The sequence below is a fragment of the Brevibacillus sp. NRRL NRS-603 genome (assembly GCF_003013445.1).
GTDB lineage: Bacteria > Bacillota > Bacilli > Brevibacillales > Brevibacillaceae > Brevibacillus > Brevibacillus formosus.
Map to the genome: position 1 here is coordinate 1 of NZ_PXZN01000017.1, position 57,671 is coordinate 57,671.

Here is a 57,671-nt window from a genome sequence, read left to right on the forward strand (position 1 = left end):
GTCCGTCCCGAGGAGCCATAATATGCTCCTGTAGCTCAGTCGGTAGAGCGTTTCCATGGTAAGGAAGAGGTCGCAGGTTCGATTCCTGTCGGGAGCACCAGAAGTAACCTATTGAAAATGGCCCGTTGGTGAAGCGGTTTAACACAGCAGCCTTTCACGCTGTCATTCAGGGGTTCGAATCCCCTACGGGTCACCTAAAAACACCTTAAGAATGCTTAAGGTACCTGCAAAGTTCTCAGAGTATGCTAAGAAGCATACTCGTCACTTTGTCAGGGATTTGGAGGCTTAGCTCAGCTGGGAGAGCATCTGCCTTACAAGCAGAGGGTCGGCGGTTCGATCCCGTCAGCCTCCACCATAAAAAATGGGGAGATAGTGAAGTGGCTAAACACGGCAGACTGTAAATCTGCTCCCTCCGGGTTCGGCGGTTCGAATCCGTCTCTCCCCACCATTTTTTATTTTGCGGGTTGTTGGGGTATAGCCAAGCGGTAAGGCAACGGACTTTGACTCCGTCATTCCTAGGTTCAAATCCTAGTACCCCAGCCATTTTGCGAGCCATTAGCTCAGTTGGTAGAGCATCTGACTTTTAATCAGAGGGTCGAAGGTTCGAGTCCTTCATGGCTCACCAGTTTTTTAAAAATCATATAAGTGCCCTTAGCTCAGCTGGATAGAGCGTTTGACTACGAATCAAAAGGTCGGGAGTTCGAATCTCTCAGGGCACGCCACTTATCGGGAAGTAGCTCAGCTTGGTAGAGTACTTGGCTTGGGACCAAGGGGTCGCAGGTTCGAATCCTGTCTTCCCGACCATTTTTTATGCGGGTGTAGTTCAATGGTAGAACTCCAGCCTTCCAAGCTGGTCGCGTGGGTTCGATTCCCATCACCCGCTCCATATGCTTACTAGAAACGAGAAACCGAAATGGTTGCTCGTTTTTTTGTGTTTTTGACAAAGCTTGTCCGACAGGTTATTTATGCAAAATCATGTCGAGTTGAGTCATTTTGCCTTCCGAGGCTACAATATAGGAGTAGAGAATGAAATGAACGAAGGAAAGGGTGGCACTTTTATGAACAAAAACATGAGCATTGTTGGTGTACCGATGGATCTAGGTGCAGACCGCCGCGGAGTTGATATGGGACCTAGCGCTATCCGTTATGCAGGTGTTGTAGCACGCCTGGAAAAGATGGGTTTCAATATTGAAGACCGAGGAGATATTTTTGTAACGCGCCCTCATCACTTCACTGAGACGGAAAACCATAAATACCTGGATGAAGTCGTGGAAGCCAATGAAAAGCTTGCCAATGTTGTAAGCGATATCATGACTGCTGGTCGCTTCCCGCTCGTATTGGGTGGCGATCACAGTATTGCCCTTGGAACCATAGCGGGTGTGGCGAAGCACGTAAAAAACCTGGGTGTCATTTGGTTTGACGCTCATGGTGATTTGAATACAGGTGCCACTTCTCCATCGGGAAATATTCACGGTATGCCTCTGGCAGCGAGCTTGGGGTATGGGCACGATCGTCTGACGAACATTGGGGGATATACACCAAAGGTAAAGGCAGAAAACGTGGTCATCATCGGTGCGCGTGATCTGGATCAAGGTGAGCGTGAATTGATCAAGCGTATTGGGATGAAGGTTTTCACCATGCATGAAATTGATAAGTTGGGTATGGCTCGAGTCATGGATGAGGCAATCGCGCATGTGTCCAAAAACACAGATGGCGTGCATTTGAGCCTCGACTTGGATGGGCTTGATCCACATGATGCTCCGGGAGTAGGGACGCCAGTAATAGGTGGTATCTCCTATCGTGAAGGGCATGTCTCATTGGAAATGCTGGCAGATGCAGATGTTCTTTGTTCGGCAGAATTTGTGGAGGTCAACCCGATTCTTGACCGAGAAAACATGACAGCTCGCGTTGCCGTCGCTTTAATGAGTTCCGTTTTTGGTGATAAATTACTGTAAAATAATAGAAGCATATCATGAAAAAAGAGAGGCACTTGGCCCTCTTTTTTTGTTTTACCGCATCTTTACATTGATAGGGGAAAGCGGTACATTCTAAGGATGGAGACGAAGTTTATTTAATAGTTGGTCCAGTTGTACACTTAGCGAAACTAATTCTGGAGTAATGCAGGCTTGTTTTTTGTACTGATCGTTGAGTTCTTTTCGCAGCATTTCAATCTCGAGGAGAACGTCTTTTTTTGACAATCGTTGCACTCTCCTTTCCACCTGTAAGATAAATGAGCTATCATTATTTATATATAGAGGAAAGCCATACGCTTATTCCTCTATTTCCCAACAAATTATCTGCACAAACACAAGATTAAAAATGAAACCATATGCAGTATCATCCGTATATAGGATTACGGTATTGTGGGGAGGATCGCATGGATTTTGTAGAGAAACGGTTGACTCAGCGGGCAAAACGCGGAGACCGTGAAGCTTTTGCGGAGTTAATCGAGATTTATAAAGACAAGATATTTCAGCTCGCATATCGTATGGTGGGAAACCGTCAGGATGCAGAGGACATCGCGCAAGAAACATTTTTGCGTGTCTATGCCAATTTGCATTCATACGATGACAATTATAAGTTCTCCACGTGGATCTACAGGATCGCGACCAATCTATGTATCGACCGTGGCCGAAAAAAACGACCTGACTTTTCATTGGATGAAGAAACCGAACCAGGGCAAGGCCTGGACTGGTATTCACGCCTGTCTTCTAACGAGCGAACACCGGAGGACAAAGTCGTAACACAGGAGCTGCAGGAGACCGTGCAAGATGCTTTGTCTCACTTACAGCCTAAATATCGCTCGATTATGATCTTGCGTTATATCGAGGATTTGTCGTTGCAGGAGATCAGCGATATCGTAAAGCTTCCCATAACGACAATCAAGACGCGTATTCACCGAGGAAGGGAAGCATTACGCAGCAAGTTGCGATTGATGTGAGAAAGGAGAAAATCACGATGGAATGCCGGGATATGATTTGCCTCATCCACGAATATCTGGATGGGGACACTGATGAATTAGCCAATCTGCAATTGCAAACGCACATAGAGTCTTGTGTGAGTTGTCGCCAGCATATGCATGAGTTGCAGAGAGCCATCGCTTTTGTTCAAAGCGCTTCACATATTCATGTCTCTTCTGATTTTACAGCTCGTGTACTTGCGCAATTGCCTGCGCCGACGAAGGCGAATCTGTTATCAGGATGGCTTCGTAATCATCCGTTTTTGACAGCTGCAGCGGTATTTCTCTTCTTGATGACCGGCAGCGTACTCAACAGTTGGTTTGATCAGGATGACACTCTACAGGTATCCTCTGCTAATTTGGATAAATTAAAAATAGATCGTGAACGCAATGTCGTGGTTGTACCAGCTGGAACCAATATTAATGGAGACTTGGTTGTCCGCAACGGAAACATTGATGTTCAAGGGCATGTAACAGGAAATGTTGTGGCCATTGAAGGAAAAGTGTTCGTGGCATCTACCGCCCAAGTCGTAGGAAATACCGAATCGATCGAAGCAATCGTAGATTGGATTTGGTATGAGGTGAAAAATATTGGAAATGACTTGCTTCCGATCTTGCCATAAGAGAAAATAGAGAGTACAGCTATCAGAGCACGGCAGTGGAGCCGTGCTTTTTCCGCAGGAGATAGACTGACTTCATTAGATGGAGCGAGATATGGGGGCTTCGTTATGATATCGATATCCATGGATTATGGGGATTTGCTACGGTATGCAACGGATATTTTACTCGTTACATACGTGTTCTATAAAATTATTATGCTTATTCGTGGGACGCGCGCTGTACAATTGCTGAAAGGGATTATGGTCATCGTCATCACATGGTTCCTTAGCAAATACTTCCAGCTGACGGCACTGCACGCGCTGATGAATCAAGCTTTTACATTCGGGGTTTTGGCGGTCGTCATCATCTTCCAGCCGGAGTTGCGTCGAGCACTGGAGCAGCTTGGTCGAGGAAAGCTTTTTTCCCGTTCAAGCAGTACGCAGGATGACGAGGCGGTTAGCCGCTTGGTTCAAGAGGTGGGCAAATCGGTTACGTACATGGCCAAGCGTCGCATTGGGGCACTGATCGTCATTGAGAGAGAGACGGGTCTAAATGACTACGTGGAAACGGGGATTGGCATTAATGGGCGAGTCAGCTCGGAGCTGCTGATTAATATTTTCATCCCGAATACACCGTTGCATGATGGTGCAGTCATTATGCGAAAAGACATGATTATGGCTGCTGCCTGTTATCTTCCACTGTCTGAGAACAATTCCATTTCCAAGGAGTTGGGGACACGTCATCGAGCGGCAATAGGGTTAAGTGAGGTTTCCGATGGCATTGCGATCATCGTATCCGAAGAGACTGGTCAGGTATCCTTTGCCGCACATGGAGCAATGAATCGCAATCTGACGGAGGCGCAACTGGCAGAGATGCTGACAGAACAGCTTCAGCCTCTGTCCAAAGGCAAATCCATGGGAAGTCGTTGGCAATGGAGGCGAAAACATGGATAAATGGTTAAACAGTCACTGGTTTGCACGTGCTGTTGCGTTGCTTTTGGCTATCATGACGTGGATGATTGTCAATCTGGAAGCCGAACAAACGACGACTCCTGAGGCAAGTCAGCCAACTTTTATTGATAGTGTCAATTTGCATGTGAAATACGATACGGACCGTTATCAGGTGGTCAAGCAACAACGAACGGTAAAGGTCGCCTTGGAAAGCAATAATCCTTTTTATCGACACAATTTCTTTCCGGAGGACTCGTGGGAAGTGTATGTCGATGCGACGAGCCTGGGCAAAGGAACACATCGTGTACCTGTTCAGTACAAGGGATTCCCGGATGAAGTCAAGGTAGGAATCATCCCGAATATCGTGGAAATTACCTTGGAAGAGAAGAAGACCGTTGAGCGTGAAGTTTCCGTGGAGAAATTGGGGCAGGTCGCCCTTGGTTATACGGCTGGAGAGCCTATCGTGAAGCCGTTTAGAGCGCTTGTAAGGGTGCCAGAAAGCCAAGTAAATAAGGTAGCAGCGGTTAAGGCTTCGGTTGACCTGGAAGGGGCTACTTCCGCAATCAAAACAACGGTTCCGCTCAAAGTCGTGGACAAGTCTGGCAACGTCATTCAGGGGGCAGATGTGGTGCCGCTTACGGTAGAAGTGAACATTCCCGTAACGAGTCCGTTTGCTAAAGTGCCAATCAAATTAAACTTGACGAATGAATTGCCGAATGGCTATAGTTTGGCTAGTATGGGTATGAATGTGGAAGAGGTCACGGTCTATGGGCCGAAGGAAGTCATTGATGGCATCAAATCCAACACATACCCAGGGCCGGAAATCGATCTCGGCAACATTACATCAGATCGCGATATAGAGCTAAAGATACCGTTAATGGATAATATCGTGAAGGTAGAGCCGGAGTATTTGACCGTATCGCTGAAAGTCGTTCCATCAACGACCAAGCGTTTGGATAAAATTCCGGTTCGCATTAGCGGGCTATCAGAAAGCATGGAAGCAAAGGTACTATCCACCGATGGCCAAGAGATGTCTACAATCGACTTCGACGTGATCGGCGCTCCAGTAGTGCTGAATCAGTTGAGGCATGAAGACTTGCAGGTCGTAGCAGATGTCAGCAATATGCCGGCGGGTGTATACGAAGTACCATTGAATTACATCTTCAATCAGTCGGAGTATATCAAGACTTCTGCGAGCGCACCGAAAAAGGTCACAATTCAAATCACGAACAAGCAAAGGTAGACATAAGCTGTTGTGTGCACAAGGAAGGAAATGAGGGACAATCATGGGGAAGTATTTCGGAACAGACGGTGTACGCGGTGTAGCAAATACACAACTGACACCCGAACTGGCATTTAAAATCGGACGCGTTGGTGGTTACGTTCTCACCAGACACAAGCAGGAAGGGAAACCAAAAGTGGTGATTGGGCGCGATACGCGCATTTCCGGACAAATGCTGGAAAACGCACTTTTGGCTGGACTGTTATCGGTTGGAGCAGAAGTAGTCAGATTGGGTGTTATCTCCACCTCGGGGGTAGCGTATCTCACACGTGCACTTGGTGCAGATGCGGGTGTTATGATCTCCGCTTCTCACAATCCGTTTCCGGATAACGGAATCAAGTTCTTCGGCAGCAACGGTTTTAAACTGTCCGACGAAGTGGAAGCTGAAGTAGAGCAGTATTTGGACGCGGCAGAGGATACGATGCCTCGACCAACAGGCGAACAAATCGGGACGGTTCTGGAATTCCTGGAGGGTGGACAAAAGTACCTCTCTCACTTGAAGAGTACCGTATCTGAGCGATTTGACGGTCTGAAGGTAGTCTTGGACTGTGCAAATGGTGCTGTCTCATCATTGGCAGCTCGTCTGTTTGCGGATGTGGACGCAGAAGTGATCACGATTGGTGCGAATCCGAATGGAATCAACATCAATGACCAGTGCGGTTCAACGCATCCAGAACGTCTAGTAGAAGAAGTACTGAAGCATAAAGCTGACCTGGGCCTTTCCTTTGATGGGGACGCAGATCGCTGCATTGCAGTGGATAATAATGGTGAAATCATCGACGGCGACTATATTATGGCGATCTGTGCACGAGCGCTCAAGGCTAAAGGAAAGCTCAACAACAATACAGTTGTCACGACCGTAATGGCCAACATGGGCTTCTTCAAAGGGATGGAAGAGTGCTCCATCAATACGACGAAGACTGCTGTCGGGGATCGCTATGTCGTAGAAGAGATGCTGCGCGGCGGCTATAATCTCGGTGGTGAACAGTCCGGCCATATCGTTTTCCTGGACTACAATACGACAGGAGACGGTCTGTTAACAGGTCTGCAGCTCTTGAACATCATCAAGGAGTCTGGCAAGCCATTGTCCGAGCTCAAACAAGTGATGGTCAAGTATCCGCAGCTCCTGATCAATGTCCGTGTAGAGGACAAGTCAAAGCTGAATGGCAATGAAGCCATTGCGCAGGCGATTCGTGAAGTAGAAGAAGATTTGGCTGGCAACGGTCGCGTTCTGGTTCGTCCGTCCGGAACAGAGCCAATCGTACGTGTCATGGCAGAAGGTCCAGATGCCGCACAGTTGGAAGGGCTCGTGAATCGGATCGTTGACGTAGTCAAACAACAATTGGTGTAAAATTAGTGTAAAAAGTTGCAGGGAGCGGTTTCGATGCCGCTCCTTATTGCATACAACTACAATACGACGACAAGATATTGTCGCTCTCCACAATCTGTGGTACAGTGTTCATGTGCACTAGCACCAAGAAGGAAAAAAATGGGAGGGATTGTGCAAAAAAGAACAAGCATTGTAAATCAAATGCATACCATTGGAAAGCGCCAGCACTGAGGCTGCCCGACATGGAGCCTTAGTGGACGAGGTGGAGGTTTATCGAAGGATTCGGCGGATACCTCCCGGCAGCAGTATCACTGCCGCAGAGCGCAGGGACAAAACATCAGGGTGATCTGATGGACAAAACCTTGCGTGTGATACGTTTTTTGCCATTGCCGAAATAAATGAAACAAAGTGAACCTATAAAAAACATGGAATGGCGGGGGACTCACCCCCGTACCATTGTTCGGGTGGAAGTCCCTCGCCAATTTGGAAGGGGACCATACACTTATGTGCGGAATCGTTGGATATATTGGAAATAAACAAGCGCAAGACATCGTAATCGGAGGACTTCGCAAGCTGGAATATCGCGGCTATGATTCAGCAGGGGTTGCTGTCGTGAACGAAAACGGCTTGGAGTACTCAAAAGCTCAGGGACGTCTGGCTGTTCTGGAAGGTCGTTTGGAGTCGAAGCCATTGACTGGTTCTATGGGAATTGGGCATACACGTTGGGCGACACACGGAAAACCGTCTGACGAGAACTCCCACCCACATACAGACGAGAAAGCAGCTTTTGCAGTCGTTCACAACGGGATTATTGAAAACTTCCTGCCATTGAAAGAAGAGCTGCTGGCAAAAGGCTACACGTTCACTTCTGAGACAGATACCGAGGTTATCGCTCACTTGCTCGCTGACATGTACGATGGCGATATCGTTTCTACAGCGCGTCGTGCTGTGCAACGCATGCGTGGTGCTTATGCATTGGGAATCATGACGCAGCACGAGCCAGATAAGCTGGTAGCGATTCGTTTGGCTAGCCCACTGGTAGTTGGTGTGGGCCAAGGCGAGAGCTTTATCGGTTCGGATATCCCGGCTATTTTGGAGCATACACGTGACGTGTACATTTTGAACGAAGGCGAAATGGCTGTGTTGACTCGCGACGGTGTAGAACTGATGAACGCGGAGACCGGTGAGAAAATCGAGCGGGAACTGTTCCATGTCGAGTGGGATCTGGTACAAGCGGAAAAAGGCGGATATGATTCCTTCATGCTCAAGGAAATGCACGAGCAGCCTCAAGCTGTTCGCGATACCATGGGTGCCCGCATTGACGAGGACAACAAGCGAGTGATTTTGCCTGAGCTGAAAATGAGCGATGCGGAACTGGCGACATACGATCGCATCTACATCGTGGCATGCGGTACTTCCATGCACGCAGGTCTCGTCGGTAAGGATGTTATCGAAAAATGGACTCGCGTACCTGTAGAGGTAGCAGTCGCTTCCGAGTTCCGTTACCGTGACCCGATCTACACTGACAAGACACTGATGATCGTCATCAGCCAATCTGGTGAGACTGCGGACACGCTGGCTGCACTGCGTGAGGCGAAAAAGAGCAACGTGAAGGTGTTGGCTATCACCAACGTGGTAGGCAGCTCTGTAGCTCGTGAAGCTGAGGAAGTGATCTTTACGTGGGCTGGTCCAGAAGTAGCGGTAGCATCCACCAAAGCATACACCTCCCAAGTAGTAGCCCTGTACTTGTTCAGCCTGTATTTGGCTCAAGTAAAAGGCACCATGGCGGCTGCTGAGGTTGCTGAAGTGGTTGAGCACCTGAGCGAGATCCCTGGCAAAATTGCTTCCATGCTGAAGGACGATGATCAAATTCGTCGTTTTGCAGAGGGCACAAAAGAGGTAAGCAGCCTGTTCTTCATCGGCCGCAGCCTCGATTATGCGGTATCGCTGGAAGGCTCTCTGAAGCTGAAGGAAATCTCCTACATTCACTCCGAGGCGTATCCAGCTGGTGAGCTGAAGCACGGTACTCTTGCGCTGATTGAAGATAATGTTCCAGTTGTAGCTTTGGCTACGCAACCAGACATCTACGAAAAAACGGTAAGCAACATCGTGGAAGTAAAAGCTCGCGGCGCTCATGTACTGGGCTTTGCGACTGAAGGCAACCACGATCTGGCGAAGAGTGTGGATGAGGTTATTTACATGCCAGCCACTCTGCCAATGCTCACACCGATTCTGACCGTCATTCCATTGCAATTGCTTGCCTACTACGCTTCTGTCGCTCGCGGCCTTGACGTGGATAAACCACGGAACTTGGCGAAGAGTGTGACGGTTGAGTAAGGGTTGAAGGGAATAAGAACAAAATCCTGTTGTTCAGTGACATTAGAGTTACTAAATTGACATTAGAGTTACTAAATTGACATTAGAGTTACTAAATTGACATTAGAGTTACTAAATTTCCGAGATCTAAAGTTCAAAGCTGCTCGGGACATAAATTATATTGGCCCTGCCTTGCTACAGTTCACTTTACTGCAGCAAGGTTTCTTTGTGTTTAAAAATGACTGAAATTTAGCTTTGAATATTTGGAAAATCAATACATGCGAGCATGTTATGACCACTGTTTTTGCAAAATATAGTTGGTAGCCAAAAAAGCATTAGCCTAACTAGCTAATGCTTTTTTATCTAAGTGTGGTGCAGAGATGATTAATAAAGTTCTAGACTGGTGACCAGGTTAAACTAACGGGTAGTTTAAAGTAGAAGGAAACAGGTGGAAAATGGCGAATTGTTTTGGGGCTAGTTCTTACCACAAAGATACATGAAAGGACTAAATATATGAGCAAGAAGCAAAAAAAATCTTTTGATAATGCACTTAATAAAAGTCTTGAAGGTATTCCGTTGAAGCAAATAAATCCAGCAGTAAAAGCCTTGCAAGGGATAGCAGGCGTACAATTCAACCACCATCCACCAGCAGTAAAAGCCTTGCAAGGGATAGCAGGCGTAGATTGGAACCAGCTTTCCTTAGTAGAAAAAGCCTTGCAAGGGATAGCATCAGAAAGGGCTTTTCAACGAAAAACCGGGGTGGTTCCTACAATCGAAAAGGCGAGTTTTGACTTTATGAGCCGCTTAAGTAGTCTTCCTAAGCGCTATAATTATCATTCTGAAAAACAGAATAACCAAAAACCCCTTTTTTCCGTTGTTTCTGAAGAAACAAAACAGCCTGTACCGGTTGAGGAATTGGAAAGTGCCTTTGGATTGTTGGATATTATTGGGGAAGTTACTGAGGAAGAGATGATTGGATTCGTCGGACATCTACTACGTTATCCGATGCTAGCATTGGAACATAGAGTTGGAAGGCTTATTCGCGATACTGTTAATGGTTTAGTCACAACAGGCCATATAAGCGGGTCGTTCTACCGTTGTCGTGTACGAAATTCAGATCAACTAATGCCTTGGACAGAAGCGGAAATGTGGGAAGCACCCAATGGAGTCAGCGCACAAGGACGTTTTAATACAATCGGTAGTGGTTTTTTATATCTCTCTAGAGATCAGGAAGCAGCCGTTTTAGAAATGAAACAACCTATGGGAACGATAATAGACATAATGAAGTTAGCCTTTGAAGCAGAAATAAAGGTTATTGATATTACCGATGATGAAGTTGCCTTGTTTCGTTATTGCATGTTTAAAGTATCTAATGACCCTTCCAGGGTTAAAAAAGAATATTTGGTTTCAAATTTCCTTGGACAATGCTGCCAAAAGGAGAACATTCACGCAATCAAATATAAAAGTGTCTTGGCCCCTGATGTAAGCAACTATGTTTTTTTTGATTATTTGAAGGAATGGTTTAAATATGAATCCTCAGCATCCGTAAGAACCGGGGGTTAAATCCATATGAAGTGCAATAGTTCCATGTATTTAATGTCCAATCCTGAAGGCTTTCAGCTAACGGGTTCGTTAGCGTAATAAAACAGTGGCGGGGCTGCTTGGGGGTAAAATTCACGTTTAAGAGTCGCGCGATGGTTTCTTTACTTTGTCCTCGTTACGGTTCGTGGTCATCAGTATAAAAGCCTATATAATACGGAGATTCTCCGCGCTGAATGCCATGATAGTCTCAACCGTTTCCTCCAGGCTGGTATAAGGTGAATTAAGAAATTACAGCAGGAATAGGGAAGGTCCTTTATCAATGGAGGGCCTTCCTTGCGTTAATTGCATATAGCTCGTTGTTTCTGAAAAATCCCAAGCAATTGGGATTTTTACCCTCAGGGGCGTTTGCCAGCCCAGGATGTAATCGGCACCCCATTGTCAATCTCTTGACAGTCGATGAAACTTTTGATCTAACCACTATATTCAGTTTTTAATGAATAAATGCCACTAAAATGAATACTATAAAAAGTATATAAACTAAAAGAGAATAGACTTTTACGCCCATATCACAAAGAATCTATGTTCGCAATAGACCGATAAAACCTTGTATGACGCGGGTTCGAAATTATTAAGGGCTGTCTGTTCCATTTCCCTATCGATACGTTTATACTATATAGAGAAAGAGAGAGGTAATTTATGGTGGTCTTACTCGATGGTAGGCAACTTCTTTATTAAGGAGGGGTTTATCATGAAGAAAGACCAAAAGAGAAAACGCAAGAAATGTGACAAGACCAGTGATCGCAAAACTTGGTTAGTGGTGGTTACGACACTTGTCACTACACTGCCTCCGATTATTCTCAAGAGTCTCGATTTGGCAATAGCGATAATCAATAACGGTAATTAATCGGGTATATCCCGAAAAAAAGAAATAACCTCGCGCCGACCAAAGCTAAAGGTTATCTCCAAAAAATCCTATTTTGCCGATCCAAAGAGGGACCGCCGATTGACCAAAGATGTTTCCCCAAACATCTTTGGTTTTTTTATGATCACTTCTACTCGAAAGAGCTTCGGAAGTAGATCGTAATCATCGTCAACCCTATTATACGTCACGGTATAGTGACACACAATCTTTTTGAATATTAACATTCAAAAAACTGAATTGAAACTCAGACATAAAATTGTCTTGTCTTGATCCACAATTTATGTTCCATCACTATAAAGCGAAACTCCATTGAAAAACTTCCATGTCTTGATGATTCTTATTTTCTCCAAGAAAACTCGGAAGTAAACCAGTCACTACGGGTAGCCCGTGGTACCTCCGAACCTCTGGCGCCGGGCAGCGTAGCTGCACGGCGTAACGTAAAATAGACCAGATACATTTGTACGTGATCTACAATCATATATAAAACGCAAAAACCCCGTAGGGGGCCTCTTCAGAAGATTTCTAAGGACCTTATCGATAAGGAACCAGAAAAAAATGGTTTTAGAAACTTTCCCGTTATTAGAGCCATTCAGCTTACATCTCATTATGGATACGGGAAAAAATTGAAAGACAATAAAAAGCACCAGTTTAATGATGTTTTAGTCCTGCCTTGTTTGGCGCTTGCTTCTTATCTCAGATTCAATTAATGCTTCTAGCTTGTCCAGAAGCTTCCTTATTCAGGAAAAAACCGGAAAGACTAATCAGCGCGTAGCGTTACGAAGTCTTTCCGTTTTTTTTATGTCAAACTAGACCAAGTTATTCTATACGGAGCCGTTAACATCTTATTTTAGTAGTAGCTCGTCGTTGTGATCCACCCATATACTGGAATTAGCGTATTCAGCAGAACTTTAATCTAATTACAGCGAATAAAATGGGAAAATAGCGAAGGTTGACTGGAGGGGAAGGGATGAAGGCGATCGTATATGAGCGGTACGGGCCGCCAAATGTACTGCAGCTTCGGGATGTCGCCAAGCCGGTACCTAAGGACGACGAGATATTGATTAAAGTCTATGCTGCAACTGTCGCCGCGGGGGATTGGCGCTTACGAAAGGCAGATCCTTTCCTGGCCCGGCTGTTCAATGGTCTGTGGAGGCCGAAGCGAATCAAGATTCTCGGATTCGAATTAGCTGGCGTGGTCGAATCAACGGGCAGTTGCGTTACTCGGTCTAAACCGGGGGATGCCGTCTATGCTGCCAGCGGAATGGGCTTCGGCGCGTATGCCGAATACAGATGCCTACCTGAGAACGGCCAGCGTCACGCTGAAGCCGACAAACATGACGTTCGAGGAGGCGGCAGCGGTTCCGGCCGGTGCCTATACTGCCTTGCAATTTCTCCGAAAGGGCAATATCCAGCGCAACAGACGCGTACTCGTCTACGGAGCATCCGGCAGTGTTGGGACGTATGCGGTGCAGCTCGCCAAGCATTTCGGTACGGAAGTGACCGGGGTATGCAGCACATCGAATCTGGATTTGGTAAGATCGCTGGGCGCCGACCGAGTCATCGATTATACAGAAGAGAACTTCGCGGATGACGGTACGATCTACGATATCATTTTCGATACGGTTGGAAAGAGTCCGTTCATGGCTTGCGTCGAGCGTCTGACACCGAACGGCTTATACCTGCGATTAGTCCATTTTAGCCCTCTGCCGGTCGTTCTCGGGTTATGGGTCAACTTGACGAGCGGTAAGAAGGTGATCGGTGGAACAATGAGGGAAAACGCGGAAGACTTGAGGTATCTTAAGGAGCTGATCGAGGCCGGCAAGCTGCGGAGGCCCACCGCTATGTGGAGCAGGGTCACAAGAAAGGCAACGTGGTGTTAACCGTCCAACAAGGTTTATAGGATTCGCTTCTTTATCCTTGAAAAGCTAGAATTAATACGTTTCGAAATCGAAAGACGAAGACTCCTTGTGCGTTTAGCTAACGGGCTCGATAGTTCAATGAAACAGCGACAGTCTAGGACTTTATTTTCTCGTCCTTGGCTATCGCTGTTTCAATTTCTAGGTTCAGTCTAATCCTTATTTTATTGAGTCTGACGGATGGCGTTTCGAAAAGCCGCGTGGAATAAAGAGATCCAGTCTAATACATTATTTTCTGCTGACACGGGGCGGACTTCAACTGGGTTTGCACCTTTCCGTGCAATTCGCAGAAGGCGATTGCCTTCCTCAGCGCTCAAATCCCGTACAAGTATAGCCATGGTTCTCACCACGGAAAGTAGTCGTTACTGGTCATTACCCACGTTTACCAAGCTACCTCTGTCCTTGTGCTGCGTTGTTTGCCTTGTCCGCCGCCAGTCTGCAATGATCACGTTCACGAGATGTATGTTGTTCGGAAAATGTAAACTTAACGCTTCCTACTAGAGCCGTTGCGCCATCACTGCACCCAATGCTCCAACTCGTAATGATCGTGAAACGATTGCGCTTGCTCGGAGCCCGACTCGATAAGCCGCTGTCGATTAGCTTCAAGCAGCCGATCAATTTCGTCATCGGCAATACGCAATTTGCGCAGCGTGTTGCCAACAATCCGGTTTGTTAACGTCATTCTTGGCGGATTATGCTCAAATACCAAGCTAATTAATGCTTTAAAATTGTCGAGCAGTCGCCCATGCTTCTCATCGTCGGCAAGCGAGGCCGGTGCTTGCTGCTTAGCATAATCCATATGCTGGAAGCAAAAATCTACAACCTCATGGTCGATGCCCAGTCTAGAGCACAACTGGCCAAATACAACCTCCCACTCAAATAGCTCCAACAAATCCTTTCTATCATCACACTGGTATTGGACAGCTTCAATATTCTCTGCGATGAGTGTGAAAAATTGCTGTCGCTCCTCCTCGGAGCTATGGGCAAGCAGCAAATCCCACATTTGTTTATTACTTTGGTTGTTTGTTGCTGTAACCGTCAGCAACTGACGAAACAACACCTGTCGTTGAGCGGGATTAGCGATCAGCCTCATATACACGGCCATACTGTCTCCAAATCGGCGCATATCATGATTGTAAAGCGCATCTATAAACTCCCGCAACGCAATATCGAAGCAGCGCCCCTCCGGTGGTCGCCCTAACACCTCCACAATAACACGATTCCATAACTTTCCGTTTTGATGATGATAGCCATTCCACCATAACGGCTGGGGGTAACCGCAATGGACGTTGAGGCAGCATTCCAGCAGTCCTTCCGACAACAGCCGATCCACTACAACACCAATCTCTTGTCCAAATAAGACCTCGCCCAAAATCGCAATTTGCACTTCATCAGGAACAGCGCGGCGGTTCAGCGCAACTCCACGCAGCCAGCGGACATCCTCTCGTTCGGCTTGCAACACCGCTATTAGCTCAGCCCGTTCGCCACTTGACAGCGAGGGCCAATGGTCTACCAATGTGCCGATCGTAACCGTGAGCATACTAGTTTGCCGGACCGCCAGCAGTTCTTGGAACAGCTCTGCCCTAACGTCAGCAGCCTGTCCTGTTCCTTCCAGCAAATAATCCGCAACATTCATGCCATAATCCTGTGGAAAATGATGCTCGCTATAATGATGCAGCCAACGATGCCAAGAGATTGCCAATTGGACAATACGCTCCAAATCATCAACATGGGCGAGCGACTTTCTCGCTACGTTCATCATATGCGCTTCATTCATCTCCATATATTGGGACGGAAAATGGTTTAGCAGCGCAATAAACACATCGTACCAAACAAACCATAGCTCGCGGGCCTCCTCGTCTGTGAGTTCATCCCAAGCTAGGCCATCCCGCGCATACCGATCCTCGAAATTTTCCAAAAAACGTTTAGAGCGTAGCGCAACGGACATAATCGACAGCGAGTTCCGAACATAATCTAAAATCGCAGACTTCGCTTGTGGTGTATAGCTGCTCCAACTGGACAAAGCGCCGCGAAACAGCTTATAAATATAGTCCGGATGCTCGTTCGGCTCCAAGTAGCTTGCAATATCCTCGAACGTATATGCGAACTGTTGAAACAGGAGCTCCACCGCTTTTGCTCGAATAAAGCTTTCATCATAAGATAGCGCCAGCCGAATAACGTGCAGCAGGTCCGCTGGCTCCATTTTGGCTGCATCGCGAACTACTAGCATATCCCGTATTTCTTCAGCAGTAAGTGGCTCGCTTGCCGCCAATTTTTGCAGTCTTGCTGCATGTCTGTCCTCATCCCAGTCCAGCCAGCCAAAACTGGCACTACGCTCCGTCGCCGTATTAAAATACGGCTCGCCCCTATGCCACAAAATATCATTGTCGCTCATCGAGCTTTGAACTTTTACAGCACTTACAAACGCCTTCTGCTCCTGATCGTCCAGCTCATCCATCCGACTATCGAAATACATAATGACCCGATCCTTCACAGACGGAAACAACGAATGCAGACTTCTTAGCAGCAATGCCTTGATTCGCTGTTTAAGCGTGGCATCTTGCGTCTCGGCATAATGCCACTCTGCCATCATAAGCGCACACAGGTTTCCTTCTTTAGAAGGTGAGGCCAAACTTCGGCCTAACAAGCGCAAGATGCTCTCCTTGTCGGCCAAAACGTCCTCCAGACTCGTTTGGAATACGATTTTGCTCGCGTGGTAGTAAATCGGATGGGCAAACACAATCGTTTTATAAACCGGATCAACTTTGATATAGCCGCGGTCGCGTAAATCACGAAGCGCTTCCACATCGTTGTCCGTAATTTTATAAGTTGCCTGGTAGACTGGAAATGGCGGCTTCTCCGCTCCTTTGCCCCCAAAATTATAGGCACGTATAACAGGCCCGTCACGCTTGGCGTTAAGCGCTGGCTCCTCCGTTGATTCACTTAACAGAAACGCCAAATCGTCGAGCTTTGCCGCTCGATAGGTGTTGCAGCTTAAACCAAGCGCCATAAACACACGCTTGCTGTTCTGTCCCTGATCGTCAATTTGCCGTGCCAAGCGATTAGAGTCGATCCGCGCTTCATTAACGATTGCCGACTCCTCCCATTGCTCCAGCACACCCAGATCAGGCTGCGCATAATAGAGGTGCACGATTTGTCCTGGTTGCAAGACGCTCGTACGTTCATTACGCTCCAGCCAGCCCCGCAAACGCTGAAACAATGTCACAGATGAAGCCGACGCACCATAATAGCGCATCCAAATTTGCTCTCCGATCGCAGCTTCATCAGCCGTCAAATCATGCCATACATGTGCCTTCATGCGGCATTCCGCAATCGAGCCGCGACGCAAAGCATGAAGCAAAATATCGCTGCGTGTCGTCACGATCAGTTTGCGATGTGGGCCGCAGGCGTCCAGCAGCCGTTCCACTTTAGCGACAAGCTCGGCCCTTTGTGGATGAGCGGTCATCGAGCCAAATGGGTCTTCCAGTACGAGCAGCCTCTCCTCATGGCTTACATGCCGCAAAAAGGCGAGCGCACCGCTGTCCCCATCTAGCTCACTTGTTATTTTCACTCTAAAGCCAGACTCCTGATAACGTTGGGCAATTTCCTTCGCCAAATACGTTTTGCCACAGAAGGATACCCCTGTCAGCAGCAGCACATGGGAAGCTTCCAAAGCTTCGCTGCAGAGGTACATTTCAGCGCGAGGCACGAGCTTCTCATCATAGGGGAATATTCGATTGCCGTTGAAAGCAGCAAGCAGTCTAACGACATCCTCCGTGATGGATTGCCCGGAATCGCGGCCTTGCCGAACTAGCTCGTCCAGCTTGCTAATGACGCCATCTGTTTCGCTTTGCGGAACGGCGTATTTTCTATTGAGCAGACGCGCTAGCCGTTCATAAACGGTATCCCAGTCCATAGACTCCCAGACGCGGTTTTTTTTCAAAATCGTCCTAAGCTGATTGTTTGGGTTATCACTAAAAAACTGCTCCAAAAAACGCCGACGCCCTTGCCCAGCAGGAGTCGCATCCGTGTAGTGGGCCAACACATTTGTTTTGACCCGCGCCAATAAGTCGTTGTTCATCCCTGCCGTTAACGGCAAATAAACCTCATTCGAATCTACAAACAGGCTCACGTCGTCCCGGCAGCGGGCATTCGTTACAAATAATACAAAGCGATTGGCGTCCTGCTTTAATTTCTCCAGCAAGTTCATATCCCGGCTATGCTTGTCAAAATGGCTAATCCAACTCGAAAACTCCGCTAAATCAATTTGTCCGGAGCGGTCCTTCACTTGCACGTCCAAAATATAAGGTTTGCCCGCGGCCTGAAAGGTAATCCGCGAATCTTCGCCATCCGCACATTCGATATAGATGCCAACGTTTTCTTGATCCAGTAGCTCCAGCGCCACATAAGCAGAAACGAGATACTGGTACTCATAGCCTCGAACTCCTGCGATTTCAACGGTCATCATGTCACCTCTCATCCAGTCAGCCTGAACAAAAATAAAGCCATATTGCAGCTCTTATGGTTCTGTTCCCTATCAAAGTAGTTCAATCCCTGTCCTTTATTTCCCTCTTGTAAGCGGCAACTTTTCAGGCGAAATTGACAAAATTATAGAATCATGAAACAAAAAAGAAGATGACCACCGCAAGAAATAGCCTTTGAGTAGGCAATCCAGGCTGTCACTGAAGCTTACCATCAAAGCAAAAAGTTTCTTTCCATTGCGGTGGAGGTGGAGGAAAAGGAAGAACCGGTACAGAAGCCGCAGGTATCTTACTTACTCTGGCGTTAAGTGACACACTTGACGAAGCAGAGTAGTCGGCTGTGAGTAAAACGGTGGTTCAAGACCATTCCCTGTGATAAAAAGAATGACAAAGTGATAGCTGTCCTGTTCTAGGTTCAAAAAAATGGAATAAAGGGAGGGCAATTGAGATGTAAGATTGTAGAACTCTTATGAGAGAGGAGGACTGACTGGGGTGGTAAATTACTGTGGGATCACTACAGATACCGACATGGAGGAAGCTGTCCTAGGTAGAAAATAGAAATTTAAAAGAACGAAAAAATAAAGAAAAATGTTAAGTATCGTTCCTTTTGGGAAAAATGGATCTAATGATTCTTCATGGGAGCGATACAATGTATTACACTATTGCGGATGTTTTTCCAGCCATACCTATAGAGAGAATGGGCGACTATTGCATCAAGTATGACGACTACGTATTTTATTCAGTATGGTATGACAAACATTGTCTTATTGAAAATACTACATTAGCATCGGCTAGAGAGTTTTGTAGCGCGAGAATAAATCAACGTTGCGAAATTGTTTTTGTTCTGAATACGTATTTTGTTTATATTAGGGGACAGGTTTTTTCAAAATACGTTGATCAGGAGCAGTGGTATCGAAGACCTTATAGGCCGTGGATAGGTTTTTACCCTATACCACAAAAGGTTAGATTCGGATCATTACCATACATAAGTCTCGCTCAAGACTGTATTGAAGCTGAGAAAGCGGGTAAAATCAGCTTGTTTTATAAGTCATATTACAATGAATATGACAGACATCACTTCAATAAGATTTAAAAAATGATTTTTGAGACTTCAATAGTACCTCTTAAATTTTCTAAGTAGAAGGAGAGAATGCAATCTAGCGAAACATGAATAAATCGGTTATTCAGAAGAGGCGCTCTTATTGCAGGGAGAGAAGATGATTCCCATGAAAAAATACAACGCACGTTTAGACAAGCTTTGAGATTTTTAGAGTAGAAATGCAATAGTATCATTGAGTGCCTATCATAGTTTAAACATCCAACGAAACGATTCCGGTCGTATTGAAAAATACTAATTTCAAAGTTTAAGTTACGTATAAAGGAAAGCGTAAATGGCAGTTATATAAGGAGCGTGAAATGGAAAGCATATAAGTAGATTAATATTTTTAAACTAGGAAAATCTACATATTGTAGTTCATTTTTCCAATTGATACAATATTCTGTAATCAATTGCACATCAACAGAGACACATAATGGATTCCGTTATGTGCTTTTTTATTATCAGGAGGATGTTTGATGTCTGAAAATATCTTGTTAAAAAATCACCAAAATCGGCTAAAAGACGGGAGAGGCAAGGGGAGAGGTCAAAGTTATGTGCCCTTTATCCAAGCTTCTGATAACAGAGCACCTTCTGAAGGATGGATAACGAGGTCACTTGGGTGGAAGACAAGGAGAATTCATCATACCTTATCAAGGCATGAGTATCACTATCTACTTGTCCAAGAATGGTCGGATCTGGTAGTTGATATTAGAGAGCAGTATCCCCTTGACTTCGATTTAACAACAAAAATTGCAAGAAAATTGAATGTTCCCCACCCTCATTTAAACGGTGAAAACGTAATTATGACAACAGACTTTATGCTTACGGTTATTCAGCCAGATGGTAAGGAAATGGATTTTGCTAGAACAATTAAACCCGTTAATAAATTGACGAGGAGGACATTAGAGTTATTTGAATTAGAGAGGAGATATTATCTTGAGTTAGGGCTTTCTTGGGGGATTGTCTTAGAAAAGAATAAACCAATGAATTTAATAAAGAACATTGATTGGCTTTACGATACTAAGGAACTAGGATCCCGAGATGGAGTTGACGCAGAGCTGGTGAGTATGGTGTCCAAACCTTTGTTCTCACTCTTATCAAAGAATAGTACAAAGGTATCTATAAGTAAACAATGTCTTACCTGTGATCTAGAATTAGGATTAATGCCAGGGACCTCCTTATACATCGTGAAACATATGATTGCAAATAAACACTGGGTCACAGACATGCATCAATTAATTCGTGAGAATAAGCCGCTTCAGCTCACTCTAGGATCTTCTTATGACTCTATCTCAAAGAACTATGCGTAAGGAGAAGAACAGATGCAAATTGTTGAAAATACAATTGTCGCTTTTAGTGATCAACTCGAAATGAAAGAAATCCTGGAAAGAGTACTGTGGATTTCACCAGATCGGACTGAAGTGGTTCTAATTAACATTGTTAATAAAAACAAAATATATTTTCCTTATTTTAGGCAATATTCGGAAATTGAGCATCTGATTGAAGATGGCTTTGCAAGAATCATTCATGTGGATCCTGACTTAAAGTTAATTGCGCCTGATGAGGATTATCTGCAAAAGCATAAAAAAAGCCAAGAAGCAAAATGGGAGATTATTAAGGATATTGTCTCAAAAGAACCAGACATTTACCTTAAGGAGCATCGTGGGCAATTGATTCGTGATGCAGGAGAAACATCGGGAAAACCATTGAACATTATTTATGATTGTCTTAAAAAGTACTGGTTTTATGGAAAGTCCCTAAATGGTCTCTTAAATAACTATTTTGACTGCGGGTACCCTCAACATGCTAAGAGGATAAACAATACTGGTAAAAAACCGGAAGATAGAGAAGGGTATCTCTTAACGGAAGTTGATAAGAGGAAGTTTAAGATTGCAATTGAACACTTTCATAAAAAAGAGGGAAAAAACATAAAAGAAACGTACAAGCACATGTTGCAGACGGAGTATAACGAAGGATATTACAGGGAACATGGTGTCATGGTTCCGATCGTTGTAGTTAATAACTGTCCATCAGAAAGACAGTTTCGTTATTGGTACCAACATGAGTATAGCGAGAAAGAGAAGTACGAAAAAAAATATGGTAGAAGAAAAGCTGAAATGAACGCAAGGGCTCTTACGGGAAATCCTATAGAAGATATACAAGGTCCAGGTGCTCTATTTGAGATTGATTCAACGCCAGCCGATGTCATCTTAATGTCGAATGATAATAAAACAGAAATAGGTCGTGCACATGTATATTTTGTAAAAGATGTTATGAGTAGAATGATTACTGGGATGCATATATGCAGAAATCCTTCGTGGGAAGAAGCGATGGTTGCTTTAGAAAATGCAGCTACAGATAAGGTTGAATTTTGTGCAAGGTATGGTATAGAAATCGACGAAGAAGATTGGCCATCCCGACATTTGCCTAAATTTATCGCTGCTGACAGTGGGGAAATGAAAAGCAGGAACTCCAATAATTTAGTGATGATTAACGTCCAGATTGGAAATGCCCCCTCTGGAAGAGGGGACTTAAAGCCATTTATAGAGCAGCAGTTCAGTCGGTTTAATGCTAGGATTCGTGAACTTATCCCTGGAGCAGTTGTGAAGCAACACAGGGAGAGAGGAGATAAGAATCCCGCGGATTATGCAGTATATACGTTCGAAGCATTTACGAAAATCGTCATCTACTTTGTTCTTGAATTTAACAAAAGCGTGTTGAGCGAAAATTTCTTTTTAACAAGGGAGTTGTTTGAGGACAAGGTCGAGTTGACACCATTAGGCGTTTGGAACTGGGGAGTTCATAAAAATCTGCTGCACGAAAAACCACGCCAACTAATTCGCTATAGTCTACTTCCTAGAGGAGAAGGATCGGTAACAAGAGCAGGAATTATCTTTGAAAAAATGGCGTATACTTGTGATCGCGCAATCGAAGAAGGATGGTTTGAAGCTGAGAGAGTTGATGGCAGCAAGAAGATCGAAGTTTGTTATGACTCAAGAAACTGTAGCAGCATTTTTTGAAGTTAAAAGATGGATCTTTTGAACAATGCTACTTAACAGCAAAGTATCGGGATTACGAGGGCTTACATCTTGATGATGTAAGAATCATGGTGAGATACAAGAAAAAACAGATGGATCAAAAGAAAAAAGATCAATTTAATGTAGAAGCCGTTTTGGATTCGGTAGCAAGAAGCATGACGAATATTGAAACCCAAAAAACGAAAGAGGCAACATCGGGTAGGCCCAAATCTGCAAAATTTAAAAATAAACGATTTGTACGAACATTGGATAAACGAGTTGACACAAGTAAAGGTGCTTGGACGGCGGTAAATACGAATCTAAATAAAGATGAACTCCTTTCCGGGGAGGTTGTCCCTTTTCAAAAACCACAAGCAACAAAGGAACAGCCTATCAACAATATGCAGTTGTTTTTAATGTCAAAAAACAAGGAGAAAAGAAAAGAACGTGACTAATATCGATATTAGAAATTCTATTTTAAAGGGATACCAAATGAATGCGGAGTATCAGGAGCAGATCGTTCCAGAAAATAAGGGAAATCCATTTATTGAAGCAATCCCTCCTCGGCTAAGTATTGATGATATTTATGACCACCTGTACTCCGTGCCTAAGTATTGCGGGAATCATTCAACACTTACTGTTGAAGAACGTCTAGAATTGGTACAACAAATCAAACCGAGTTTCTGGTTGCCATTAACCCCTCATTTTGATCGTTATCGAAATATTTATACTATGATAAAAATCGGATACCAATCAAGAAATCCTATGACGGCGATGTATCAACGGCATCTGTCTGTCGGGTATGGGAATATCTTAGCTCATGGAACAAACCCTGATGGTACTAATTTACTTGGCCATATACAAACAGCAAAACAGTGTGCAGAAATTGGCTTAAGTGGAATGGGGAAATCAAAGACGTATGACAAGTTATTGCAATTGTTTTTTCCTCAAGTGATCCACCATACTCGTTATCAGGGGAGTGCTCTCCCCTGCAAACAAGTTGTTTGGCTGAAGATTGAATGTCCAAGTAACCGCTCGATTGGGGCCTTGTGCAGGAACTTTTACTATGCGGTTGATGAGATCCTTGGGACTACCTATTACGAGGATCTAGCAGAAAAAGACGGCAGAGCTGAGGTTTTGGCGAAACGAATGGCAAAAGTCGCAGGTTTAATTAACTTAGGTGTCCTCGTGATAGATGAGATCCAACGCGTAAACCGTGCTCATTCCGGCGGGGATGAAAAAATGATAGATTTTATTACGGAGTTAACCAATTCGATTGGTGTTCCCATTATCATGATTGGTACATTTAAGGCTATGTATCTGTTTAAGACTTGTCTTGCAAACTGCCGGAGAGGCGTGCCAGATGGGTACGCGGAGAATATTACGGACCGTATGAAAGAGAATTGGGAGTGGGAACAGTTCATTGAGAGCCTCTGGGATTTGCAGTATACAAAGAACATCACAGCACTTACCCCTCAGTTAAAAGCGTCCATGTACTACCACACCCTAGGCATACCAGATTTTGCAGTTAAGTTATTTATGCACGTACAGTCGCATGTGATTTTATATAGTGAGGATGAACATATTACCGTTAGCATGATCGATGAAGTGGCAAATAAAACCCTACGGTTAGTTCAGCCAATTTTTGAACGTATTCGTAAGGGGGAAGACGTTGATCCTGTAGAATTTGAAGATCTTAAACCGGACTGGATTTCTTTTGACAAATATCTTTCTCAGGTAAGTCATAAGATACAAATTGATGGTCAAATGTCTGAGGAGCATAAAAGAATTATCATGCAACGAAATAGAAAAACATTAATCGAGCAACTAACAATCTTTGCTACTAAGATGGGATGTCAAACAGAAGAGGCGGAGCATTACGCTTGTGAGATTGAAAAGAAATATAGCGGTTGTGAGGATACAGAACTTTTATACTCTGAAATTGCAAAGTTAGTGCTTACAAAAGGTGGAACCGATATTGCTGTCAAAGGAGCAGAACAGAACCAAGAGAAGGCAACATCAAGAGGAAGGAAAAACAACACTTTTGAGGCGGATGATATTAGGCAAATTGTCCAGGAAGGATCTCGACGAGGGAGAAGGATTGATGAAGCCTTATCGGAATCTGGGTTGATAAATACGTATGATGAATTCGTAGTGAGTTAGGTGTTCATATGAGAAAAATAGTGTCTTTTCCTACACCATACCCCGATGAGGATTTTAAAAGCCTAGCGTACAGACATTTTCTCCATTCACCCTATGATTCTTACCTACATAGCAGACAGGAGTTATTCGGTAGGAATCACCAAGGTATGGTTACTTATCCGAAGAGTTTGATGCGCTTATGTGACCATTTAGGAGTCTCGATAGACTTTATTCAAGATATTATCGAATTGCACACGTTCTATCCGCTATATCGGCCATTCTTGAATGAAGAACAAGTGAGTATATGTTTAGAGGCAATGATACATGAGAGCAATAATAACCCTCTGGTTCACAAGAGATTCCAAAAAGTAGTCTCAATAGAAGGTAAGTATTGTCCTACGTGTTTACAGAATGATTTTCAAATGTATGGTGTAAGTTATTTGCATCGAACTCATCAACTAAAGTTTCTAACATTTTGTCATATTCATGGTGATAGTTTAATTACTCAATGCTCAGTTTGTGATATCCCTTTGATGAATAAAACTGGGACTGCCATGCTAATAACCCCCTTCTGTGAAAATGGTCATGAAATAATATCAACAAAAGGGATGGTGGATTCTTTTGTCCGTTCGCTTTTGGAAGACGTTATCGGATTAATGAAGAGAAAAGAAGTGTCCTTAGATTTGATTTATCAGAAACTACTCGTAGAAGCTGGGTATCGTGGGTACATCCACTATAAAGGGGACTTTATCTATAAAAGCAATATGCTTCAGGATTTCGTAGAGTTTTATGGCGAGGAGACTTTACGAAATTTAGATTTAGGACAATTCACGAATGGAAAATTTCTCGTGGAAATGTTCCAAAGAGAAAATCTACATAAGCACGTTCTATTCAATATCCTTCTCATGCGTTTTTTTGGCGGTTCGATAGACGGTTTTTTTGCTCAGAACAATTCATATTCTGTCCCGCTTCCATTTGGCGTTGGGCCCTGGCGATGTCTAAACTTCATTTGTCCATATTATTACAAGCCGATAATCAAAAAATGCTTGCGTAAAGCACACGAATGGGTAACGGGAGTATTCACATGCCCACATTGTGAAATGATATATACGAGACGAGGATTGCCAAAAGAAGAGAATGAGAGCCAATATTCTATAGAAACGATGGGGACACTATTTATTAGTACCGCGGTAAAGTACTATCAAGAGGGTTATCGAATTCAAAAAATAGCTGAGCTCATGCATTCAAATAAAACAACAATTGGCAAATACCTACGGCCGTTTCGTAAAGAGATTTCCCGTAGGTCCAAGAAGATCGATATAGAAGCTGCTCTGAAAGTCATAGAATTGGGGTACACACAAGCTGCTGCAACATCATTTCCTAAGAGTGATGTGTATAAACAGACAGTTCTGGAAGCGATTGAAAAACTAGGGAGGGATGTTACAAGACCGGTGATTAGGAAGTATAACAATCATCGCTACGATTGGTTAATGTGCAACGAGAGGGAATGGATGGAAAGTGTTTTACCACCGAGAAAGAGAATGGAGAAGGAATTGAATCTTAAAACATTAGATGATGATTTATCTAAACTGGTCGAAATTGCAGTCTATCAGTGTAGGGAAAATCCACCGGATAGGAGAATTTCCAAGGCGACGATATTACGAGCGTTGCCTAAAACGATAATGGGAAGATACTATACCTTTCGACGCCTATTGCCAAAGACCACCCAACTTCTTCAAGACGGTACTGAGTCGAAAGATCAGTATGCAGTCCGAAATTTTCCTAACGTATTGCAATGGTTTGAGAGTTCTAGGTATAAAACTCTTTCTTTACAATTAATCCAAACTAGATTTCAGATGTATAAAAATCTCGAACAGGAAACCTTTTCACATATCCAAGAAAAGATAGATAATTATAATACAATGAGGAAGGATTAGATAAATGGATGCACTTTTTTCCTCCGACGTTGCCGGACGAACTACTCTACAGTGTACTAGCAAGATATCATGCATACTCTGGAAACGAAAGCCACAAAAATAGTGTGCGTGATTTCTTTGGTTCCAAAACCATTTGTGCTGTTACTGATTTACCTTGTCATCTAAACAAGTTAAGTACCAGAATTCCCGGGAAGGCGATATCTGCTTACGAATTATTAAACGATAACACTCTTCTATCCTACTTCAAACCTTTCTTACCTGAAGAGAGGTTCAAACAGGCTGAAGAGGAGATGTTACATGGTGACGGAAGCTCTCTATATATGAAGTTGGGTTTACCTGCAAATGGGGTGAAGAACAATAAGTTTCTTCGATACTGTACCATGTGCGTCGACAGGGATCGTTTGCAATATGGCATTGCATATTGGCACAGAGCTCATCAACTACCAGGAGTTACCGTATGCCACCTTCATTCGAGTTTACTCATTGATTCAAATGTCCCATTCTCATCAAGAAGAAATAAGCATGAATTCGTTTCATTAGAAGAGGTGGCTTTACCTAATGTACCAACAATTAGAACCAGTACAGAAGTTAAAATTGCAAAGTACTCCTATCATATTTTAAATTCTGAATGTGACCCAGGTGGTGGAGGTACCCTTTCATATTTTAAATTCTGAATGTGACCCAGGTGGTGGAGGTACCCTTCGGATAATTTACTTAGCAAGATTGCAGGAAATGGGGTTTGTAAGTCCCACTGGGAGACTAAGATTTAAGTTGATAATCCAAGCGTTTATAAATTTATTTGGGGAAAACTGTCTGAATCAGATTGGTTGTAATATTCATCCAACTGAGCAATATTCGTGGCTCCATAAGGTTATGAGAAAAGAACATTTCACTATGCATCCCCTTCGTCATATTCTATTACATATTTTCTTGGGTTTACCCACCCATTTATCGTTCTCGAAGAGAGAAGGAGTTCTACAAATGGATCCCTTTGGGGAGGGACCATGGCCGTGTCTAAACAAAGCAGCGATACATTACAAAGAGTTGATTGTTACCAACTGTAAAGTAACACGATGTTCAAGCACGGGGAAACCGGTAGGGACCTTTAATTGCGTTTGTGGTTTTATTTATAGTCGTCGTGGACCAGATAAAGTAGAGGAAGATACGTATAGAATAGGAAGAATTAAAGGATTTGGATATGTATGGATAAAACGACTAAGCGAACTGGTGGAGGGGGGAAACTATTCACTTAGGGCAAAAGCCCGTATTCTTGGGGTTGATCCAACAACTGTTAAAAACCAAATGAATAAACTCAATGGCTCAAAAATCGGAGTTAATCCTTCAAATTCGACTAAAAAACAAACTAAGACTACGAAAAAGCAGCAGCAGAGACTGTTAGCCGACGAGACGATAAGGAATCTGAGAAGTCAACCAAGGAAGCGGGTAGATTGGGAACAAAGGGATAACATAATTGCTGAAAAGGTACACAGTGTAGCAGAACAATTGTACACGATCAAAAATATGAGGATTTCAAAATCTGAGATCGGGAGAAAAATTGGAGCACTTTCATTGATACATAACAAATTGGGTAAATTACCTAAAACCAGCAAGGAATTATCAAAATATGTTGAAAGTACCGAAGAGTTTCGGAAGCGTAGAATAAGCATGGCCATGAATGAGAGTGAGTTTGCGAGAACAACAAGACCCGCCTGGAAGATTGCAAAGGAAGCAGGTATAAGCTTGAAAGAGTTTCGCCGTCTGATGAATGTCTCAAAAACTTCAGGGAATGGGGCATAATTTTCTAATGACAAACTCGTATTTTCTTTCGTGCTAATAAATAGTTTGGAAAGCACAGCTACAATTTGAACGATAGGTCTTTGACGGAGAAGAGTTCGGAGCAATGTGTTTTCATTTATATGACAGTATTCAATACGACTATGCATTTACCGTGAAGTATTTTATTTCGTAGAAAGGGCATCTGGGAACGTGTGAAAAGAGCTCGTTCGTGAAATCAATCCAGCGAAAATATTAGTTCAAATTTAGGAAGCACTCGGGAGTCATGGTGAATATACGTCGAGACCTCGTGAGCGTGACGATGTGAAGTAACATGAGATATTAGAAAACAAAAAGAAACGTTTCTATCTAACGGATATCGAATCGATTTCGAAATGAAACGGGTGCTGCGGCATCCGTTTTTGTTTGTTGTCTAAGGATAGGTAGATCTCAAAGGAATGTCATGGACTCAAAATCCACCCGAGATGTAATACTGCGGTAAAAATCTATTTCCGAGTTGAGTAAAAACTACTATACTTTGGAAGTGTGACCAAACATTTCATTGGGGCAAGGAGAGTACACAATGTCTCAGGAGTTGCTCATTTTCAAAAAAAACACTGATGCCCCAGGCACCAGTCGTGGTTTTGTGTATCAATATATTAAGACCTTGTTTCAATGGTTGGTTAACTATCGAGACCAGTCAGATATTATAGTTTATTGCGAAGTAGAGGACGATATTAAGCAATTTGACTATGTGAACAAAAGTATTACATGGACTCAAGTTAAAAGTTATTCTTCTTCTTTCAACCTAAGTGGCAGTGAACTTACTAAGACACTATATAATTTTTTTGTGCTGTACTTATGTTACGAAGAATATAAAGGGAAATTTATCTTCGAAACCAATTCAAAACCTTCCGGTAGGGACGAGCTGTTAAACGAATGGATAAATTCACAGCCACTAAATGAGGAGAACGTAGAGTTGCTTGCAAAGCTGGTTGTGAAAACCCAACAAATTTTGCGAGATAGTGCAAATGACAATATTCGTTCTACTTTATCTAGCATCTTACCCAAAATTGAGACACTTGAGGCTAAACAACCTAAAAGTACGGCAGCGAAAAGGAGAAACGCAAAGGAACTAGAAACGTTAAAAGCGGAGTATGAATCTGTCAAAAAACTTGGGGAGAGTTTTCTTAAAAAACTCGATGATGTGGAGATCTTACTGGATTTTGTAAAAAGGATAGAGTGGGTTTTTGAAAAGGAAGATCCAGATAAAGCTCTTCAATCGCTTAAAGCAGAAACGATCACTTTGCTTGGGCAAATAATACCCAACAAAGAGCAAGTCGCATTGTACTTTGAGAGATTGTTGACTGAAATATTTTTCAGATCTGCGGAGGATAATGCTGACTCCCGAACCTTGGATCGTGAGCTGCTCGAAGAAATATTTCGAGAAACCGAGGAAGAGCTGAGAGGCTGCATAGATCGTGAATTCATTGGGAAAATTGAAGGCTTAGGAGTAAAAATAGACGAGGGTTTCGATGAGGTGAAAACACAACTTAACACGTTAGAGCATAAAATTGATTTCATTAGCGAGAAAATAACTCCTCAACCAGAGGATTCGATGATTTTCCCACCTACTGCTGATGAGGATGAGGTGAAGAAAATTTTAGACAGCGATCCTGAGAAGCAAAGTAAATTAGAATCTAAGATAAAAAAGATTGAATTTCAAGATATAGAAAACGAAAACAAAATAATAGCAATAGCCACTGAGATGCGGTGCAACTATCTATTGTTGTTGCAAAAGTTGAAGCTAGGTAACAAACACCATCAGCATAGTATTGTTAAGAACTTAGAAAAGATCGTACAAATTCGTTGCACAAACGCTGTCATCCATAATGGTGAGGAAGGTGCTACCCAGTTCAATTCTAGGTTATTTTGGAAGGAATTTCAGGATGATTTAAGATTACTTGCCAAGGAACAAAGTCGAATGAGCAAAATTGAGATTAACGAAACGGTTGTGTATGGTCAAATGTACCAAATGGCCGCAGAATGCCATTTGAAGTGGAACAATAAAGGGTGAGGGTATGAATAACGATGAAATAAAAAAGATCAACCAATTCTTTGATGCGTTAATCAATAATAATGTTCAGATGGAGACCGTACCGCCACATTTGCGCACTGCTTACATAGATCCAGACGATGATTACGATTTCCATGCGTATCGGATATTACTTTTGCTGCGGATATGTGGGACTAAGCGTGATGGTTTTTTTTCGAACCCTACAATATATGGGAGGAGGAAGTTTTCATTCTTTGATTTCTTGATTAGATATCCATTTTACCTCATGAAAGCAATCGATAAAAGCAACAAAAAATATCTTGCATCTTATATAAATCTTAACGATTATGAGAAAAAAATGGCGTTTTCGCCAATGATCAGGTATATAAGAGGACCGTGGGATCACCGGTATGATTCGATTTTCAATTATATGATAAGCAAAAAGTTAATTGACGTAAAATATGATTATTTCTCAAAAAGCCAAAAGGCGTTTTTGATAAGCCTAACACCTCTTGGGGCGGAAAAGGCTGATGAAATTGTGGAAGTCGAGAAAGAATGGAAGATGAGAATGGAAACCATTAACAAAATTTTCCCCTCAAATGCTACTAATGATTATATTGAAAAATATGTGCAAAAGGAATTTCCATCTCTTATTTTGGGTTATTACGGGGTGAGTGATAGTGTTTATTGAATCCGTTCTAATAAGGGTTGAAACAGAAAAGGAACTGTACGTTCGTTTTGTTCCGTTTAGAGATACTGATGGGACCATAAAAGAGTTCAATATGATTTATGGCGAGAACACATTGGGAAAATCGACGTTTATCCAAAGCGTAATTTTTGCTCTTAAGGGTGAAGATTTATATGGAACGCGTCAAAATGATATTTTGAGTTTCAAGGATTTATTTAGAATACATTACAAGCGGAAAGTTATTCAAGCTCATGTTTTTTTGCAGCTATCCAACAAAGGGACTAGGGTTGTAGTTGCGCGTAACGCGCTAGATTGGAACGATCCTGTATGCGTTTTTTCGGGTGTAGAACTTCAGAAAAGTTCTAATTTGGAGCAGCTGGTACATGACAGCAAGACACGAGCTTTCTACAAAATGCGTAAAGACAAGAACATAAAGGGAAACGAAACTTATCAAGAGTTTTTATTTTCTTTTATGGACATTACCCCAATAACAGAGAGCGAATCTGAAACAAATGGCGAAGATTCTGAGTCAACTGGCGATGTTAAGCTGTTGTTCTACATTCAGAATCTGATGCCTTTGTTTGTTATACAGCAAGAGGCATGGTATGACATTCAAGCGATAAATCCTAGATACGGACTGAAAGATATTAAAAAAACAGCTTTCGAAGTTCTTCTTCAGTTTTCTGGGACTGAAGTAATTACAGCGAGACACGAGTTGGAAAAACTTTTGTCACTGTTGAAACAGAAAACAACTTCGTTAAACGATATCAATGATGTTATCGGAATGATTGCTCTAAAAGACGCCAAGCTAATTGAGGATGAGATCACCCGAACGCAAACTGAAATATTAAATCATGAGCAACGCATTGAAAGGTTGGAATCGGGCAGTTCAGAAAGGAATAATGTTTTTTCCGAAATTCGGAATAAATTCAGGATTTCCTCAATGAAAGCGAGAAGGCATCGGGAAGAGATGCAATCCCTTGAAACGGAAATCGAAGAGTACAATTTCTTTATTAACAAGATTTTGAATGACATTGAAAAGAACGATAAGCTTAAAACTGCAAAAAAGATTGTGGGTATTTTACCTGTGAGCTCATGTCCGCGTTGTCTTAATGCTCTTTCTATCGATGTTGATGATGAATTGGAGAGTGGTAATTGTGGATTATGTGGTAGTCCCTTCAAATCAATACCTCAAGCACAAAGCGAGCAGTATCTTGGGTATTTAAAAGATGAGTTGAGGGACTTTAACCGACTAAAAGAAATAAAGGAGAAAGATAAGGAGGAACTTTACAATAAAGTTGTTTTGGCGGAATTGGAGCAAGCGGAGCTAAAAAGGATGATGGATGACTTTGAAGATAAGTTAAAGCCACGGAATCTCCAGGAATACAATTTTCACGCTCGGCAAATAGGAAAGCTTCAAAATTCGATTACCCATCTTAACAAAGACAAAGAAATTATCGAGCGATTTGAGAAACTACTGAAAGAAAAAGAAGATCTAGAAAAAGATATTAAAGACAAAAGGGCTTACATTAAAGGCATTGAAAAGCAAAAAGAGAAGGACGAGGAGAAAATCCAGTTCTTTGAGAGAACGTTTAAAACAAATCTAAAGAACCTAAGCTTTCTAAAACTCGGTCTCGATGAAAAGAAAATTAAAGACGAGAAAAAGAAAGATGCCGTTTCCCTAGATGATGATCTTGAGAAGATATATGGGCAGATAACAATTGACAGATTTGATTACTTGCCAAAATTGGAGGGGAGGAATCTTTATTATCTTACTTCAAGCAGCGGATTGATTAGGATTATCTTATCATACTATGTTGCTTTGCTTGAGACCGCTTTGAATTATGAGGATTCAGTTCAACACCCTTTACTCCTTCTCATGGACGAACCAAGACAACAAAATTTGGACATCAAAGCGTTTAATTGTTTTATTGATCTTTTTAGAGAGTTAGAGAAGAAATATCAAGGGAAGTTTCAAGTGATTATTGCGTCGTCTGAAAAAGGAAGTGTTAGCGATACCGAATTAGCACTTGACCTCGGGGCTGACACGTATTTGTTACAACCCTTGGATGATGATACAGAAAGTGAATTACCTACTACATAATATGATAGTCAGGCCTCCTTTTATCAAAGGCGGCTTTTTCGTGTAAACAGTTAATTATTTTGTATTCCAAATCTCCTGATCCATAAACTAGAAGCTCGATAGTCACTTATGAACGGAGAAGTTTTGAAAATAACGGGATCGATAGTTTATGACATTCCGTTCTGATGAATTGTTTTTCCTATTCGAAGCAATAACTAAGTATTTTAGATTTGAACATTGATTCTATAGTATGGAATTTGGAGGATTAAATATGAACACATCACTAAACCCAATCGGAATTGTTATGCAAGCCTTGCAGAACTTTTTAGGAAACGATCCCGTTATTATTCTTTCCTTAATAGGGGGTATGTTTTTGTTTATATGGTTATACAAAGAGATAAGTAAAAACATCCACCAGAGAGAACAAGCAAGTCTAGACACTCTTGAAAAGCGGATTACTGCATATGGAAAACTTGAAGTAAGTATTGTGAAATATCTACAGGGGAGGGGAGGAGAACGAAATGATCTAGAAAAGGAACTTTTCGATGTTTTTAGTAACTCTTATCTAGAATTATCTAATAACTTACATCGAAAGATATCTAAGTTTATGACAAGTTTAGCAAATGACCAATTGGAAAAATCACTTGATCTCATTAGGAAAGAGTTAGTTCAATTAAAGCTAAAACAATCCATGTTAGCCAAGGACTCAATCAGAGATAGCTTGTTCGATATTATTGAACTACCAAGTAGATTATTTGCAATTGTATTTAAGCCTGTATTAATAATTATTGTGTATGCCACGTTTGGTTTAACAATTTTAATTGTTGGGTGGTTTATACAGGGCCAGGCAGATCTATTGTCATCAGTTTTAATTATCATAAATGCGTTAGCGGTAATCTTTTTGTTTTTTACCTTTATTGGGATTGTGGATATGATCTATGGAGAAAGATTTAGACATTCAATGACAAATTGGGGATTCATAATCATATATTTTTTACTGAATATTGTAAGTATAATATGGTTTTATTGGTTTAGTGGCTTAATCTTTGCTGTCCTTACAGCAATCTTTATCTACAAGGTGATTCCACGACTGCGCTTGGGGACGGAAGAAAGGGATTAGAAGAGTGGTATTTCCAGGAGAGCTTATGTTAAATAAGATCACTCATTAATGATGAATACAATCCTTCTACATACGACAGGAATTACCTGGGACTGTCGATTCCTAAAAGTGATCTTGATTTTTTAAATCGAAGGATGATTCACTCACAAATCTGCTTTAGTGTCCTTCTTATGATTTAGATATTTAACAACTCTAATGTAATCATAAGAAGAGTGGGCAATTTGAGTGATATTTATTTAACAACTCTAATGTAAATATTATTAGCGAATTAAATAGGTGAAACCTTGATGTTATAACATTTTTCATTTAACAACTCTAATGTCATTGAACACCTGTTAAATGATAAAAATATTTGTCGTTACTAGATAATTAAGTCGGTCACTTAACTTAAGAACAACAGAAAGCCCCAGTGTACCAATTAAAATGGTCATGTCTGGGGCTTTTCATTGTTTGCGTTTGTGGGAGGTCAAAATCCCAAGGTTTCGATTCTAAAAATAAATTTGGAACCTCGGTAACTCGTTTAGGTTACAGTGTTCTGTGTCAGCTACGCTGGGACTGGGACATTTTGCTTTGGTACTCCGCTCTTCGCAAAAAATCAACGGCACGGTCAGGGAAGTCCGTAAACACCCCGTCAACTCCTGCTGTGAAGTAGAACTGATCAAGCAATTCCTCGAAGCTTGCTGCATAGGCAGGGATTTCTCCTTTATCCGCTCGGAAGGTGTATGGATGCACTTCCAGGTCAGCTTCATGAGCCTCTTTGACAAGATTGGTAATGATCAGGTGGTCTCTCGTCGACTCTTCTTTGATGATCATCGGCTTCCATGGCCCTACGCCGTCTGCGTATTTTGAAATTTCTTTCATCGCTCCTTTTTCAAACATCCAATCGTAGTTGTAGGGAACTGCTTTACCGTTTTCATAGATCATGGTTTCGTTCCAGCTGGTTTCTGCCATGAGCTGTACAAGCTTCACGTTCATATTCAAATGTGGATAGAGCTCCGTGCGAATCCGTTTTGCTTCATTGGGGTCGAAAGTCTGTATGTACGCTTTGTCATTCTTGGATACATAACCGTACTTTTTGAACACCTGCAGCACTGCGAGGCTGATGTCCTTTCCTTCGTGTCTATGGAACCAAGGAGCCTTGATCTCCGTATAGATTCCTACGTTACGACCCGTGCTTTTGTTCATACCCTGGATCAGTTCAATCTCTTCTTCCAGGGTGTGAGCACTGAAGCTGGATTTCCAGAGAGGGAAGCGATCCGGATAGTCTTGTACCTGCTTGCCGTTTTCTACTGTGAAGACCTCTGTCCTTTTCAGTTTCTTGATCTCGTCAAGAGTGAAATCAATAACGTAGTACCTGCCGTCTTTACGTTTTCGATCAGGGTAGACCTCGGCTACATTGGTTACGCTGTCCAAATAATGATCGTGCATGATAACCAGTTTGTTGTCCTTTGTCATGACCACGTCTTGTTCGATGTAGTCGACTCCCATCGCGTAAGCCATCGCTTTTGCGGGCAGCGTATGTTCCGGCAAGTATGCGCTCGCTCCGCGGTGGGCGATGACAATCTTATCCGCTTCGGCAAAGGATACGCTTCCAAAGCTTGTTGTAATAGCGAGAGCGGCTGCCAGAGATGTAACCAGTTTTTTCATGTTCTGCCTCCTCCATTTGGATGAAAAAAAGATCCACAAATTTCACTGGTAGGTTATACCATACCAAATGAAATATTGTGAATCTCCTGATCTCCATCACAAAAATATTATGTTGGTTACTAATGTAAGCGATAAAGAAAGCGCTGTCAACAAATAGTTGGCGGCTGCCCTTTTCAAGCAGAAAATTGAGATTCCATAAGTATTGCTGGACAAAAAAGAGCAAGGCTGATCGAAGGACCAACCTTGCTGTTTTCCTTACATCACCAATTACAACTTCACAGGCTCTCCTGCGAATACTTCCAATTCCATAGCTGCTGCAAAAAAGGAGGGAGCTTGTTTCACAAAAGCCTGAAAATGAGCGCTTGCATTGTGGGCCGCTACTGCGGCAGCATCCTTCCACTTTTCTACCATGGTGTAGTGATATTCTTGCTCTGTGCTTTTCAGAAGGGTGTATTCCATATTCCCTTCTTCAGCTTGGCTTGCAGCAACCAGGGCTTTGGCCGCTTGAAGGAAGGCTTCTTCCTGGGCGGGTATCACTTGCAGATGGGCATGTATAATAAGCATGGCTTTCTACCTTTCTTCCAACGAATTTGAATTATTTCCAGGTTGTCACTGTCTCAACAGGGAGACGGTAAGATGGGTATCCTTCCTTGGCTGCTTTCCCGATACTGATCAGCATGATCGGTTGATAACGATCCTTGTCTAAATCAAACGCTTCTGCTATTTGATCCTTTTCATAGCCGCCGATCGGGTTCGTGTCATAGCCGAATGAACGGGCAACCAGCATCAATTGCATGGATACGAGGCCGGCATCGATAAGATTGACATCCCGCAGGTCAGAAGCAGGTAGATTGGCGTAATAAGGCTTTACGGCTTTCAACTGCATGTCCTTCACTTCCTGCGGCATGTATCCAAGCTCGACAGCTTTTCCAAATATCTCATCCATATATTCCGCATTATTCATGTCGACGAATACGGCAATGACGGCGGAAGAGGTGAGTACCTGCGTCTTGTTGAAGCGTGCCAGCTCTGCAAGCTTTTCTTTCCCTTCTTGACTTTCGATCACCACAAAGCGCCAAGGCTGCATGTTGACTGAAGATGGAGCGCGTGTGGCTCCCGCTAGAATTTCAGTCATTTCCTCGCGGCTGATTTTTATTTCAGGATCATAAAGTTTGACAGAACGACGACCAAACGTGATTTCACGAAAATCATTTGTTCTTTGTACGGTGTTCATGTAAAAACAGACTCCTTTCTGGAACAATCAAATATTGTTTTGCATCCGTTTGAGAAAATCAGTTAAGACCTGCGTTTCATCCTCGCTGAAGCCTTCCAGAATCTGCTGGATAAAATTTCGTTTCTCGCTTTTGTACCCTTCAATCCGATGATGTCCTTCTTCGGATAGACGAACGAAGGTTTCGCGGTTATCATTTGGATTTTTGTGTCGGGTCACCATGCCATCTGCTTCCAATTGCTTCAGGTGGCGTGTAATGGCAGCACTGTCGATATTGACGTGCTTTTGTAGCTGGGACTGATTGATTTCGCTGCATTCGCAAAGGATTTGCAAGATCGCGAGACGAGTAGAGCTGATTCCGGTACAGCGTTCGAACTTGGGACTTATTTTATTGGTTAACCCGATGAGCAGATTCAGTATTTGCTCCTCTTCAAATTCCTTGCGTGTCATGAAAAATGCCTCCCGGGGGCAATATGAATAGGAATATTTGACGCATCAACAATTGATACGTCAATTAATATAGCATCTTATTTCAGCGTTTGCAACATATGGTCTGTAAAAGTCGCTGGACGGAGGTGATAGCAATTTCTTCAAGGTATCATCAAGTTCTCCCTCAAAAAAAGGCGGGACGGTATGGTCATAGCAGAAGTTAAGTGATTCATACGAAGAGGGAATGGAGTAAGGGGAGAGGGGGCATCTTACTCCAATCGCAATTAATGGATAACAGAACGAAAGGAAGCTTCACTTGCTAGGTCCTGATGCGCCGAAATCAGTCATGGTCAGCTTTACGAAGTAAGTGATGGGTACGGTGCTGAATGTTTGGTCCCAATCTTTTTTTACTTTCTCCCACGTTTTTGGATACTCGATTCGCAAACGTTCTCCGAATCCGGCAACATCAGCATGGAGATTTTTTTGCATTTTTGCTGTGACACTTTTGACCAATTCCCGTACTTCCAATTCAGCCGCTTTTTCCACCCTTTTCAGGAATTCATTTTCAAAAGGATTTGCGTTCAACACCCAATTTTCAGACAAGCGTCCCTTCGAATTGATATGCACATCAAAGGAAATCTTGTTTCCGTCAACATGGGGAGTGATTTTGCTCTCCATGGTTTCGATCTCATAGATGATGAGTTGACCTGTCTCCTTGTCAAGGCTTCTCACTAGCCCTCCTTTACCTTTTCCGGTTATCCACGTTATGCCCTCCAAATCCATTTCGTTTAAAAATCCCGCCCATTTTTTTGTCTTTCCATTTATCACGGCTGCCCCTTCAAACTTCACTTCTTTGTCAGAAGCGGCTACATTTTGCAAGAGAAAGCTTGATTCGGAATTCAACTTGGCGGTTAATTTGGCGAGTGACACAGGAGGTAAAATTTTGGCTGTTCGGCTTCGGTTATCTACGATTCCAAGCAAATTCAGTGCTGGCAATTCTCCAGGTTTTTTGGTTTCCAAGACATTGCGGGCATTCCCGTTACTAACCAATACCAAGCAGCTTGGACGTATTTCGTTATCTCGCAGAAATAGATCCAGCAAAGATTCCAAACGATGTGTGTGTAACAGAGCCTCGCTAATCACAATGACTTTTAAGTGCGGGCTGAACAAGGGGGCATCATGACTCAACGAAAATTCACGGATGATTGGAAGAATAGATTCACCGGTTTGGGACGCATTCAAATATGCTTTTTGTTGTGGTCCTGCCGAACTGCTTTCTTTGCTTGTTGCTTTTGGGTTAATAAATTGATAAGTCATGGTGATTGTGTCAACGTGAGGAGGGCTATTTCCTTGTTTTTCCATCTTTTTTTCAACATTTGATTTGTTGCCGACATCCAATGCTAAACCGATGCCCATACCCATCTTGTCGATATCCTGGCTACTCCAGCATCCGGTCAATAAGAAGAACAGGAAACACGATAACGATGTCAAGAGGAGAAGCCGCTCACGATGATGACTTTGCTTCATGCTTACCCACCTTCCAGCCAGAAATAATAAGAAGGAGAAGGGGCAGTATGCCAAATAAGAAAATGGAAGCATTGCCCACGAAATCTCCAAGTGCAAATACGCCATTGATTTCTTTCGGAGTCATCGTGATGATGTAGATAACAGGCAGCAATCCAAATAGAAACGGCTCAATATTTTTCTTGAAGAGCTGGGCGAGGCCTAGGGCGGCTGAGTAGTAAGCCAACGTGAAAGTAGAAAAGATTTGCATAATCCATAATACGAGCAGCAACGATTCAAACCGTTCAAAGAGTAAACCGGTAATTTCAAAGCTTCGTATGAGATCAATGGTCGGCCATGTCCTTGTGACGACTCCATCGATTGAAAATGCCCCAATGACCATCACGACTGTGATCAGGTAAAAGATCAACGAGGCGCTAATTCCCACCACAACGGCTTTCACGGCTTTGTTTGGCTGTCTCATGTATACCACCAGAATCATCATTATTTCAAAACCGGTATAAGCGAGCGCAGTTGGTTTAATCCCATCGAACACCGGTTTCCACCCCAGCCCCAATACGGGACGAAGATGATCGATTTCAAAAATTTTTATGCTCATCAAGGAAACCACCAAAAAAAAGAGGACAGTAATTGGCAAGATAATCTCAAGCATACGGGCGAGACAATTGATGCCACCTACGACAAGATAAAGAGCAACCCACAAAAATACCATAACAATGGCCCACGTTGGGGTTTTCTCCAGCAAGTAAAAGGTTGTTACTTCAGCCATGGATCGGACTTGAAGAGATGAGGTTAAACAAAAATAACAGATGATAAGAAGGCTGAGTATCCTTCCAACCCATTCCCCTGCAATCTCCTGGCTGTATTCAAAAAACGTTTTATCAGGGAACCGCTGGCTTAATTTTACAATGATTATCCCAGTGAGCATCGCGAGTAAACCGCCAATGAGGACACTTATCCAAACATCCGGTGTCTTTGCTTTTTCCACTGAGATTCTAGGCAGGGTAAGGATTCCCGCTCCCAGTATAAAGTTGATGATGATCACTGCTGTTTGCGAGGTGGTAATCCGATCATTTCGGGTGGGTATCATTTTGGGCTTCACCTTCTATACTGAGTGGCTATCCTTTGCGAGTCGGCTCTTTCGTATGCAGCATTTTTGGACGGCGTTTCATCATCATGAGTGGCATGCGCACCATAAAATCTTTCCAATCGCTTAACCGATAGGGAACAGCAGGAGTAACATAAGGTACACCAAAACTTTTTAGTTTTACCAAATGACTCGTAAGCAAGAGAAAAAACAAAATCACTCCGTACAATCCAAACATGGCTGCGGAGAACATGACCAAAAACCGAATGAGACGTAAGGAAATACCCAGGTTGTATGACGGAATGGCAAAAGAGGAAATAGCAGTGACAGCCACGACGATTACCATAATTGGGCTGACAATACCTGCTTGTACTGCAGCTTGACCAATAATCAGTCCACCGACAATCCCAATGGCAGGGCCGATTGGTTTCGGCAATCGAAGACCGGCTTCTCTCATAATTTCGATGGAAACTTCCATGATCAGTGCCTCCAACAGAGCGGGAAACGGAACTCCTTGTCGAGTGCCGATGATGGAAATAGCTAATTCGGTAGGAATCAACCCTTGGTGAAATGAGATAAAGGAAATATAGAGGGCCGGTATAAGCAAGGAAGCAAAGGCAGTGAAAAAGCGCAACAAGCGAATGAATGTGCTTGGAATCCAGCGCTCATAATAGTCTTCAGGCGATTGCAGGAGCATGCTGAACGTAACGGGAACGATTAAGGCAAAAGGAGTACCATCCAGCAAGATGGCCACTCGTCCTTCCAGTAATGCACTGATGACGCGGTCAGGCCGTTCTGTGCTCTGCACCTGCGGGAATGGGCTGAGATAATTATCTTCAATAAATTGCTCCACATAGCCGGATTCCGGCACATGGTCAATTTTAATTTTCGTAATTCGGTTTTTTACTTCTTCAACCAACGCGGGATTCGCAATATCTTTCATATAGGCGATAATCAGCTCTTTTTTTGCACGCTCGCCCACCTGAAATTTTAGGAAGAGAAGATCTCCATTTTCACCGTGTCTCCGTAAGAGGGCGGTATTTTCGCTTAACGTTTCCGTGAAGCCTACTCTAGGGCCTCTGACCAAAGATTCTGAGACAGGTTCATCTATATTTCTTGTTTTTACTTTTACAGTATTAAGAAGGAGAGCATTTGCGGCCCCTTCAATCAATAGTGCCGTGAAGCCAGTCAATACTTTTGTCCTCAGATCGTATACATCCCGGCATTCCAGTATTTCATGGATGGAAAGCACATGATTGATGAAAAACTCTTTGGAAACAGAAACGTCCCCGGAAGAATTCTCCTGTACCATCACTGCCACAGAATCATTCATGAGCGTTTTCAGAATAGTATTATCGATGAGATCCCGATCGGATAACCCATCTACAAAAATAATGGAAGCACGGATGGCAGTCTGTCCGAAAGAAAATTCGCGGATATGCACATCTGCGTTTTGGCCGATTTCCTGACGGATAAGATTCAAATTCGATAGGTAATCGTCTGTAAATGGAGCGATACTTTCCATCTATATCACTCTTCCTCCGTTGTACGAATCCAATGAAATAATCTTGAAATCGCATAAGGAACAAGAAAAACGACTGCGGCTTGAATAAAAACTGGCCAGGCAGGAAGATTTGAAACAATTGTTTTCCACATGGTTTTCCTCCTTTGCAGCTTCATTACAGTCCTAAAAAGAAACTTGTCCTATTTTGTTCTAGCATGGTAATTCTTATTCCAGTCAGCTGGAAAATGTGGTATTCAATGTTCAGGTTAGGCCACTCTGGATCGGGGGAATCGGTTCTGATAAAAAAAGAAGGATAAAAATCACAACGATTTTCATCCTTCTTTTTGCTATTTTAATGATTTTTAACGACTTCCTGCCCCCGCACATTCCATGTAAGCGCGAAAACAAGAGCAGCCAATGCGCACGAACCTGTCAGCAACATAAATCCTGCATCCCAGCCGGAGGCATCAACGATAACCCCCATCAATGCGTTCGCTGTGACTGTACCGCCCAGGTAACCAAACAGACCCGTCAGCCCTGCAGCGGTTCCGGCAGCCTTTTTCGGAACAAAATCAAGGGCTTGCAAACCAATCAGCATAACTGGACCGTAAATCAGGAAACCGATGGCGATCAGGCAAATCATATCGACAACGGAATTTCCTGGTGGGTTGAACCAGTAGACCAGAACAGCGATCAATACGCCGAGCATAAAGACAAACCCTGCGGGTCCACGGCGGCCCTTGAACAATTTATCGGACAGCCAGCCGCACAGGAGCGTTCCCGGGATACCTGCCCATTCGTACAGGAAGTAGGCAACACTCGACTTGCTCATATCAAAGCCTTTTTCGTCACTCAAATAGGTCGGCGCCCAGTCCAGAACGCCGTAACGGACGAAGTAGACGAAGATGTTGGCAATTGCGATTGCCCAAACCCATTTGTTGTTCAATACATATTTGAAAAGGATTTCTTTTGTGGAGAATTCTGTTTCAAACGTTTTCTTCTCTTTGTTTGGATAGTCATTGCGATATTCTTCGATAGGCGGCAGGCCGACTGACTGCGGAGTATCGCGAATTAAGAAATACGTAATGAATGCAAAGACAATGGCAACCAGAGCAGGCAGGATAAACACGCCTTCATACCCGGAAGAGGTATTACCCGAAAGCCCTGAGAACATCGCTACACCTGCTACAGCGAGGGGGGCCATCAAGCCTCCGCCCACGTTATGGGCCACATTCCAAATGGCTGTTTTGTTTCCTCTTTCACTTACACTAAACCAGTGTACGAGGACACGCCCGGATGGAGGCCAGCCCATACCCTGGAACCAACCGTTCAGGAACAGCATCACAAACATGATCGTGACGGATGAGGTGAAGTAAGGAACAACCCCCATCAATAAACTGATAAGTGCAGAAAGAATCAAACCGGCAGGCAAGAACATTCGCGGGTTGCTTCGGTCCGAAAAAATGGCCATTACAAACTTGCTGATCCCGTAGGAAATCGAAATGGCAGATAACGCAAAACCGAGCTCTGATCTTGTAAATCCTTCTTTAATCAAATCAGGCATGGCGAGTGAGAAGTTTTTGCGGATGAGATAATACGCCGCATAACCGATGAAGATTCCGAGAAACACTTGAAGCCTGAGTTTTTTATACTCAGAATCAATTTGTTCGTCAGGCAATCTGTCAATAGGCGGTGCAGGCTTAAACAGTTTGAGCATCTTATTCCTCCCCCTAGGTGATTTCTAACAAAGATGGAAATGCACGTAAAAAAACCCATACTTTAATGGCGCTTTCAAAAATGAAAGTGCCAAAAAGTATGAGTCTCCGAATCTCCATCATAGTTAACTTGTCGTAAGTGTATTCTATTATTCTGTGAAAACGTTGTCAATGCCGAGCCCGTGGAACAGGCTTAAAAATTCTGGAGCAGAAGGAAATTATCCGAAAAAACGTGGTCGCACCACTTCAAAAAAGCCTCGATAGAGCCTTTTCTTATGTGTATGTGATTCAAAAAAATACATTTTTTCCAAATATAAGTATATCTTTATATTAACTCATCTGTATGAGGGGGGTAAAGCAAAGAGGTAGGGGGCAGCTTTTTTGCACAAGTAAAAATGAAGGAGGCATTGCTTGATGTATGTTTTGATGAGAAAAACAGGAGTTTTGGTAGTACTATCGCTTATCTTAATTTTTTCTCTATTCCCGCAGTCTTCTGACGCCATGACAGCGTGGACTCCCAACACTGTATACAAGGTAGGAGACATGGTTACGTATCAAGGGCAAAATTACAAATGTACTTTTGCTCACACATCGCTTGTCGGATGGGAACCGCCTAACGTACCGACACTGTGGCAACTGCAAGGTCCCTCTGCTCCCGATACCATCCCACCTACGTCCCCCACAAATCTTAGTGAAGTAGGGGTATCAAGTAGTTCGGTCAGCTTATCTTGGTTAGCTTCTACGGATAACATAGCTGTTCAGGAGTATCTCGTCTACAACGGAGATACACTTGCTGGTACATCGAGTACAACATCCTATACTGTGACTGGGCTTTTACCAAATACGACATATTCATTCACGATCCAGGCAAAAGATGCAGCAGGCAATGTATCCCCACCCAGCGCCTCGATATCGGTAACCACTTTATCGAAATCCCCAAATGAACCGGTGTCCAAACGAGTTTTGATCGGCTACTGGCATAATTTTGACAATGGTTCTACAGTACTCAAGCTAAGAGATGTCTCAGATAAATACGATGTCATCAATGTTGCGTTCGCAGAACCAGTCGGTGGCGATCATGCGACAATGGGATTCGTGCCGTTCAATGCATCTATTGAGGAATTTAAGTCGGATATCGCCTTGTTGAAATCAAAGGGGAAGAAGGTCCTCATCTCGATTGGCGGAGCGAATGGTACAGTAGAGCTAACGACGGAAGCTGCCAAACAAAATTTTATTACCTCGATGACCTCGATCATTCAAACGTATGGTTTTGATGGTATGGATATTGATCTGGAGGGAAGCTCCCTGTCGCTAAATGCAGGGGACACCGATTTTAGAAATCCGACAACGCCTAAAATTGTAAACTTAATCTCTGCGACTCAGACGATCACGAATACATTTGGCCCATCCTTCATTTTGACGATGGCGCCAGAAACCGCTTATGTCCAAGGAGGCTACGCTTCCTATGGTGGGCCGTGGGGCGCTTATCTGCCTGTGATTCATGCCCTACGTGATCGAATGAATTATATCCACGTCCAACACTATAATTCTGGAGCGCTCGAAGCATTAGATGGTCGTACGTACCAACAAGGAACGGCTGATTTCCAAGTAGCGATGGCAGAAATGCTATTGAAAGGATTCCCGATCGGGCGTAATCCTAACAACATGTTTCCTGCCTTGAGGGAGAACCAAGTCGCGATCGGGCTACCTTCTGCTCCAAGCGCTGCCGGGGGAGGGTATACGTCTCCTGCCGATATCCAGAAAGCTCTTCAATATTTGGTAAAAGGCACGTCTTTTGGAGGAACCTACAAACTCCAAAATCCAGCTGGTTATCCGCAGTTCCAAGGAGTTATGACCTGGTCTATCAACTGGGATGCCAGAAATAACTATTCGTTTGCCAATCATGTTCGCACTTCGCTTGATTCATTGAGCAAGTAATGACGGAATCTTCATGCAAAAAGAGAGGCACCAGAATTTAGCCGACAGAGGCAACCCTCCCTAGGTTCTTACTGGGGAGGGTTTTACGCTTGGTTACCTAACACCCCAAGTAGAGGGGCAGTATTATTTCCTTACCAACAAAGGTAGTTGTTCAGTTTGGAAAAATTTATTCGTTTGTAATATATCAAAAAATCAGTATAATGATACTTATTTGTCTTTGTGAAGTGGACTGTGATTAGAATAGCCATCCATCAAAGATAGAATCATATAGAAAGCGAGAATCTATTGCAGGGTCGGGAGAAGTTTATCTTAGTGGGGGGACATCTATGAAAAGTATACTGACGAAGCTAAGTCAAGTAAGTCTGGTAAAGCAAATCATTGTGGGTTTGATTATTGGTATTATCCTGGCTGTAACGATCCCCGAAGTAGCAAAACCCATAGTAATTTTAGGTTCTTTATTTGTAGGCGCTTTGAAAGCGATTGCACCTGTGTTGGTACTCTTTTTGGTTATGTCAGCCATTGCTCAACATAAAAGTGGGCACCAAACGAATATGAAATTCATTATTGTCTTATACCTTTTAGGAACCTTCTTAGCTGGATCAATCGCCGTTATTGCAAGCTTTATATTCCCTGTAGGCTTAACACTTGTAGAGGGAGCTAAGGATGTGACGCCTCCTAGCGGCGTTGTAGAGGTTCTCAAGACATTGCTGCTAAATGTGGTTGATAACCCGGTTAATGCAATTGTTAAAGCGAACTATATCGGTATTTTAGCTTGGGCAGTACTTATTGGTTTGGCTTTACGAAATGCCGCTGATACGACAAAAACGATGATTACTAATCTTTCGGATGCGGTATCGAAATTGGTTGGTTGGGTAATTAAGCTTGCACCATTAGGAATCATGGGACTAGTATTTGAGTCTATCACTACAAATGGACTTGATGCGTTAGTAGGCTATGCGAAATTACTTGCTGTTCTGATTGGTTGCATGCTCTTTGTGGCACTGGTTGTCAATCCAATCCTTGTGTATGCAGCTATACGACAAAACCCTTACCCGCTTGTTTTCAAGTGTATAAAGGAAAGCGGCATTACAGCATTCTTTACACGAAGCTCAGCTTCAAATATTCCTGTAAATATGAAATTATGTGAAAATCTAGGTTTGAATAAAGATAGTTATTCGGTCTCGATACCATTAGGGGCTACTATTAATATGGCTGGTGCAGCTGTCACGATTTCTGTTTTGACCCTTGCAGCGGTTCATACACTTGGTATTCAAGTGGATATTCCTACGGCTATCATCCTTAGCATAGTATCGGCTATATGTGCTTGCGGTGCATCAGGGGTGGCTGGTGGATCTTTATTACTGATTCCTCTAGCGTGTAGCCTATTCGGTATTTCAAATGAAGTTGCGATGCAGGTAGTCGGAGTCGGCTTTATTATTGGAGTGTTACAAGACTCTTTTGAAACGTCACTTAACTCCTCTTCAGACGTTCTTTTTACAGCAGCAGCTGAGTTTAAAGAGTGGCGAAAAGAAGGAAAGAAAATAAATATCTCCAAAGCAGCATAGGCGAATGAACTGCACCCCAATTGTGAGACTGGATTAACAATTGGGGTGCAGTTTTATTGTGGTAGAATGAGAACCTCACAGAATCTCTGTTACAGCGTTTCTCCACGTGTAAAATTAAAAATGCTTGTGACGAGTGCGGATGAAACGGTATCATGAACAATGGCGCTTTTTTAAACAACTGTTTAATAGCTGCTTTGATAGCCATTGGCCTGAATTTCCCGGTATTTTCCTCTGAAAACAAGCCAAAAAACCTCCAAGCTACTACTGTGTAGCGGCAGGAGGTTTCTCGCCTAATAACTTATGCTATCCAATCGATGGTAGATCCAGATACATGTTGGTTTTCCATTCGCTGTTGCAGGTAAGGGTTTTTCTTTTGCTCATCTATTTGCTTGTCGTTAGATAAACGTTCTGCTTGGCTAGCCTTTTGAGAATTCTCAAGCTTTTTGTCGATCTTGTCAGCCATCTTCAGCAGCTTTCCGTCCAAGTCTTCTGCCTTCCACTTTAGTTCTTCGGACCTCGTAAAATCTCCGTCCTTTGACGCGGGTTCCCACGCCTTAGCCTCTAATTCCAAGGTAATCTTAGCGCGTTTAACACTATGTACATTCTTGAGATCGTGAGTTGCTGCTAAAACAGCATGGAGGGTAGGGGAGGACAGTCGTTCTTTCATGACTTTCGGATCTGTCAGTTTTTCAACCGCATCCGCATAATAGGTGTTCCGTCTTTCCAGCATCGCCTGCTTTTGTTCAATGAGGCTTTGCAGCATCTCATTGGGCGCGTTTTTTCCATTGCTTTCGAGTCGTCGGCCAAAACGGCAGCCAATCCAGACTGCGGATTACTGATTTTTGGTTATTAGTTGTATCGGATAGAAGTTTTCCAAATTTTACTTATTCAATGCCGTGAAGTTTCAAATAGCTACTAACAGGGAAAATATACTTTGCAGAAATGTTCATGTGGAGATGATAGGAACGCGCCTTCTGACGACCGGTGAGGCGTTGTTTGCGTTTCAACTCGTTATTCTACTAGATAGGAGTCCTCACAGATGATAAAGAAAATGATTACTGGTTATAAAGCATCGTTATCTAAGCAGATCCTGTTTTTACTCGTCCTGCTTATTGTTGTTCCCTCTGTCGTTTTGAGCCTGACCTTATCACAACTTGCGCGCAACCAGTTAGAGCATGAATTATTGTCCCAAGTCGAATCGGTTACCACGATGATTACACAAGTACTCAATAATTCGTACGAGGATTATTCTGCTACGATCGATAGCTTTGCGGATGTGCAAGTTCCGCCGGGGCAAAGTGCCGATACGTATATCTATGATCGCATTCGCAACATAGAGAAAGACATCGACAATGTTTTGGCTGCGTTCATGTACTACGACAAGCGATACTACAACTCGGCGAAAAAGGAAATTGATCCGACTACCCGTGAATGGTACAAGGAAGCGATGCAGCACAAAGGGCAGGTCGTTGTGACGCCACCTTATATCGACGCGATAAGCGGAAGCTACGTGATTACGTTTGCGAAGACGCTCTCCGATGGTAAAGGAGTAGCGGGAATCGACGTTTCTATCGATCACTTAAACGAACTGGTAAAGACGTACAAGATCGGGGAAAAGGGATATGTGGGCTTGTTCGATCAGAACAACGTGACACTGTCGCATCCACGATTCCCACAAGGCAAACCGCTTGAAGACGAGCGCTTCCAAGTGATGCGTGATCAAGCACAGGGTTCTTTCGAAATGAATGATGGGGAGCTTCGAGAATATTACCATTTCGACAAGCAAAATTCGCTCCGATTAAACGTTGTTTCCGTGATTGATTGGAGTGAAATCAATCAAAAAACGGGGCCATTGTTGCGGACTTCATTCTTGTTCATCGTACTGTTGCTTGCTCTCATTGCCCTGTTCGTTTGGATATTCATGAAACGCACGGTGCGACCAATCCTGCAATTGAAGCAACTGACCGACTCAATCGCGCAGGGGGATTTGACGGTCCGATCCATCCAGAGTGGAAGAACGGATGAGATTGGGCAGCTGCAATCTAACTTCAATGCGATGTCGCAAGCGTTGTCTGATGTCCTGCGTCAAATTACCGATCATTCCGAGCAAATCTCTGCTTCCTCGCACCATCTGTCTGCGAATTCGGAGGAGAACGTGCAAACGATTGAACAAGTCGCTGCCTCCATGCAAGAAATAGCGTCCATGTCTTCAGATATGAATCAGAGTATAGATACCGTGAAGCAATCAGCGACACAAGCGCAACAGGAGCTGGATGATGTCATCCGCATTCTGCGTGAGAGCACGGAAATGTCGCAGCTCATTACAGGTCTGGCCAGTACTGGGGAGGAGTCCCTCGGAGCAGCGAGACAACAGGTGAATATGATCGTGGAACATTCCATTCGTTCAAAAGATGAAATGGAGGAGTTAAAACGGGTTGCTGGAGAAATTAGCGGGGTGACGAATTTCATCCAGAATATCGCCTCCCAGACGAATTTGCTTGCGTTGAATGCTGCTGTTGAAGCGGCGCGCGCCGGGCAAGAAGGCCGCGGGTTTGCTGTCGTCGCTGATGAGGTACGCAAGCTGGCTGATCAGACAGGGTCTGCTGCTGAAAAGATCGACAGTTTGATCGATGACGTTCAGAATCGCGTCCTTCACATGGTTAGACGCACGGAGGAAGGCGTAGATTCTGCTACAGCGGGAAGCGATTTGACACAATCGGTTGAACAGCGTTTCACGGAGATGTATGAGGCCATTAACCGCATTGACGCGCACCTCGCGCAAGTAGCCCGCGTCAGCGAACGGTTAATGCAATCAAATACGGCGATGCTTGTAGCCTTTGGCGAATCGAGCGCCATGAGCCAAGCTACTGCACAAGAGGTCGACCAAGTCGCCGCAGCCAGTGAAGAACAGAATGCTTCGATGGAGGAAGTGGCGGCTTCGGCAACGCATCTTGCCAACATTGCTGAAGAGTTGCAATCATTGGTGCACCGTTTTAAATTGGAGCGCACATAATAGGTGTAGCATGATAGAGAGAAAGAAGACCGACTGACGTTGGTCTTTTTTTTTGTCCAAGTTGATCCTGATACTTACCTAAGTAACGTAAGCGTAACTTCTATCGAATTATCAACAAACGATCGATTTGGACGAGATTTCAAGATTACGGTCAGTCCAATTAACGCTACGATAAGTGCTTGTGCGGTAGCTTTCGCGTCTATACTCGAATCGAGTTCACCTGATTGGATACCCCGCTCGATCGTTTCTTGAAAGATGACAGAGAGGTACATTTGGTGTTCCCTTGTCAAAATCTCAAATTTCTCATCATGAGGGGCTAGCTCGACCATGGTATTAATGCAAAAGCATCCTCGGCTGAGACCTTCCGTATATTCCTCGTCGGCCACCTCTTTAAAAAAATGGCGAAATGCCTCTTTTACGGATGTCTGGTTTTGAAGCTTCGTTCGTATCTCGGAAGCGCGAGACATCGTGTATCTGCGTAGTGCGGCTTCGAACAATTCTTTTTTGTCTCCAAAGGTTGAGTAAATACTGGGGCGTTGGATACCCATTCGGGAAGTTAAATCACTTAATGAGGTAGCTTCATACCCCTTTTCCCAAAAAAGCTGCATAGCTGCATCTAGTACTTTTTCTTCGTCAAATTCGCGTGTTCTTGCCATAAAGAGTTCCTCTCATTACTCATGTATTTGAATCTACGTGACAGTCAATGCTTTTTGTACTGAATGGTATTTTATATTTTATTGTTTTTCATTTGTTTTGTCAATTTGAGGATGGCCTGCTCTAACGTAAAAAAAGAATGCTGTTGACAGGAAAAGAAATAGTGGGATATATTTACTGGGCGTTATAACGTACCGATCGGTATGTTATTAAAAATTGAAAGGAGGTAAGGTGAAGACAGATGGAAGGGGACATTGAAAAAGGAACAGCCAAGGCCGATAGGAAGGCGGATTCAGCGCAAGACTCTCCCATGCCTCGCTATGTAACGTTCTTGTTTTCGGTTGCTTGCGGGATGTCAGTAGCGAATATCTACTTCGCGCAGCCGCTACTTGATCATTTGTCGATTGAGTTCGGTATTGACTATTCCATCATTGGGATTCTGATCACCCTTACGCAAATCTTTTATGCGGCAGGACTGTTGTTGCTTGTCCCGCTTGGCGATTTATTGAACCAGCGTCGCTTGATTATCGGTCAGATGTTTTTATCTGTGGTAGCGCTGGTTATCGTCGGGACTGCCTCCACCAGCACGGTACTATTCGCAGGTATAGCTGCGGTGGGATTGCTTGCCGTTGTGACGCAGACGATTGTTGCATTCGCGGCGACCATGGCTGCTCCTGCTGAGCGAGGGCGAGTGGTTGGAGTAGTTACAAGTGGAATCGTCATCGGCATACTTCTAGCGCGAACCATTGCAGGAGTTTTAACAGATCTTGCGGGGTGGCGTTCCGTATATCTGGTCTCTGCTGTATTTCTATTTTTACTGGTTGGCGTGTTATTTCGGGTATTGCCAAATAGGGAACGGGAGGTAAAGCCGCTATCCTATCTCCAGCTGCTTGGATCGGTACTGATGTTGTTCGCACATGAAAGGTTATTACGTATTCGCTCTGTTCTGGCTATGCTGATTTTTGCTGCCTTTAGCATTTTGTGGACGCCATTGGTATTGCCTCTGAGTGCGCCGCCATTATCTTTGTCGCACACGGCGATTGGGGCTTTTGGTCTCGCAGGAGTTGCCGGAGCGTTAGCGGCAGCAAGGGCAGGGAGGCTTGCAGATCGAGGCTACGGACAGAGAACGACGGGTTTTGCCTTGAGTTTATTGCTACTATCGTGGCTGCTAATCAGCTGTGTAGAACAGTCGTTATTTGCCTTGGCGATCGGCATTGTCTTGCTTGATTTGGCGGTACAGGCGGTGCATGTAACAAATCAAAGCATGATCTTCACCTTGGGTGCAGAGGCGCGGAGTCGGATAACGGCGGGGTATATGGTTTTCTACTCAATCGGCTCTTCTGCTGGCTCCATTGCCTCGACCTATACATATGCCCATTTGGGTTGGGAGGGAGTATGCTTGCTCGGCGCCTCTGTCAGTGCGTTGGCTCTGGTGTATTGGGCATTGACCAGACGAGTTTCGGCTATCCCAAGAAAATAGAGCGGTTGACTGATATAAATTTTGCAAAAGGAGAGAGGGTCTGTGGAGATTGGTATTACTTCGTTTGTGGAAACGACGCCGGATGTTCAGACCGGTGAAGTGATCAGCCACGCACAGCGATTGCGTGAGGTTGTCGAGGAAATCGTCCTCGCTGATCAGGTTGGGCTTGATGTATTTGGCATAGGTGAACATCATCGCAAGGATTATGCTGCCTCTTCTCCAGCCATGGTCCTGTCTGCGGCTGCGCCACTGACAAAAAGGATTCGGCTGACGAGTGCAGTGACAGTGCTTTCTTCGGCTGATCCAGTGCGTGTTTTTCAAGATTTTGCTACACTCGATGGCCTTTCAAATGGACGGGCAGAAATTATGGCGGGACGGGGTTCCTTTATCGAGTCTTTTCCCTTGTTCGGCTATGACTTGAATGACTATGAGGAGCTGTTTGAAGAACATTTGGAACTGCTCCTGAAAATACAGGCGTCGGAAAAAGTAACCTGGAGGGGCGGTCATCGGCCAGCTATTCAGAATTTGGGCGTGTATCCACGGCCTGTTCAGAATCCTTTACCCATATGGATCGGCAGCGGAGGCAATCAGGAATCTGTTGTTCGAGCAGGTCTGCTGGGATTGCCGTTGATGCTGGCGATTATTGGTGGAAGTCCGCGGCAGTTTGCACCACTTGTGCAGCTTTACAAGAAGGTAGCCATGCACGCTGGTCATGACGTATCGCGATTAACGGTTGGGTCCCATTCACTCGGGTTTGTTGCAGAAGATACGGAACTGGCGGCAGATACATTCTTTCCTTCTACGCAGGCAGGAATGAACAAAATCGGAAGGGAGCGGGGTTGGGCGCATTATAACCGCGCTAGCTTCGATGCGGCGCGCAGCTTGGAAGGGGCGATGTATGTGGGTGATCCGGAGACGGTTGCTCAAAAGATCATCCACCTTCGCAAACATGTAGGCATGACGCGCTTTATGATGTATGTGCCGATATCCACGATGCCGCATGATCAAGTAATGAGAGCCATTGAGCTGCTAGGAACAGAGGTAGCGCCTCGGGTGCGAGAGGAAATAACTAAGTGGGAAGCAGAGACACAGCAAGAATCAACATTTGCTTAATGGAGGGATTCACGTGGATTTTCATCGTCGAGTACTGCCGGAATTAAGGCAAACATTAGCACAATTCCCTGGTTTTCAACTCGAAGAAAATATAGAGTCGAGCAGGGCCATGCTGAAAAATCCGCCTATTGTGAAGTCTGAGGACGTACGTACTACAAGTCGAATGATTCCAGGCGCAGCAGGAGAGATGCTAGCGAAAATATACGAGCCCGTCCAGCGAACTGGCAGCAAGCTTCCGGCCATGCTGTGGATTCACGGAGGAGGCTATGTGCTGGGGCACCCCGATATGGATGATGCTTTATGCGAACGCTTTGTACAAGCGGCTAATTGTGTCGTCGTATCGGTCGATTATCGTCTGGCTCCCGAGCACCCTTATCCAGCTGCCATCCATGACTGTTACGCCGGTTTAACGTGGATGACAGACGAAGCTGAGTCACTCGGCATCGATGTGGATCGGGTTGCGATTGCTGGTGCAAGCGGGGGAGGGGGGCTGACCGCAGCCCTTGCTTTAATGGCTCGCGACAAAGGCGGACCGGCGCTTATCTTCCAGATGCCGTTGTACCCAATGATCGATAACCGTAATCGTACAGCGTCGAGCTATGAAATTGAGGCTGAAAATGCAACCTGGAACCGGACGAACAATTTGGCTGCTTGGAGCATGTACTTGGGCGAAGGTGCCGCTGACAGTCAGGTATCCGCATATGCGGTGCCATCGAGAGCAGAGAGCTTGGCGGGGCTGCCTCCGACGTATACGTGCGTAGGACAGCTCGATCTGTTCCGAGATGAGACGATCGAATATGTGACGCGCCTTGCACAAGCGGGCGTAGACGTAGAATTTCATCTGTATCCCGGATGCTACCACTGCTTTGAAGTGTTTGTCCCTGAAGCGGAAGTGAGCCAGCGCGCCAGCCAAAGCTATGTGGATGCGATGGCAAGAGCGCTTAATCCTAAATAATCGATGAGACAAAAAGCACAACAACCGAACGAGGGAGAACTCGGCGATTGTTGTGCTTTTGTAAGCTTTTGTAACCGCAATGGTACAGGAATTTTCGGTCAGCTTCTCATTGAATTGTTGCCTGTTTTTCCTCCATCACATCATTGATTAATATGACGCCATGCGAAAGGGTCGTTCCGCCGCCGAATGCTCCAGCTACCGCTACGGTTTCAGCAATTTCTTTTTGGGAAACTCCGTCGTTGAGAGCTGCTTCTAAATGATAGACAATGCAGTGCTCATTTCCGGAATAAAGGGAGATAGCCAGTGCCTGCAAATGCTTATGCTTGGATGACAATTCACCGGACGAAAAGCATTGGCTGGTGAATTCATTATATGCTCGCAAGGCCTCTGGCATTAGCTGCCCAAAAGCTTGCAGTCCTTCACGATATTGTTCGGCCAAATAGTGCTCCATGGTTCCATTTCCTCCTATTTTAAAATCGCTGATAGTATTTCTTTGCTGGGAAATTTTCATACTGCTTATCCTTTATAGAGGTAGGATCACATCTGTAACTAATTGATTTTTCAGGTGTTTTTTCTTCTTCTTGAATGCAAATATATTTAGTCATCAAGTATTTTCCTCGTAAATATAATTGTGGATATTATTAAAACATATTAAAATATATGAAGTGATCTACGAATATAGCGTAAGGCGGAGAGGTGAATAATCTTACTAACCAGTAGGAATGCTTGATAAGAAGTGAAGAGAGATGTAAGGGGCAGTTTTTCAATCAATAAAACAAGAATGACTAGAAGCTATCCGAAAATACCGCCAACAGCAGAGAGGAAGAGGAAGCTTACGTGGAAAACAAAGAACTGAAGAGAGGCCTGGAAGCGCGTCATATTCAGATGATTGCTTTGGGCGGTACAATTGGTGTTGGGCTATTTATGGGGTCAGCCAGCACGATCAAATGGACGGGCCCATCCGTCATGTTAGCTTATGCAATTGTAGGAATTTTTATTTTTTTCATCATGCGTGCAATGGGTGAAATGTTGTATATGGAACCGAGTACGGGTTCATTTGCGACCTTTGGGCATAAGTATATCCATCCGTTAGCAGGTTATATGACGGCCTGGAGTAACTGGTTCCAGTGGGTCATTGTCGGGATGGCAGAGATCATCGCCGTCGGGCAGTATATGCAGTATTGGTTCCCGGATTTGCCGCCTTGGATTCCAGGTATTATTGCCATGGTGATTCTCGGTGCAGCAAACTTGGTTTCGGTAAAATCATTTGGTGAATTTGAGTTTTGGTTTGCCATGATCAAGATTGTAACGATCGTTTTGATGATTATTGCAGGGTTTGGATTGATTTTCTTTGGTATCGGAAATGGTGGAAACGCAATCGGATTATCGAATCTGTGGGAGAATGGCGGATTCTTTACAGGCGGTTGGACAGGCTTTTTCTTTGCTCTTTCCTTGGTGATCGGGGCTTATCAAGGTGTCGAGCTCATCGGGATTACAGCAGGGGAAGCAAAAGACCCGAAAAAAACATTAACGAGTGCGATCCAAAGTATCATCTGGCGTATTTTGATTTTCTATATCGGTGCGATTTTTGTTATTGTAACCGTTTACCCTTGGGATCAATTGCAGGCAATCGGCAGTCCGTTCGTTGCTACTTTTGCGAAAATCGGTATTACCGCAGCGGCAGGTATCATTAACTTTGTCGTGATCACTGCGGCCATGTCTGGCTGTAATAGCGGAATTTATAGTGCAGGGCGTATGCTGTATACCTTAGGCGTAAATGGCCAAGCCCCGAAAGTATTTACAAAGCTGTCTTCGAATGGTGTGCCGTTGTTAGGTACCATTGGTGTTCTGATCGGTCTGGGTATTGGGGTTATCTTAAGTTATATCGCCCCAGAAAATCTTTTCGTATATGTGTACAGTGCGAGTGTGCTGCCTGGTATGGTTCCGTGGTTTGTCATCTTGATCAGTCAAATCAGATTCCGAAAAGCAAAGGGTGCTGAAATGGACAACCATCCATTCAAAATGCCTTTTGCCCCAGTGTCCAACTATTTGACCATTGCTTTTCTCATCATGGTACTCATCGGTATGTGGATCAATGATGATACACGCGTCTCCCTGATAGCCGGGATTGTCTTCTTGGCGATTGTGGTCATCAGTTTCTTTACACTCGGAATAAACAAGGCAGTACCACTGGACGAGCAATCAAACAAGAAATAATGAAAAGGGGCCAACTTTTGTTGGTCCTTTTTTTGTTCATCAAATCGCCTTTGTACGGCATACCTACTTCGTTTATCATTAGGAGGACTGGACTGGTTAACCGCTTGGGGCCGCCAATGTCCGGGCTCGTCAATGGGTAGACTAAAGCGGGATACTCATTCATGATCTGAGAAAAAAGGAGCATAAGAATGAAACAACGCAACTATACACCGATTATCGTTATTCTCACCATAGCGATTAACACGCTTGTCGCCATCTTGTACTTCATGCCGAAAAACAATGATTTCAGCCATCTTGACCTGACGTTTCTGCCGTTTTTTAATGCGGTCATGAACAGTTTTACCTTTATATTTTTGATTGCCGCCCTTGTTTCCATCGTGAAGTTTAAAAACGTGAAGATGCATCGAGGATATATTTTTGCAGCCTTTTCCACAACAGCTCTCTTCTTGGTTTCGTATGTGATCTACCATGGAATGGCACCTAGCACTTCCTACGGGGGAGAGGGAATTCTGCGTCCGATTTATTACTTCATCTTGATTACACATATTCTGTTGTCGGCGATTATCGTTCCATTTGCGCTGGTTACGACTGCACGTGGACTCAACATGAAAGTGGAAAAACATAAAAAAATCGCCCGCTGGACGATGCCGATGTGGCTGTATGTCAGTGCGACGGGCGTCATTGTTTACATCATGATTTCTCCATACTATTAATCAGAAAAAGAGCATTAGCTGTTAAAAGCTAACGCTCTTTTTTTATCGAAGAAGCCTTAATATATTACCAATCCCATCGGCTTTGTTTGATTCCGAGATTTACGGCGAGTACAGAAGCAATCGGTTGCTTGATGGGGGCAAGTGAATTTGCCGTGCAGCTGGATTCTGGCTGATAATTCAATTCCTGCGCTTTTTGAATATCGGCTTCGGCTAGATTGTTCGTTTTGTTTGCTTGCTCATAACAGGGCGGTGAAATATACGTCTTGTTTGTATGCTCCAATATGACTCGTGTATCAGGTGAGGGGCCTGCCTCAACAGGAATGGAAAGCACGCCTGCTATTACAACTACAGCACCAATGCCAATAAGAAGTCCTCGCTTCATCCTATTCACTCCATCTATTTAGTAAAGGATTGTCCAAATGAGCGGATTTATTGTAACACCTTATTTCCAAGTCAGTAATGGCTCAATGTAGCTATTTACATAAAAAACCACCGCCTCCAATTTGGGACGGTGGTTGGTTTATCTATGAAATGATCTCTATGCCGTTTTCGTCTACACCGAGAGCTTGTCGTGCCATAATCTTGAATTCTTCCAGCCCTGATTTCAGCGCAAAGGTAGCAAGAGTGACAGGATACGCAGCCGTCATTTCGACGATGTGCTCATGCATGCGGG

The 57,671-nt window shown here is 43.7% G+C and carries 44 protein-coding genes, 9 tRNA genes and 1 pseudogene (1 of these 54 running past the window's edge); 38 read left to right on the forward strand and 16 right to left on the reverse strand.

The features are described from left to right. Positions 1-24: 24 nt before the first annotated feature. The 10 genes from C7R94_RS17340 to rocF all read left to right on the forward strand — a co-directional run bounded on the left by C7R94_RS17340 (position 25) and on the right by rocF (position 1,955). Positions 25-100 (forward strand) — tRNA-Thr (locus tag C7R94_RS17340). Between the two features lie 19 nt (positions 101-119). Then, a tRNA-Glu gene (locus C7R94_RS17345) sits at positions 120-193 on the forward strand. 86 nt (positions 194-279) lie between these two features. Further along, positions 280-355: transfer RNA gene (locus C7R94_RS17350), tRNA-Val, on the forward strand. 8 nt (positions 356-363) lie between these two features. Next, positions 364-448, forward strand: a tRNA-Tyr gene (locus tag C7R94_RS17355). 20 nt (positions 449-468) lie between these two features. Then, positions 469-543: transfer RNA gene (locus tag C7R94_RS17360), tRNA-Gln, on the forward strand. A 6-nt stretch (positions 544-549) separates the two neighbouring features. Further along, a tRNA-Lys gene (locus C7R94_RS17365) sits at positions 550-625 on the forward strand. A 20-nt stretch (positions 626-645) separates the two neighbouring features. Beyond that, a tRNA-Arg gene (locus C7R94_RS17370) sits at positions 646-722 on the forward strand. A 5-nt stretch (positions 723-727) separates the two neighbouring features. Further along, positions 728-804, forward strand: a tRNA-Pro gene (locus C7R94_RS17375). 8 nt (positions 805-812) lie between these two features. Continuing rightward, positions 813-886, forward strand: a tRNA-Gly gene (locus C7R94_RS17380). A gap of 172 nt (positions 887-1,058) precedes the next feature. Then, positions 1,059-1,955, forward strand: a complete 897-nt coding sequence (gene rocF / locus C7R94_RS17385; RefSeq protein ID WP_106783385.1) for an arginase — start codon at positions 1,059-1,061, stop codon at positions 1,953-1,955. Positions 1,956-2,048: 93 nt separating this feature from the next. Here rocF and C7R94_RS17390 read toward each other — a convergent pair whose 3' ends face one another. Further along, positions 2,049-2,219, reverse strand: coding sequence for a Spo0E family sporulation regulatory protein-aspartic acid phosphatase (locus C7R94_RS17390; protein ID WP_412679233.1), 171 nt, complete (start codon positions 2,217-2,219; stop codon positions 2,049-2,051). 158 nt (positions 2,220-2,377) lie between these two features. Between C7R94_RS17390 and sigW the strand changes: the two genes are divergently transcribed. The 9 genes and pseudogenes from sigW (at position 2,378) to C7R94_RS17435 (ending at position 13,801) form a co-directional block, all read left to right on the forward strand. Beyond that, on the forward strand, positions 2,378-2,941 hold the full coding sequence (gene sigW, locus C7R94_RS17395; protein WP_007725279.1) for an RNA polymerase sigma factor SigW: 564 nt from the start codon (positions 2,378-2,380) through the stop codon (positions 2,939-2,941). A gap of 17 nt (positions 2,942-2,958) precedes the next feature. Beyond that, positions 2,959-3,582 (forward strand): zf-HC2 domain-containing protein, encoded by a 624-nt coding sequence (locus C7R94_RS17400; RefSeq protein WP_106783239.1) that lies wholly within the window; start codon positions 2,959-2,961, stop codon positions 3,580-3,582. A 105-nt stretch (positions 3,583-3,687) separates the two neighbouring features. After that, complete coding sequence (gene cdaA, locus C7R94_RS17405; protein ID WP_007725283.1) at positions 3,688-4,512, forward strand: diadenylate cyclase CdaA; 825 nt, start codon at positions 3,688-3,690, stop codon at positions 4,510-4,512. Then, positions 4,505-5,752 (forward strand): CdaR family protein, encoded by a 1,248-nt coding sequence (locus tag C7R94_RS17410; RefSeq protein ID WP_106783241.1) that lies wholly within the window; start codon positions 4,505-4,507, stop codon positions 5,750-5,752. Before cdaA ends, C7R94_RS17410 begins: the two co-directional genes overlap by 8 nt. Positions 5,753-5,795: 43 nt before the next feature. Then, entirely contained in the window at positions 5,796-7,142 is a 1,347-nt protein-coding gene (glmM, locus tag C7R94_RS17415) for a phosphoglucosamine mutase (RefSeq protein ID WP_012684019.1), read from the forward strand. Between the two features lie 483 nt (positions 7,143-7,625). Next, on the forward strand, positions 7,626-9,458 hold the full coding sequence (glmS, locus tag C7R94_RS17420; RefSeq protein WP_106783243.1) for a glutamine--fructose-6-phosphate transaminase (isomerizing): 1,833 nt from the start codon (positions 7,626-7,628) through the stop codon (positions 9,456-9,458). Between the two features lie 492 nt (positions 9,459-9,950). Then, the gene (locus C7R94_RS17425) at positions 9,951-11,000 is read left to right on the forward strand and encodes an RES family NAD+ phosphorylase (RefSeq protein WP_146142805.1); all 1,050 of its coding nucleotides are present in this window, start codon (positions 9,951-9,953) and stop codon (positions 10,998-11,000) included. A gap of 727 nt (positions 11,001-11,727) precedes the next feature. After that, entirely contained in the window at positions 11,728-11,883 is a 156-nt protein-coding gene (locus C7R94_RS30075; protein ID WP_158264689.1) for a hypothetical protein, read from the forward strand. A gap of 985 nt (positions 11,884-12,868) precedes the next feature. Beyond that, positions 12,869-13,801: pseudogene (locus C7R94_RS17435) on the forward strand (NAD(P)-dependent alcohol dehydrogenase). Positions 13,802-14,331: 530 nt separating this feature from the next. Here C7R94_RS17435 and C7R94_RS17440 read toward each other — a convergent pair. Continuing rightward, positions 14,332-18,285, reverse strand: a complete 3,954-nt coding sequence (locus tag C7R94_RS17440) for an nSTAND3 domain-containing NTPase (RefSeq protein ID WP_158264690.1) — start codon at positions 18,283-18,285, stop codon at positions 14,332-14,334. Positions 18,286-19,873: 1,588 nt separating this feature from the next. Here C7R94_RS17440 and C7R94_RS17450 point away from each other — a divergent pair. The 11 genes from C7R94_RS17450 (at position 19,874) to C7R94_RS17500 (ending at position 34,213) form a co-directional block, all read left to right on the forward strand. Further along, positions 19,874-20,707 (forward strand): TnsA endonuclease C-terminal domain-containing protein, encoded by an 834-nt coding sequence (locus C7R94_RS17450; RefSeq protein WP_106783255.1) that lies wholly within the window; start codon positions 19,874-19,876, stop codon positions 20,705-20,707. 12 nt (positions 20,708-20,719) lie between these two features. After that, a complete protein-coding gene (locus tag C7R94_RS17455) occupies positions 20,720-22,417 on the forward strand; it encodes a transposase (protein ID WP_106783257.1) in 1,698 nt (565 codons plus the stop codon). Then, a complete protein-coding gene (locus C7R94_RS17460; protein WP_158264691.1) occupies positions 22,414-22,869 on the forward strand; it encodes a hypothetical protein in 456 nt (151 codons plus the stop codon). Before C7R94_RS17455 ends, C7R94_RS17460 begins: the two co-directional genes overlap by 4 nt. Further along, positions 22,862-24,577: an ATP-binding protein gene (locus C7R94_RS17465; RefSeq protein WP_233220588.1), complete on the forward strand. Its 1,716-nt coding sequence runs from the start codon at positions 22,862-22,864 to the stop codon at positions 24,575-24,577. Before C7R94_RS17460 ends, C7R94_RS17465 begins: the two co-directional genes overlap by 8 nt. A gap of 8 nt (positions 24,578-24,585) precedes the next feature. Further along, a complete protein-coding gene (locus C7R94_RS17470; protein ID WP_106783263.1) occupies positions 24,586-26,493 on the forward strand; it encodes a TnsD family Tn7-like transposition protein in 1,908 nt (635 codons plus the stop codon). Between the two features lie 8 nt (positions 26,494-26,501). Then, positions 26,502-27,167: a TniQ family protein gene (locus tag C7R94_RS31010; RefSeq protein WP_106783265.1), complete on the forward strand. Its 666-nt coding sequence runs from the start codon at positions 26,502-26,504 to the stop codon at positions 27,165-27,167. After that, positions 27,136-28,290 (forward strand): TnsD family Tn7-like transposition protein, encoded by a 1,155-nt coding sequence (locus C7R94_RS17480; RefSeq protein WP_158264692.1) that lies wholly within the window; start codon positions 27,136-27,138, stop codon positions 28,288-28,290. Before C7R94_RS31010 ends, C7R94_RS17480 begins: the two co-directional genes overlap by 32 nt. Before the next feature lie 559 nt (positions 28,291-28,849). Then, positions 28,850-30,343, forward strand: a complete 1,494-nt coding sequence (locus C7R94_RS17485) for a dsDNA nuclease domain-containing protein (protein WP_106783269.1) — start codon at positions 28,850-28,852, stop codon at positions 30,341-30,343. Between the two features lie 4 nt (positions 30,344-30,347). Then, the gene (locus tag C7R94_RS17490; RefSeq protein WP_106783271.1) at positions 30,348-31,013 is read left to right on the forward strand and encodes a hypothetical protein; all 666 of its coding nucleotides are present in this window, start codon (positions 30,348-30,350) and stop codon (positions 31,011-31,013) included. Then, the gene (locus C7R94_RS30330; protein ID WP_199197942.1) at positions 31,003-33,114 is read left to right on the forward strand and encodes an AAA family ATPase; all 2,112 of its coding nucleotides are present in this window, start codon (positions 31,003-31,005) and stop codon (positions 33,112-33,114) included. Before C7R94_RS17490 ends, C7R94_RS30330 begins: the two co-directional genes overlap by 11 nt. A gap of 250 nt (positions 33,115-33,364) precedes the next feature. Further along, positions 33,365-34,213: a hypothetical protein gene (locus C7R94_RS17500; protein ID WP_106783274.1), complete on the forward strand. Its 849-nt coding sequence runs from the start codon at positions 33,365-33,367 to the stop codon at positions 34,211-34,213. Between the two features lie 540 nt (positions 34,214-34,753). Here the strand turns inward: C7R94_RS17500 and glpQ are convergent. The 9 genes from glpQ to glpT all read right to left on the reverse strand — a co-directional run bounded on the left by glpQ (position 34,754) and on the right by glpT (position 43,352). Beyond that, positions 34,754-35,860, reverse strand: coding sequence for a glycerophosphodiester phosphodiesterase (glpQ, locus tag C7R94_RS17505; protein ID WP_106783276.1), 1,107 nt, complete (start codon positions 35,858-35,860; stop codon positions 34,754-34,756). Positions 35,861-36,127: 267 nt separating this feature from the next. After that, positions 36,128-36,424, reverse strand: coding sequence for a putative quinol monooxygenase (locus C7R94_RS17510; protein ID WP_106783277.1), 297 nt, complete (start codon positions 36,422-36,424; stop codon positions 36,128-36,130). A gap of 31 nt (positions 36,425-36,455) precedes the next feature. After that, positions 36,456-37,094, reverse strand: coding sequence for a nitroreductase family protein (locus tag C7R94_RS17515; protein WP_047074642.1), 639 nt, complete (start codon positions 37,092-37,094; stop codon positions 36,456-36,458). A 27-nt stretch (positions 37,095-37,121) separates the two neighbouring features. Further along, complete coding sequence (locus C7R94_RS17520; RefSeq protein WP_106783280.1) at positions 37,122-37,541, reverse strand: MarR family winged helix-turn-helix transcriptional regulator; 420 nt, start codon at positions 37,539-37,541, stop codon at positions 37,122-37,124. 291 nt (positions 37,542-37,832) lie between these two features. After that, positions 37,833-39,047 (reverse strand): Ger(x)C family spore germination protein, encoded by a 1,215-nt coding sequence (locus C7R94_RS17525; RefSeq protein WP_106783282.1) that lies wholly within the window; start codon positions 39,045-39,047, stop codon positions 37,833-37,835. Next, entirely contained in the window at positions 39,025-40,134 is a 1,110-nt protein-coding gene (locus C7R94_RS17530) for a spore germination protein (RefSeq protein WP_106783284.1), read from the reverse strand. Before C7R94_RS17530 ends, C7R94_RS17525 begins: the two co-directional genes overlap by 23 nt. A 28-nt stretch (positions 40,135-40,162) precedes the next feature. Further along, positions 40,163-41,656: a spore germination protein gene (locus C7R94_RS17535; RefSeq protein ID WP_106783286.1), complete on the reverse strand. Its 1,494-nt coding sequence runs from the start codon at positions 41,654-41,656 to the stop codon at positions 40,163-40,165. A 5-nt stretch (positions 41,657-41,661) separates the two neighbouring features. Further along, positions 41,662-41,787 (reverse strand): hypothetical protein, encoded by a 126-nt coding sequence (locus C7R94_RS30835; RefSeq protein WP_012684041.1) that lies wholly within the window; start codon positions 41,785-41,787, stop codon positions 41,662-41,664. Between the two features lie 200 nt (positions 41,788-41,987). Next, the gene (gene glpT / locus C7R94_RS17540; protein WP_106783288.1) at positions 41,988-43,352 is read right to left on the reverse strand and encodes a glycerol-3-phosphate transporter; all 1,365 of its coding nucleotides are present in this window, start codon (positions 43,350-43,352) and stop codon (positions 41,988-41,990) included. A 412-nt stretch (positions 43,353-43,764) separates the two neighbouring features. On the opposite strand from glpT, the gene C7R94_RS17545 reads away from it, so the two are divergent. Further along, the gene (locus tag C7R94_RS17545; RefSeq protein ID WP_106783291.1) at positions 43,765-45,288 is read left to right on the forward strand and encodes a chitinase; all 1,524 of its coding nucleotides are present in this window, start codon (positions 43,765-43,767) and stop codon (positions 45,286-45,288) included. A gap of 326 nt (positions 45,289-45,614) precedes the next feature. Then, positions 45,615-46,853 carry a serine/threonine transporter SstT gene (gene sstT / locus C7R94_RS17550; protein WP_106783293.1) on the forward strand — a complete coding sequence of 413 codons (1,239 nt, stop codon included), beginning with the start codon at positions 45,615-45,617 and terminating at the stop codon, positions 46,851-46,853. 298 nt (positions 46,854-47,151) lie between these two features. Here the strand turns inward: sstT and C7R94_RS17555 are convergent, their stop codons facing one another. Next, entirely contained in the window at positions 47,152-47,616 is a 465-nt protein-coding gene (locus C7R94_RS17555; RefSeq protein ID WP_106783295.1) for a hypothetical protein, read from the reverse strand. 276 nt (positions 47,617-47,892) lie between these two features. Between C7R94_RS17555 and C7R94_RS17560 the strand changes: the two genes are divergently transcribed. After that, on the forward strand, positions 47,893-49,866 hold the full coding sequence (locus tag C7R94_RS17560) for a methyl-accepting chemotaxis protein (RefSeq protein WP_106783298.1): 1,974 nt from the start codon (positions 47,893-47,895) through the stop codon (positions 49,864-49,866). Between the two features lie 74 nt (positions 49,867-49,940). Here C7R94_RS17560 and C7R94_RS17565 read toward each other — a convergent pair whose 3' ends face one another. Continuing rightward, positions 49,941-50,522, reverse strand: coding sequence for a TetR/AcrR family transcriptional regulator (locus tag C7R94_RS17565; RefSeq protein WP_106783300.1), 582 nt, complete (start codon positions 50,520-50,522; stop codon positions 49,941-49,943). 239 nt (positions 50,523-50,761) lie between these two features. Here C7R94_RS17565 and C7R94_RS17570 point away from each other — a divergent pair, with 239 nt between their 5' ends. The 3 genes from C7R94_RS17570 to C7R94_RS17580 are packed head-to-tail and all read left to right on the forward strand — an operon-like array spanning position 50,762 to position 54,068. Next, entirely contained in the window at positions 50,762-52,000 is a 1,239-nt protein-coding gene (locus C7R94_RS17570) for an MFS transporter (protein ID WP_106783302.1), read from the forward strand. A gap of 42 nt (positions 52,001-52,042) precedes the next feature. Then, positions 52,043-53,113, forward strand: coding sequence for an LLM class flavin-dependent oxidoreductase (locus C7R94_RS17575; protein ID WP_047074620.1), 1,071 nt, complete (start codon positions 52,043-52,045; stop codon positions 53,111-53,113). Between the two features lie 13 nt (positions 53,114-53,126). Next, positions 53,127-54,068 (forward strand): alpha/beta hydrolase, encoded by a 942-nt coding sequence (locus C7R94_RS17580; protein ID WP_106783304.1) that lies wholly within the window; start codon positions 53,127-53,129, stop codon positions 54,066-54,068. A 106-nt stretch (positions 54,069-54,174) separates the two neighbouring features. Here C7R94_RS17580 and C7R94_RS17585 read toward each other — a convergent pair whose 3' ends face one another. Beyond that, positions 54,175-54,519, reverse strand: coding sequence for a carboxymuconolactone decarboxylase family protein (locus C7R94_RS17585; protein WP_106783306.1), 345 nt, complete (start codon positions 54,517-54,519; stop codon positions 54,175-54,177). A 386-nt stretch (positions 54,520-54,905) separates the two neighbouring features. Between C7R94_RS17585 and C7R94_RS17590 the strand changes: the two genes are divergently transcribed. Beyond that, positions 54,906-56,285: an amino acid permease gene (locus C7R94_RS17590; protein WP_047074616.1), complete on the forward strand. Its 1,380-nt coding sequence runs from the start codon at positions 54,906-54,908 to the stop codon at positions 56,283-56,285. Positions 56,286-56,473: 188 nt separating this feature from the next. After that, on the forward strand, positions 56,474-56,998 hold the full coding sequence (locus tag C7R94_RS17595) for a DUF420 domain-containing protein (protein WP_047074614.1): 525 nt from the start codon (positions 56,474-56,476) through the stop codon (positions 56,996-56,998). 64 nt (positions 56,999-57,062) lie between these two features. On the opposite strand, the gene C7R94_RS17600 is transcribed toward C7R94_RS17595, so the two are convergent. Beyond that, positions 57,063-57,380: a hypothetical protein gene (locus tag C7R94_RS17600; RefSeq protein ID WP_106783308.1), complete on the reverse strand. Its 318-nt coding sequence runs from the start codon at positions 57,378-57,380 to the stop codon at positions 57,063-57,065. A 142-nt stretch (positions 57,381-57,522) separates the two neighbouring features. Then, positions 57,523-57,671: the end of a macrolide 2'-phosphotransferase MphJ gene (gene mphJ, locus C7R94_RS17605; RefSeq protein ID WP_106783310.1), read on the reverse strand. Its footprint extends 778 nt past the window's final position; 149 of the gene's 927 nt are visible here — the last part of the coding sequence; its start codon lies off the right edge, out of view — the gene reads right to left on this strand; the stop codon is at positions 57,523-57,525.

What these genes read in the sequence shown, in the direction of transcription:
- rocF (WP_106783385.1), top strand. Translation starts at nt 1,059, where the DNA reads ATGAACAAAAACATGAGCATTGTTGGTGTACCGATGGATCTAGGTGCA.
- sigW (WP_007725279.1), top strand. Translation starts at nt 2,378, where the DNA reads ATGGATTTTGTAGAGAAACGGTTGACTCAGCGGGCAAAACGCGGAGAC.
- C7R94_RS17400 (WP_106783239.1), top strand. Translation starts at nt 2,959, where the DNA reads ATGGAATGCCGGGATATGATTTGCCTCATCCACGAATATCTGGATGGG.
- cdaA (WP_007725283.1), top strand. Translation starts at nt 3,688, where the DNA reads ATGATATCGATATCCATGGATTATGGGGATTTGCTACGGTATGCAACG.
- C7R94_RS17410 (WP_106783241.1), top strand. Translation starts at nt 4,505, where the DNA reads ATGGATAAATGGTTAAACAGTCACTGGTTTGCACGTGCTGTTGCGTTG.
- glmM (WP_012684019.1), top strand. Translation starts at nt 5,796, where the DNA reads ATGGGGAAGTATTTCGGAACAGACGGTGTACGCGGTGTAGCAAATACA.
- glmS (WP_106783243.1), top strand. Translation starts at nt 7,626, where the DNA reads ATGTGCGGAATCGTTGGATATATTGGAAATAAACAAGCGCAAGACATC.
- C7R94_RS17425 (WP_146142805.1), top strand. Translation starts at nt 9,951, where the DNA reads ATGAGCAAGAAGCAAAAAAAATCTTTTGATAATGCACTTAATAAAAGT.
- C7R94_RS30075 (WP_158264689.1), top strand. Translation starts at nt 11,728, where the DNA reads ATGAAGAAAGACCAAAAGAGAAAACGCAAGAAATGTGACAAGACCAGT.
- C7R94_RS17440 (WP_158264690.1), bottom strand. Translation starts at nt 18,285, where the DNA reads ATGATGACCGTTGAAATCGCAGGAGTTCGAGGCTATGAGTACCAGTAT.
- C7R94_RS17450 (WP_106783255.1), top strand. Translation starts at nt 19,874, where the DNA reads ATGTCTGAAAATATCTTGTTAAAAAATCACCAAAATCGGCTAAAAGAC.
- C7R94_RS17455 (WP_106783257.1), top strand. Translation starts at nt 20,720, where the DNA reads ATGCAAATTGTTGAAAATACAATTGTCGCTTTTAGTGATCAACTCGAA.
- C7R94_RS17470 (WP_106783263.1), top strand. Translation starts at nt 24,586, where the DNA reads ATGAGAAAAATAGTGTCTTTTCCTACACCATACCCCGATGAGGATTTT.
- C7R94_RS31010 (WP_106783265.1), top strand. Translation starts at nt 26,502, where the DNA reads ATGCACTTTTTTCCTCCGACGTTGCCGGACGAACTACTCTACAGTGTA.
- C7R94_RS17485 (WP_106783269.1), top strand. Translation starts at nt 28,850, where the DNA reads ATGTCTCAGGAGTTGCTCATTTTCAAAAAAAACACTGATGCCCCAGGC.
- C7R94_RS17490 (WP_106783271.1), top strand. Translation starts at nt 30,348, where the DNA reads ATGAATAACGATGAAATAAAAAAGATCAACCAATTCTTTGATGCGTTA.
- C7R94_RS17500 (WP_106783274.1), top strand. Translation starts at nt 33,365, where the DNA reads ATGAACACATCACTAAACCCAATCGGAATTGTTATGCAAGCCTTGCAG.
- glpQ (WP_106783276.1), bottom strand. Translation starts at nt 35,860, where the DNA reads ATGAAAAAACTGGTTACATCTCTGGCAGCCGCTCTCGCTATTACAACA.
- C7R94_RS17510 (WP_106783277.1), bottom strand. Translation starts at nt 36,424, where the DNA reads ATGCTTATTATACATGCCCATCTGCAAGTGATACCCGCCCAGGAAGAA.
- C7R94_RS17515 (WP_047074642.1), bottom strand. Translation starts at nt 37,094, where the DNA reads ATGAACACCGTACAAAGAACAAATGATTTTCGTGAAATCACGTTTGGT.
- C7R94_RS17520 (WP_106783280.1), bottom strand. Translation starts at nt 37,541, where the DNA reads ATGACACGCAAGGAATTTGAAGAGGAGCAAATACTGAATCTGCTCATC.
- C7R94_RS17525 (WP_106783282.1), bottom strand. Translation starts at nt 39,047, where the DNA reads ATGAAGCAAAGTCATCATCGTGAGCGGCTTCTCCTCTTGACATCGTTA.
- C7R94_RS17530 (WP_106783284.1), bottom strand. Translation starts at nt 40,134, where the DNA reads ATGATACCCACCCGAAATGATCGGATTACCACCTCGCAAACAGCAGTG.
- C7R94_RS17535 (WP_106783286.1), bottom strand. Translation starts at nt 41,656, where the DNA reads ATGGAAAGTATCGCTCCATTTACAGACGATTACCTATCGAATTTGAAT.
- C7R94_RS30835 (WP_012684041.1), bottom strand. Translation starts at nt 41,787, where the DNA reads ATGTGGAAAACAATTGTTTCAAATCTTCCTGCCTGGCCAGTTTTTATT.
- glpT (WP_106783288.1), bottom strand. Translation starts at nt 43,352, where the DNA reads ATGCTCAAACTGTTTAAGCCTGCACCGCCTATTGACAGATTGCCTGAC.
- C7R94_RS17545 (WP_106783291.1), top strand. Translation starts at nt 43,765, where the DNA reads ATGTATGTTTTGATGAGAAAAACAGGAGTTTTGGTAGTACTATCGCTT.
- sstT (WP_106783293.1), top strand. Translation starts at nt 45,615, where the DNA reads ATGAAAAGTATACTGACGAAGCTAAGTCAAGTAAGTCTGGTAAAGCAA.
- C7R94_RS17555 (WP_106783295.1), bottom strand. Translation starts at nt 47,616, where the DNA reads ATGCTGCAAAGCCTCATTGAACAAAAGCAGGCGATGCTGGAAAGACGG.
- C7R94_RS17560 (WP_106783298.1), top strand. Translation starts at nt 47,893, where the DNA reads ATGATAAAGAAAATGATTACTGGTTATAAAGCATCGTTATCTAAGCAG.
- C7R94_RS17565 (WP_106783300.1), bottom strand. Translation starts at nt 50,522, where the DNA reads ATGGCAAGAACACGCGAATTTGACGAAGAAAAAGTACTAGATGCAGCT.
- C7R94_RS17570 (WP_106783302.1), top strand. Translation starts at nt 50,762, where the DNA reads ATGGAAGGGGACATTGAAAAAGGAACAGCCAAGGCCGATAGGAAGGCG.
- C7R94_RS17585 (WP_106783306.1), bottom strand. Translation starts at nt 54,519, where the DNA reads ATGGAGCACTATTTGGCCGAACAATATCGTGAAGGACTGCAAGCTTTT.
- C7R94_RS17595 (WP_047074614.1), top strand. Translation starts at nt 56,474, where the DNA reads ATGAAACAACGCAACTATACACCGATTATCGTTATTCTCACCATAGCG.
- C7R94_RS17600 (WP_106783308.1), bottom strand. Translation starts at nt 57,380, where the DNA reads ATGAAGCGAGGACTTCTTATTGGCATTGGTGCTGTAGTTGTAATAGCA.